The 57,671-nt window shown below is 65.3% G+C and carries 45 protein-coding genes; 16 read left to right on the top strand and 29 right to left on the bottom strand.

Going from position 1 to position 57,671, the window contains the following annotated elements; genetic code table 11:
* Positions 1-380: 380 nt before the first annotated feature.
* The 3 genes from WS68_RS19640 to WS68_RS19630 all read left to right on the top strand — a co-directional run bounded on the left by WS68_RS19640 (position 381) and on the right by WS68_RS19630 (position 6,317).
* Complete coding sequence (locus tag WS68_RS19640) at positions 381-1,430, top strand: sulfate ABC transporter substrate-binding protein (RefSeq protein ID WP_082710169.1); 1,050 nt, start codon at positions 381-383, stop codon at positions 1,428-1,430.
* Between the two features lie 117 nt (positions 1,431-1,547).
* Positions 1,548-2,525 carry an ion channel gene (locus tag WS68_RS19635; protein WP_059572337.1) on the top strand — a complete coding sequence of 326 codons (978 nt, stop codon included), beginning with the start codon at positions 1,548-1,550 and terminating at the stop codon, positions 2,523-2,525.
* A 216-nt stretch (positions 2,526-2,741) separates the two neighbouring features.
* Positions 2,742-6,317: an indolepyruvate ferredoxin oxidoreductase family protein gene (locus tag WS68_RS19630; protein ID WP_059572524.1), complete on the top strand. Its 3,576-nt coding sequence runs from the start codon at positions 2,742-2,744 to the stop codon at positions 6,315-6,317.
* 62 nt (positions 6,318-6,379) lie between these two features.
* Here the strand turns inward: WS68_RS19630 and WS68_RS19625 are convergent, their stop codons facing one another.
* Positions 6,380-8,050 carry a Na+/H+ antiporter gene (locus WS68_RS19625; RefSeq protein WP_059572336.1) on the bottom strand — a complete coding sequence of 557 codons (1,671 nt, stop codon included), beginning with the start codon at positions 8,048-8,050 and terminating at the stop codon, positions 6,380-6,382.
* Positions 8,051-8,511: 461 nt separating this feature from the next.
* Here WS68_RS19625 and WS68_RS19620 point away from each other — a divergent pair, with 461 nt between their 5' ends.
* From WS68_RS19620 to WS68_RS19610, 3 genes are all read left to right on the top strand, one after another.
* Positions 8,512-9,816 (top strand): sensor domain-containing phosphodiesterase, encoded by a 1,305-nt coding sequence (locus WS68_RS19620; protein ID WP_059572335.1) that lies wholly within the window; start codon positions 8,512-8,514, stop codon positions 9,814-9,816.
* 191 nt (positions 9,817-10,007) lie between these two features.
* On the top strand, positions 10,008-11,009 hold the full coding sequence (locus WS68_RS19615) for a S1/P1 nuclease (protein WP_059572334.1): 1,002 nt from the start codon (positions 10,008-10,010) through the stop codon (positions 11,007-11,009).
* 333 nt (positions 11,010-11,342) lie between these two features.
* Entirely contained in the window at positions 11,343-11,528 is a 186-nt protein-coding gene (locus WS68_RS19610) for a hypothetical protein (RefSeq protein ID WP_156429584.1), read from the top strand.
* Positions 11,529-11,664: 136 nt separating this feature from the next.
* Here WS68_RS19610 and WS68_RS27870 read toward each other — a convergent pair whose 3' ends face one another.
* Entirely contained in the window at positions 11,665-11,880 is a 216-nt protein-coding gene (locus WS68_RS27870; RefSeq protein WP_156429583.1) for a hypothetical protein, read from the bottom strand.
* Positions 11,881-11,968: 88 nt separating this feature from the next.
* Here WS68_RS27870 and WS68_RS19605 point away from each other — a divergent pair, with 88 nt between their 5' ends.
* The 3 genes from WS68_RS19605 to WS68_RS19595 are packed head-to-tail and all read left to right on the top strand — an operon-like array spanning position 11,969 to position 15,680.
* Positions 11,969-13,405 carry an alkaline phosphatase gene (locus tag WS68_RS19605; RefSeq protein WP_059572332.1) on the top strand — a complete coding sequence of 479 codons (1,437 nt, stop codon included), beginning with the start codon at positions 11,969-11,971 and terminating at the stop codon, positions 13,403-13,405.
* Between the two features lie 29 nt (positions 13,406-13,434).
* Positions 13,435-14,838 carry an alkaline phosphatase gene (locus WS68_RS19600; protein ID WP_059572331.1) on the top strand — a complete coding sequence of 468 codons (1,404 nt, stop codon included), beginning with the start codon at positions 13,435-13,437 and terminating at the stop codon, positions 14,836-14,838.
* Between the two features lie 17 nt (positions 14,839-14,855).
* A complete protein-coding gene (locus tag WS68_RS19595) occupies positions 14,856-15,680 on the top strand; it encodes a hypothetical protein (RefSeq protein WP_059572330.1) in 825 nt (274 codons plus the stop codon).
* Between the two features lie 182 nt (positions 15,681-15,862).
* Here WS68_RS19595 and bioB read toward each other — a convergent pair whose 3' ends face one another.
* From bioB to WS68_RS19560, 5 genes are all read right to left on the bottom strand, one after another.
* Positions 15,863-16,870 carry a biotin synthase BioB gene (bioB, locus tag WS68_RS19590; protein WP_059572523.1) on the bottom strand — a complete coding sequence of 336 codons (1,008 nt, stop codon included), beginning with the start codon at positions 16,868-16,870 and terminating at the stop codon, positions 15,863-15,865.
* Between the two features lie 61 nt (positions 16,871-16,931).
* Entirely contained in the window at positions 16,932-17,654 is a 723-nt protein-coding gene (gene bioD / locus WS68_RS19585; RefSeq protein WP_059572329.1) for a dethiobiotin synthase, read from the bottom strand.
* Complete coding sequence (gene bioF / locus WS68_RS19580) at positions 17,651-18,871, bottom strand: 8-amino-7-oxononanoate synthase (RefSeq protein WP_059572328.1); 1,221 nt, start codon at positions 18,869-18,871, stop codon at positions 17,651-17,653. The genes bioD and bioF overlap by 4 nt, the downstream gene beginning before the upstream one ends.
* The gene (gene bioA, locus WS68_RS19575; RefSeq protein ID WP_059572522.1) at positions 18,868-20,214 is read right to left on the bottom strand and encodes an adenosylmethionine--8-amino-7-oxononanoate transaminase; all 1,347 of its coding nucleotides are present in this window, start codon (positions 20,212-20,214) and stop codon (positions 18,868-18,870) included. Before bioA ends, bioF begins: the two co-directional genes overlap by 4 nt.
* Positions 20,215-21,148: 934 nt before the next feature.
* Positions 21,149-22,438: a dienelactone hydrolase family protein gene (locus WS68_RS19560; RefSeq protein ID WP_059572325.1), complete on the bottom strand. Its 1,290-nt coding sequence runs from the start codon at positions 22,436-22,438 to the stop codon at positions 21,149-21,151.
* Between the two features lie 522 nt (positions 22,439-22,960).
* Here WS68_RS19560 and WS68_RS19555 point away from each other — a divergent pair.
* Positions 22,961-24,556, top strand: a complete 1,596-nt coding sequence (locus WS68_RS19555; RefSeq protein WP_059572324.1) for an outer membrane protein assembly factor BamB family protein — start codon at positions 22,961-22,963, stop codon at positions 24,554-24,556.
* A gap of 300 nt (positions 24,557-24,856) precedes the next feature.
* Here the strand turns inward: WS68_RS19555 and WS68_RS19550 are convergent, their stop codons facing one another.
* The 5 genes from WS68_RS19550 to aceK form a co-directional block, all read right to left on the bottom strand.
* Entirely contained in the window at positions 24,857-25,306 is a 450-nt protein-coding gene (locus WS68_RS19550) for a YchJ family protein (RefSeq protein ID WP_059572323.1), read from the bottom strand.
* 25 nt (positions 25,307-25,331) lie between these two features.
* The gene (locus WS68_RS19545; protein ID WP_059572322.1) at positions 25,332-26,009 is read right to left on the bottom strand and encodes an SDR family oxidoreductase; all 678 of its coding nucleotides are present in this window, start codon (positions 26,007-26,009) and stop codon (positions 25,332-25,334) included.
* 132 nt (positions 26,010-26,141) lie between these two features.
* Positions 26,142-27,332, bottom strand: coding sequence for an acetyl-CoA C-acetyltransferase (locus WS68_RS19540; protein WP_059572321.1), 1,191 nt, complete (start codon positions 27,330-27,332; stop codon positions 26,142-26,144).
* On the bottom strand, positions 27,319-28,089 hold the full coding sequence (gene can, locus WS68_RS19535) for a carbonate dehydratase (protein ID WP_059572320.1): 771 nt from the start codon (positions 28,087-28,089) through the stop codon (positions 27,319-27,321). The genes WS68_RS19540 and can overlap by 14 nt, the downstream gene beginning before the upstream one ends.
* 55 nt (positions 28,090-28,144) lie before the next feature.
* Positions 28,145-29,962, bottom strand: coding sequence for a bifunctional isocitrate dehydrogenase kinase/phosphatase (gene aceK / locus WS68_RS19530; RefSeq protein WP_059572319.1), 1,818 nt, complete (start codon positions 29,960-29,962; stop codon positions 28,145-28,147).
* A gap of 347 nt (positions 29,963-30,309) precedes the next feature.
* Here aceK and WS68_RS19525 point away from each other — a divergent pair, with 347 nt between their 5' ends.
* On the top strand, positions 30,310-31,398 hold the full coding sequence (locus tag WS68_RS19525; RefSeq protein ID WP_059572318.1) for an MBL fold metallo-hydrolase: 1,089 nt from the start codon (positions 30,310-30,312) through the stop codon (positions 31,396-31,398).
* Positions 31,399-31,471: 73 nt separating this feature from the next.
* Here the strand turns inward: WS68_RS19525 and WS68_RS19520 are convergent, their stop codons facing one another.
* The 3 genes from WS68_RS19520 to WS68_RS19510 all read right to left on the bottom strand — a co-directional run bounded on the left by WS68_RS19520 (position 31,472) and on the right by WS68_RS19510 (position 34,983).
* Complete coding sequence (locus tag WS68_RS19520) at positions 31,472-33,067, bottom strand: ABC transporter substrate-binding protein (protein ID WP_059572317.1); 1,596 nt, start codon at positions 33,065-33,067, stop codon at positions 31,472-31,474.
* Positions 33,068-33,252: 185 nt separating this feature from the next.
* Positions 33,253-34,434, bottom strand: a complete 1,182-nt coding sequence (locus tag WS68_RS19515; RefSeq protein WP_082710179.1) for an acetyl-CoA C-acyltransferase — start codon at positions 34,432-34,434, stop codon at positions 33,253-33,255.
* 132 nt (positions 34,435-34,566) lie between these two features.
* On the bottom strand, positions 34,567-34,983 hold the full coding sequence (locus WS68_RS19510; protein ID WP_059572315.1) for a MarR family winged helix-turn-helix transcriptional regulator: 417 nt from the start codon (positions 34,981-34,983) through the stop codon (positions 34,567-34,569).
* A gap of 299 nt (positions 34,984-35,282) precedes the next feature.
* Between WS68_RS19510 and WS68_RS19500 the strand changes: the two genes are divergently transcribed.
* Complete coding sequence (locus WS68_RS19500; protein WP_059572313.1) at positions 35,283-35,996, top strand: SDR family oxidoreductase; 714 nt, start codon at positions 35,283-35,285, stop codon at positions 35,994-35,996.
* Between the two features lie 227 nt (positions 35,997-36,223).
* Here WS68_RS19500 and WS68_RS19495 read toward each other — a convergent pair whose 3' ends face one another.
* The 8 genes from WS68_RS19495 to argS form a co-directional block, all read right to left on the bottom strand.
* Entirely contained in the window at positions 36,224-36,796 is a 573-nt protein-coding gene (locus WS68_RS19495; protein ID WP_059572312.1) for a TetR/AcrR family transcriptional regulator, read from the bottom strand.
* A gap of 70 nt (positions 36,797-36,866) precedes the next feature.
* Positions 36,867-38,363 (bottom strand): efflux transporter outer membrane subunit, encoded by a 1,497-nt coding sequence (locus WS68_RS19490; RefSeq protein ID WP_059572311.1) that lies wholly within the window; start codon positions 38,361-38,363, stop codon positions 36,867-36,869.
* 14 nt (positions 38,364-38,377) lie between these two features.
* Positions 38,378-39,892 carry a DHA2 family efflux MFS transporter permease subunit gene (locus WS68_RS19485; RefSeq protein WP_059572310.1) on the bottom strand — a complete coding sequence of 505 codons (1,515 nt, stop codon included), beginning with the start codon at positions 39,890-39,892 and terminating at the stop codon, positions 38,378-38,380.
* 86 nt (positions 39,893-39,978) lie between these two features.
* On the bottom strand, positions 39,979-41,067 hold the full coding sequence (locus WS68_RS19480; RefSeq protein ID WP_231753065.1) for an HlyD family secretion protein: 1,089 nt from the start codon (positions 41,065-41,067) through the stop codon (positions 39,979-39,981).
* A 619-nt stretch (positions 41,068-41,686) separates the two neighbouring features.
* On the bottom strand, positions 41,687-42,463 hold the full coding sequence (locus tag WS68_RS19475) for an SDR family oxidoreductase (protein WP_059572309.1): 777 nt from the start codon (positions 42,461-42,463) through the stop codon (positions 41,687-41,689).
* Positions 42,464-42,496: 33 nt separating this feature from the next.
* A complete protein-coding gene (locus WS68_RS19470) occupies positions 42,497-43,135 on the bottom strand; it encodes a thiol:disulfide interchange protein DsbA/DsbL (protein ID WP_059572308.1) in 639 nt (212 codons plus the stop codon).
* Between the two features lie 45 nt (positions 43,136-43,180).
* Complete coding sequence (locus WS68_RS19465) at positions 43,181-44,038, bottom strand: SPOR domain-containing protein (RefSeq protein WP_059572307.1); 858 nt, start codon at positions 44,036-44,038, stop codon at positions 43,181-43,183.
* A 77-nt stretch (positions 44,039-44,115) separates the two neighbouring features.
* Positions 44,116-45,900, bottom strand: coding sequence for an arginine--tRNA ligase (gene argS / locus WS68_RS19460; RefSeq protein WP_059572306.1), 1,785 nt, complete (start codon positions 45,898-45,900; stop codon positions 44,116-44,118).
* Positions 45,901-46,109: 209 nt separating this feature from the next.
* Here argS and WS68_RS19455 point away from each other — a divergent pair, with 209 nt between their 5' ends.
* Positions 46,110-46,433 (top strand): DUF1840 domain-containing protein, encoded by a 324-nt coding sequence (locus WS68_RS19455; RefSeq protein ID WP_059572305.1) that lies wholly within the window; start codon positions 46,110-46,112, stop codon positions 46,431-46,433.
* A gap of 114 nt (positions 46,434-46,547) precedes the next feature.
* Here the strand turns inward: WS68_RS19455 and metH are convergent, their stop codons facing one another.
* The 5 genes from metH to WS68_RS19430 form a co-directional block, all read right to left on the bottom strand.
* A complete protein-coding gene (metH, locus tag WS68_RS19450; protein WP_059572304.1) occupies positions 46,548-49,265 on the bottom strand; it encodes a methionine synthase in 2,718 nt (905 codons plus the stop codon).
* A 63-nt stretch (positions 49,266-49,328) separates the two neighbouring features.
* Entirely contained in the window at positions 49,329-50,402 is a 1,074-nt protein-coding gene (locus WS68_RS19445) for a homocysteine S-methyltransferase family protein (RefSeq protein ID WP_059572303.1), read from the bottom strand.
* A 183-nt stretch (positions 50,403-50,585) separates the two neighbouring features.
* On the bottom strand, positions 50,586-50,843 hold the full coding sequence (locus WS68_RS19440) for a BTH_I0359 family protein (protein ID WP_059517592.1): 258 nt from the start codon (positions 50,841-50,843) through the stop codon (positions 50,586-50,588).
* 226 nt (positions 50,844-51,069) lie between these two features.
* Positions 51,070-52,353: a DUF3108 domain-containing protein gene (locus tag WS68_RS19435; RefSeq protein WP_059572302.1), complete on the bottom strand. Its 1,284-nt coding sequence runs from the start codon at positions 52,351-52,353 to the stop codon at positions 51,070-51,072.
* Between the two features lie 66 nt (positions 52,354-52,419).
* Positions 52,420-53,268 carry an IclR family transcriptional regulator gene (locus WS68_RS19430; protein WP_059572301.1) on the bottom strand — a complete coding sequence of 283 codons (849 nt, stop codon included), beginning with the start codon at positions 53,266-53,268 and terminating at the stop codon, positions 52,420-52,422.
* Positions 53,269-53,369: 101 nt separating this feature from the next.
* Here WS68_RS19430 and WS68_RS19425 point away from each other — a divergent pair, with 101 nt between their 5' ends.
* The 3 genes from WS68_RS19425 to WS68_RS19410 all read left to right on the top strand — a co-directional run bounded on the left by WS68_RS19425 (position 53,370) and on the right by WS68_RS19410 (position 56,973).
* Positions 53,370-54,362 carry a fumarylacetoacetate hydrolase family protein gene (locus WS68_RS19425; protein ID WP_059572300.1) on the top strand — a complete coding sequence of 331 codons (993 nt, stop codon included), beginning with the start codon at positions 53,370-53,372 and terminating at the stop codon, positions 54,360-54,362.
* Positions 54,363-54,803: 441 nt separating this feature from the next.
* Positions 54,804-55,634, top strand: a complete 831-nt coding sequence (locus tag WS68_RS19415) for a PhaM family polyhydroxyalkanoate granule multifunctional regulatory protein (RefSeq protein ID WP_059572520.1) — start codon at positions 54,804-54,806, stop codon at positions 55,632-55,634.
* Positions 55,635-55,671: 37 nt separating this feature from the next.
* Positions 55,672-56,973 (top strand): patatin-like phospholipase family protein, encoded by a 1,302-nt coding sequence (locus tag WS68_RS19410; protein WP_059572298.1) that lies wholly within the window; start codon positions 55,672-55,674, stop codon positions 56,971-56,973.
* A gap of 447 nt (positions 56,974-57,420) precedes the next feature.
* On the opposite strand, the gene WS68_RS29050 is transcribed toward WS68_RS19410, so the two are convergent.
* Positions 57,421-57,671: hypothetical protein (locus WS68_RS29050; protein ID WP_231753077.1), on the bottom strand; the 251-nt coding region annotated here is incomplete at its 5' end.

Raw genomic sequence — 57,671 nt, 5'->3', positions numbered from 1 at the left:
ACGGTATTGACCGATCATTTTTTTGATTACCGTTTGTTTATTGTCCGTGCAAATCCGGTTATGGCGATTTTCGTGCGGGGGATCGACGGCGGGCGATGAGGTGTCGTCGCGATGGCGCGGGTTGCGATAGGCGGAGTATGTCGCGCCGAATCGTGTCGTGCGGTGTTTCGTGATGCAACATCGCGTTGCGGGCCCGTCAGTTGCCCGCCGGTTCGACGAACGGGTGAACACGCCGCGCGTTGCCCGAGCGTGGCGCGTTCGCGAGCCCGGCGCGAGCGGCGGGCATCGATTACCGGCCGAGACGCGCCCCCAACGCGTCAACCATTACAATCGTTCGTCGCCAGCATGTCATGACCACCAGCACCAGCGGAGCATCGTCGATGGAATATCAGACTCAAACCCAAACTCAAAAGAGAAAGCAGAAGAGCACCCGCCACTGGCTCGCGATTTCCGTATTTGCGGCGGCGGCATTCGCCACCCCCGCCGCGCATGCCGATACGTCGCTGCTCAATGTCTCATACGACGTCACGCGCGAACTGTACAAGGACATCGACGCGAGCTTTGCCGCCGCGTATAAGCAGAAGACGGGCGAGACGGTATCGGTCAAGCAGTCGCACGGCGCGTCGAGCGCGCAGGCGCTGTCGGTATTGCAGGGCTTGCAGGCCGACGTCGTGACGATGAACCAGCCGAACGACATCGATCTGCTCGCCGAGCGCGGCCAATTGCTGCCGAAGGACTGGCGCGCGCGCCTGCCGCACAATAGTTCGCCGTACTCGACGACGATGGTGTTCCTCGTGCGTCACGGCAATCCGAAGCAGATCAAGGACTGGAGCGACCTCGCGAGGCCCGGCGTGCAGGTGGTGATCGCCAACCCGAAGACGTCGGGCAACGGCCGCTACGCGTATCTCGCCGCATGGGGCTATCAAAAGCTCAAGGGCGCGACCGATCAGCAAGCGCTCGACTTCGAGAAAGCGATCTTCCGCAACGTGCCGGTGCTTGATTCCGGCGGCCGCGGCGCGACGACGACGTTCACGCAACGCGGGATCGGGGACGTGCTCGTCACGTTCGAAAACGAAGTCGCGCTGATCGATACGGGCGCGGCGGGCGCGGGCTTCGATGCGGTTTATCCGTCGGCGAGCATTCTGGCGGAGCCGCCGGTTGCGCTCGTCGACAAGGTCGTCGACAAGAAGGGCACGCGCAAGGTGGCACTGGCCTATCTCGACTACCTGTATTCGCCCGACGCGCAGCAGATCATCGCGCGGCACCATTTGCGCCCGCGCGATCCGGACGTGCTCAAGCAGCATGCGGGCGAGTTCAAGCCGCTGAAGACGTTCAGCGTCGAGCAGATCTTCGGCAGTTGGGCGAGTGCGCAGAAGACGCATTTCGCCGACGGCGGCACGTTCGACAGGATCGTCGTCGACCGGAAATAGGCGGCGCGCGCCACGCGCGCCGGCGGCATTTCGAACGCCGCCCGAGCGCGGCGTCGCCGCAAAGGGATCGGAAGCTTCACGTGCTACGCTCGCCGCACTCTACTCGGCGAGATTGCGATGAATTCCGATTCCACCTCCGAGCGCTCCTCCGATCGTTCCGCAGGCACGGGGGCCGATGCGAGCGCAAGCGCGGCGCGCCGCGGCGGCCGCCGGCTTTGGTCCGGCACGCGCTATGTGATCGCGCACGGCATGCCGGTCGAAGGCTGGCGCGATCTCTATTACTGGGCGCTCAAGGTGAGCTGGCCGGCGTTTTTTGCGGCGCTCGCGGCGATTTTCCTGGTGAATAACGCGATTTTCGCGACGCTCTATTCGCTCGGCGATGCGCCGATCGCGAACCAATCGCCGCCGGGCTTCGCCGGCGCATTCTTTTTCAGCGTCGAGACGCTCGCGACAGTCGGCTATGGCGACATGCATCCGCAAACGGTCTACGCGCACTGCGTTGCGACGCTCGAGATCTTTGCCGGGATGTCCGGGATCGCGCTTGCCACGGGCCTCGTATTCGCACGCTTCGCGCGGCCGCGCGCGAAGATCCTGTTCGCGCGCCATGCGGTCGTGCGCCCGCTCGACGGCCAGTTGACGCTGATGGTGCGTGCGGCGAACGCGCGGCAGAATGTGATTGCCGAGGCGCGCGCGAAGCTCAGGCTGATGCGGCGCGAGCGTTCGCCCGAGGGCTACACGCTGATGAAGATCCACGATTTGAAGCTCGTGCGCAGCGAGCATCCGATCTTTCTGCTCGGCTGGAACCTGATGCATGTGATCGACGAATCGAGCCCGCTTCGCGGCGAGACGCCCGAATCGCTCGCGGCGGGCAGCGCGATGATCCTCGCGATGATCGAAGGCTCGGACGAAACCACTGCGCAGGTGATGCAGGCGCGCCATGCGTGGGAGCACGACGCGATCCGCTGGCACCACCGCTACGTCGACATCATGAGCGTGGTCGACGGCATGACTCACATCGACTATTCGTACTTCGACGAAATCGAGCCGCTCACGCCGGATTCGCCGCCGCCGCCTGACATCGTGCGGCCGATCTGACCAGTGACCGGCGCGCTTCGCGAGATTCTCCTCAAAATAACGGCAAAGCGAGAATAGTTTTTTGCTTTAACGCGATTTGTTCGCGAGATGAGCAAAAACATTCTTCTATTGACGCAAAAGAATACGGTTCATCGGGCCGTGCGCCGTCAGCGCGCGGCCACTCGCATCAGATCCGGCGCACGCGACAGCCGGGAAACGGATTCCGAGGAGACAACGATGAACGCACGCCTGCCTGTCGGCAGCCCTCCAGTGCTCGCCGACTATCGCCTGAGCGACAACCTTTGCGCCACACGCGGGCGCATCTTTTTGACCGGCACTCAGGCGCTCGTGCGCATACTGCTGATGCAGCGCGCGCTCGACGCCGATGCGGGCCTGAACACCGCGGGCTTTGTCAGCGGCTATCGCGGCTCGCCGCTTGGCATGGTCGATCAGCAATTGTGGAAGGCGAAGAAGCTGCTCGACGCGGGCGGCGTGCGCTTTTTGCCGGCGATCAACGAAGAGCTGGGCGGCACGGCCGTGCTCGGCACGCAGCGTGTCGAAGCGGACCCCGAGCGCACCGTCGATGGCGTGTTCGCGATGTGGTATGGCAAGGGCCCTGGCGTCGATCGCGCGGGCGACGCGCTCAAGCACGGCAACGCGTATGGTGCGTCGCCGCACGGCGGCGTGCTGGTGGTGGCGGGCGACGATCACGGCTGCGTGTCGTCGTCGATGCCGCATCAGAGCGATTTCGCGATGATCGCGTGGCATATGCCGATCGTGAATCCTGCGAATATCGGCGAGATGCTCGAATTCGGCCTGTACGGCTACGCACTGTCGCGCTTCTCGGGCGCATGGGTCGGTTTCAAGGCGATCTCGGAGACGGTTGAGTCGGCCTCGAGCGTCGATCTCGACACGCTCGCCACCCGCTGGCCCGCGCCGGTGGATTACGTGCCGCCCGCGGACGGGCTGCACAACCGCTGGCCCGATCTGCCGAGCCTCGCGATCGAAGCACGGCTGGCGGCGAAGCTTGGCGCGGTCAGGCACTTCGCGCGCACGAACAGCATCGACAAATGGATCGCGGCGAGCGCGCACGCGAACGTCGGCATCGTTACCTGCGGCAAGGCGCATCTGGATTTGATGGAGGCGCTGCGCCGGCTCGATCTGACGGTTGCCGATCTCGATGCGGCCGGCGTGCGGATCTACAAGGTGGGCCTGTCGTTTCCGCTCGAGACGACGCGGCTCGACGCGTTCGTCGACGGCCTTGCCGAAGTGCTCGTGATCGAGGAGAAGGGGCCAGTCGTCGAGCAGCAGATCAAGGAGCATTTGTACAACCGCGCGCCGGAGGCGCGGCCCGCGGTGATCGGCAAGCGCGACGCATCGGGCGCGCCGCTGCTGCCGGAGTTGGGCGAGTTGCGGCCGTCGCGGATTCTGCCGGTGTTCGCCGACTGGCTCGCACGTCACAAGCCCGCGCTCGACAGACGCGCGCGCGTGGTCGATCTCGTTGCGCCGCGCATCTTGTCGAACCATGCCGACGCGGTGCGGCGCACGCCGTATTTCTGCTCGGGCTGCCCGCACAACACGTCGACGCGCGTGCCGGAGGGCTCGGTCGCGCAAGCAGGCATCGGCTGCCATTTCATGGCGTCGTGGATGGAGCGCGGCACGACGGGCCTCATTCAGATGGGCGGCGAAGGCGTCGACTGGGCCGCGCACGCGATGTTCACGAACACGCGCCACGTGTTCCAGAACCTGGGCGACGGCACGTATTTTCATTCAGGCATCCTAGCGATTCGGCAGGCGGTGGCCGCCCGCGCGAACATCACCTACAAGATTCTCTATAACGACGCGGTGGCGATGACGGGCGGGCAGCCCGTCGACGGCAGCATCTCGGTGCCGCAGATCGCGCGGCAGGTCGAGGCGGAGGGCGTGTCGCGCTTTGTCGTCGTGTCCGACGAGCCGCAGAAGTACGACGGGCATCACGCGCAGTTTCCGGCGGGCACGACGTTTCATCATCGCAGCGAGCTGGATGCGGTGCAGCGGGAGCTGCGCGACACGCCGGGCGTTACCGTGCTGATCTACGACCAGACCTGCGCGGCCGAAAAGCGCCGCCGCCGCAAGAAGGGCGAATATCCCGATCCGGACCGGCGGCTCTTCATTAACGAGGCGGTTTGCGAAGGCTGCGGCGATTGCGGCGTGCAGTCGAACTGCCTGTCGGTCGAACCGGTGGAAACCGCGCTCGGGCGCAAGCGGCGTATCGATCAGTCGTCGTGTAACAAGGACTTTTCCTGCGTGAACGGCTTTTGCCCGAGCTTCGTGACAGTCGAGCATGCGCAGCTCAAGAAGGCGGCCGGCGCCGCGTTCGACGAGGCGGCGCTCGCCGCGCGCGTCGACGCGTTGCCGCGGCCGGCGACGCATCTCGATGCCGCACCGTTCGATCTGCTGATCACCGGCGTTGGCGGCACGGGAGTCGTGACGATCGGCGCGCTCGTCAGCATGGCCGCGCATCTCGAGGGCAAAAGCGCTTCGGTGCTGGATTTCATGGGCTTTGCGCAAAAGGGCGGCGCGGTGCTGTCGTTCGTGCGGATCGCGTCGTCGCCCGTGTGGCTCAATCAGGCACGCATCGATACGCAGCAGGCCGATGTACTGCTCGCGTGCGATATGGTTGTCGGCGCGAGCGCCGATGCATTGCAAACGGTGCGGCGCGCACGCACGCGGATCGTCGTCAACACGCATGCGATTCCGAACGCGGCGTTCGTGCGCGATCCGGATGCGAGCCTGCATGCGGATGCGCTGCTGGAGAAAATGCGCGACGCGGCGGGCGATGCATTCCTGACGAGATGTGACGCGCAGGCGCTCGCGACGAAATTCCTGGGCGATACGGTCGGCGCGAACGTGCTGATGCTCGGCTTTGCGTGGCAGCAAGGCAACGTGCCGGTGTCGCTCGACGCGATGATGCGCGCGATCGAGTTGAACGGCGTGGCAGTGCCGATGAATAAGCTCGCGTTCTCGATCGGGCGGATGGTCGCGGGCGATGCGGCCGGCCTCGATGCATTGTGGAACGCCCGCCATCCGGTGCACGAGCCGCTGCCGCCGCTCACGCTTGATGCGCTCGTCGCCGATCGCATCGAGCGCCTGGCCGCCTATGGCGGCGCGCGCTATGCCGAGCGTTATCGCGCGCTGGTGGATGCGGCGCGCGCGACGGGCGACGAACGCGTCGCCCGTGCGGTCGCGACGACATTCCACCGGCTGCTGGCGGTGAAGGACGAATACGAGGTCGCGCGGCTTTATACGAACGGCGCATTCCGCGCGGCGCTCGAGGCGCAGTTCGAAGGCGTGGCGGGCAAGGATTTCCGTGTGCGGTTCCATCTCGCGCCGCCCGCGATCGCGAAGGCCGGCAAGGACGGCGGCGCGCCGCGCAAGCGGGCGTTCGGCCAATGGCTATGGCCGGCGCTCGGCATGCTCGCGCGCGTGCGCGGCCTGCGCGGCACGCCGCTCGATCCGTTCGGCCGCACGCTCGAGCGTAAGATGGAGCGCGCGTTCGCCGACGATTACGAGACGACGATGCGCCGGGCGCTCGCGGCATTCACGCCGCAGACGGCCGACACGGTCGTGCGGCTTGCCGAGCTGCATGCGAAGGCGCGCGGCTACGGGCACGTGAAGTTCGCGAACGTTGCAGGCGTGAAGCGCACGGAACGCGAACTGGCCGCGCGGCTTACGATCGAGGCGGCCACCAGTGCCGCCGTCACGCGTGCGCTCGACACGTTCAAGGGCGCGGGGGCGCTGCGCGGAATTCCGGTTGTCGTCGCGAAATCCTGACGTCTTGAACGCGCAATGACCGGTGGCGGAAACGCGGGCGCGCGTTTTCGCCACCGGCCGGGTCATACGATACCTTTCTTGCGCGTCGACAGCGCGGCCTCCGACAGATCGATCTCGCGTATCAGCTTGGCGAGCGTTTCATCGCCGATCTTGCGCTCGCCGCGTAGCCGGTAGAGTGCCGCGCGTTCCGCGCGAAGCGCGGCGATTTTCATCCGCAGTTCCATCTGTTCGGACTGCCTGGCTTCGTCGAGCGGTGCCTTGCCGTCGCCGGCATAGGCGGACAAGCGCCGCCGATACAGATCCATGACGCGCGCGGTCACGTCCGCGCAGCGCGCGGCGGCGGCTTCATCGAGATCGGCGGCGATCGCGTCGTGCGTCGCGTCGACCGCGCGGATTGCCGCTTGGGCCGTCGCCGCGCGTGCCGCGCGCTCTTCGTGCGCATGCGGATTGTGCGCCGGGCGCACGCCGCGCAGCAGCAGCGGCAGCCCGGCCACCGCCACGGCGATCGAGCCGAGAATGACACCCGATGCGATGAAGATCGCGGTATCGCGGCCGGCGAGCGGCGTGCCGTCGGCGAGTGCGACCGGGATCGACAGCACGCCCGCAAGCGTAATCGCGCCGCGCACGCCGCCCACCGTCATCACCGCGATCGTGCGCAGCCCGGCCATCGTGCCAGTGAGGCCGTGCTTCGCCGCGCGGCGGCTCGCGATCCAGCGCAGCAGCCAGACCCACGTGAAACGGATCGCGTACAGCGCGACGAGCATCGCCGCGACATAGCCGATCATCATGCCGACGAGCATGTCGCTCGTTTGGTGCGCATCGACGAGCGCGCGGCCGATGATATGCGGCAATTGCAGCCCAAGCATGATGAACACCATGCCGTTGAACACGAACTCGATCATCGCCCACGTGCTTTCGGCGCGCACCCGCGCGGCGACGGTACTGCTGCGCGAGAAGCTCGTGTAATTCATCATCATCCCGGACGCGACAGCCGATAGGATGCCTGACAAACCGAGGTGCTCGGCAATCAGATACGACGCGAACGGCACGAGCAGCGTCATCACGATGCCAGGCGCGGGGTCGCCTTCCTGCGATGCGTTCAGAAAGCGTGTGGACAGCGTGCTGAATAGCCATGCGAGCAGCGCGCCCACGACGAGCCCGCCCGATGCGACGATCACAAAGCTGATTGCCGCGTCGCGCAGCGAGAACATGCCGGTCAGCGCGGCGGCGATCGCGAATTTCAGCGCGACGAGACCCGATGCATCGTTCATCAGCGCTTCGCCTTCGAGGATATGCATGAGCTGTGGCGGGATGCGGCCCTTGCCGGCGATACCCGACAGCGCGACCGCATCGGTTGGCGACAGCACGGCGGCGAGTGCGAACGCGACCGGCAACGGCATGCCGGGAATCAGCCAGTGCGCGAAATAGCCGACGGCGAGCACCGTCGCGAACACGAGGCCGAACGCGAGCATCAGGATCGCGCGCCGCTGCAGATACAGTTCGCGCTTCGGAATGCGCCAGCCGTCTGCGAACAGCAATGGCGGAATGAACAGCAGCATGAAAATTTCGGGATCGAACGTGACGTGCAGATTGAACTTCGGCCACGCAAGCACCGCGCCGATGGCGATCTGGATCAGCGGCAACGGCAGGCGCGGCATCGGCAGCACGCGCGTCATCACGCCGGACAGCGCCACGGCGAGCAACAAAATCAGAACTGTGAAGACAATTTCCATCGGTATGCGAAACGGGGAAACAACGGTACGCAGTGTAACGCGCATGAAAGATGCACGACGGTAAACGCTGCGGCGCGGTTCGCACCGTAATGGTGCGAACCGGCTCCGTCGATAGGCATGCCAATAGATTGGGGACCGAAATATTCGGTGTCGGGTTCTCCGGAGCTTGTTCCCGCGAATAAATGGCCTTTTCTGGCGGCCGGCCCTTCAACATCGGCGGGACGTGCGCTGCCGGCCCTATTGCGACGTCTTGCCCGCATACGCCAGGCGGAGTGCCGTGGCGGCCCAGCCTGGGCAATGCATGTTCGCCAGCCCGTCACCCGCGTGAGGGAGCCAAGCTGAGCACGGAGCTTGCTTAACGCTAGGCGAAAACTAAGATCAAACAACCGAGGACCACTTATGACAATCCGCGAGTCGCGTATTTTGCCTGCCGATGTTTTCGTCGTGCGGAGGGCTGCTGCATGATCACGGTTCAACAGGAGCGTCCGGTTGCCGCGTCGCCATACCGCTTCGAAGCAGAGGTAACCTCGGGCCTCGCGCGCGTTGCCGCGCAGCATCACGATCTCACGCTGACGAGCGTGTTTCAGCCGATCTTCAGTTTGTCCCATATGCGCGCGGTCGGTTACGAGGCGCTGTTGCGCGCGCACGATTCGCTCGATCGCCCAGTATCGCCGCTCGATGTGTTGGGCGAAGCGGCGCGCCACGGCGAGGCCACGCAGGTCGAGCGGCTCGCGCAGGCGCTCCATCTCGAAAACTTCTCGCGTTTTGGCGCGCAGCGCGAATGGCTGTTTCTCAACGTGGCCCCCGGCGTGCTGACCGATCCGTTTCAGGCCGCCGCGCTGTTCGCGAATCTGAAGCGGTTGAGCATTTCGCCGCGGCGCGTTGTGCTCGAAGTGATCGAGCAGCGCGCCGAGGATCTCGAGCGGCTTGCCGAAGCCGTGCGCGGGTTGCGCGAACAAGGTTTTCTGATCGCGCTCGACGATTTCGGCGCAGGCCATTCGAATCTCGAACGAATCTGGCAATTGAATCCGGATATCGTGAAGCTCGACCGTATCATGCTGTCGCACGCGCAGCATCGCACGGGCGTCACCGCGGTCCTGCACGGGCTTGTCACGCTGCTGCATGAGGCGGGCAAGCTCGTGTTGATCGAAGGCATCGAAACGGAGCACGAAGCGCAGATCGCGCTGTCTTGCGAAGCGGATTTCGTGCAGGGCTACTTCTTCGGCCGTCCCGCGCCGGGGCTGCCGGACGGTGCGGTGGCGTGCGCTTGTATCGGCGAGCTGACCGAGCGTTTTCGCGAGCAGACCGAAGCGCGCGAGCGGCGCGACACGCAGCGGCTCGCGCCGTATCTGCGCGCGTTCGAGCGCGCGGCCGAGCGCCTGGCGGCAGGCGAGCCGCTCGACGAAGTCTGCTGGAATTTCCTCGCGCTCGATCACGCCGCGCGCTGCTTCCTGCTCGACGAGCGCGGGCGGCAGGCCGGGCGCAATGTCATGCTGCGCGCAGACCGCGCATCGCATGAGACCCGCTTTCTGCCGCTTGCCGACGCGCAGGGCGCGAACTGGCTGAGACGCCCGTATTTCCGCAGTGCCATCGCCAAGCCGGGGCGCGTGCATGTGACACGGCCTTATCTGTCCATCAACGAGGCGCTGCCATGCGTGACGTTGTCGGCCGCGATTCGCGTCGACGATGCGCTATGCGTGCTTTGCGGCGATATCGATTGGATCGACGATCCGGATTTCCCGGCTGCCGCACGCGCCGCATGCTGATTGCCAAGTCTGCGCGGCAGGCCGCGCCGGCGAAGTTGCTGAACCTGTGCGGCGCTTTTTTCCCAGGTTACGGCGGGCGTTGTCATCGACGCGTGACTCTATTTCGCCATCGGTTTTCGAGGCGGAATTAATAAATTAGTCATACGTATCAATCTAAGATAAGCCGAGAGCAATGCCATTGAGAGGGCCATATGAGAGAACCGAGAGGAAAGAACGAATATAAAAAACAACGCAGTATTCGCGATGCCGACGAAATCCAACGCGCGTGCCGCTGGCGAATTCTGCGCAACGGCGTGGCGAGCGCGGCGCTCCTTGGCGCTGCGACGAGCGCGTTTGCGTGGGGCGATGTCGGGCATGAAGTCGTCGCGAAGATCGCTGATCATTACCTGACCGACCAGACTCGCACCGCCGTCAACGCGCTTCTCGCGACCGACACGAGCGGCCTGACCGCCACCGATATCGCGAGCGAAGCGACCTGGGCCGACAAGTACCGCGCGTCGCATTCGAACACTTCGCAGTGGCATTATGTGGATACCGAAATCGCCACGGGCGACATCGATGCCGCGTGTTTCGGCCATCCGCCGTTGCCTTTGAACACGGTGGCCTCGCAGGGGCCGGCGCAGGCGTGCGTGGTCGACAAAATCGATCAATTCGTCAAGGAGCTGAATGCGCCCGATACTTCGCCATCCGAACGGTTGCTCGCGCTGCAATTCATCCTTCATTTCGTCGGCGACGAACATCAGCCGCTGCATTCGAGCAATGACAATGATAGCGGCGGAAATTCGAAGCACGTGTCCGCGACCGGTTTCAAGTCGGGCAATCTGCATTCGTACTGGGACACGGCCTTCATCACGCAACTCGGCACCAGCGCCGACGACATCGCGTTGAAGCTGATTCCGCAAATCACGCCGACCGACGTGACCAACTGGCAAACGCTGACGCCGCGCGACTGGTCGCTGGAGGCGTTCGGCGTGGCGAAGCAGGATGTGTACGGCAAGCTGCCGCAACCGAACGCCAGCGGCGTTTATGTGTTGTCGAGCAGCTATGTGAGCACCGCCGAAGCCGATGTGTCGCTACAACTGCGGCGTGCGGGCGTGCGCCTCGCGGGCGTGTTGAATCAAGCGAATCTGACGGCGCCGAAGACGCAGAGCAAGCCTGTTGCCGCGATGCTGGTTTCGCCGTTCGGGCAGTGATGCGCGGGCGCGATGCGTCGCCCCCGCGCCGCCAACCGCCGTGCCGCGTGACGGCGGAATAGATGATTTAAACGGGCCGTCCCTCTTCGAGCCCGAATGGGTATTCGTGCGCTGAAATTGGCAATGTCTTGAATCGAGACATTATTGTGCCGATATATTTTGCTATTTGTCCGGATCTCAGTGCGGCGATGAAAGGTAAATTATATTTTTATATTTAATATGTAAGGAAAATAACATAAATATCCTTCGGCGACCGATATATTACGAACCGCTTTCTTCATATCTTATGGAGAAAGCATCATTTTAAATCTCTACTATTTACAGGAGAGCGTAATGAATATGGTCGATCTCGTTGAAGGCGAAATCCAGGCAGTGTCGGGCGGCGCTTGGAATGTGCCTGGCATCATCTCGGCCTTGCCTGGCATCATCTCGGACATCATTGCCGATTATCCTTATGGCTGGATCAGTACGCTTCCGATGCCGATCGACGGCTTTGAAGTCAAGCCGGCTCTGTTTTAATGCCGGCATCGACGGAATATCGTTGATTTAGTCGTCATATGACGAAACGGGAGCGCCGGCTGAATGCATCGATGGCTGGCGCTCTTCAAATATAAAATGCCAACAGAAATCGAATTAATTCCTATTGGTTGTTGATTTAAAGAAAATTAAACCATTGCTTGGCAAAGGTTGATTCTCGCTGTCGAAACCAGCGGCGTGATTTCTTTATTGTTCCGGCAATCGCGCACTCGCCCGCTCGACGCAGATATCCGGATGACTGGCTAAACGGATGGGCAAGCCGGCCGAAGCGCGCGCCGAGACTGCGCCAAATGCCGCGCGCCCGCACACCAGCCTTCATCAGGCATTCTTTCATCTTTCAGAAACATTCACATTCGCGTCACATCGCCCCCGTATCGTCCTTTCGATTCTGAAAGCAATCAACACGACGACGGGAAACCGAAATGAAGCGAGTGAGATTAGTGGCGCTCCTGTGCGCGAGCGTCTTCGCGGCGGCGGGCTGCGGCAGCGATGATTCGCCCCAGGCGGGTACGCCGGGCGGCGGCACGCAAACGGCCGCGCGCAACGTGATTTTCTTCCTGGGCGACGGCATGGGGATCACCACACTGACCGCCGCACGCATCTATGCGCTCGGCGAGGACGGCGCGCTCACGCTCGACACGCTGCCTGAAACGGCATTCGTGAAGACCTATTCGAACGACGCACAGGTGACGGATAGCGCGCCGTCGATGTCCGCGTATATGACGGGCGTGAAGACCAACAACGAAGTGATCTCGATGACGCCCGACACCAAGGCGGTCGAGCCGAGCGCGAATCTCACCGGCAATTGCGGGACGAACAACGGCAAATCCGCGAAAACGCTGCTTGAGATCGCGAAGGCCAACGGCATGGCGACGGGCGTTGTCACGACCACCCGCGTCACGCACGCAACGCCGGCCGCGACCTATGCGCACGTCTGCCACCGCGATGCGGAAAACGACATCGCCGCGCAGCTCGTGCCGGGCGGCGCGGGCTACAACGCGGCGCTGTCCGACGGCGTCGACGTTGTGCTGGGCGGCGGCCTGCAATTTTTCGTGCCGAAGGATGCGGGCGGCAAGCGCGCCGACGGCCGCCATCTCGTCAATGAGCTGAAGGCGAAAGGCTATGCATTCGCGCAGAACCGCGACGAACTGCTTGCCGCCGATGCGACGAAGGGCGGCAAGCTCGTCGGCCTGTTCACGTCGAGCCATATGAGCTACGACCTCGATCGCAACGCGACGAAGGAGCCGAGCCTTGCCGAGATGACGACGCGCGCGCTCGACGTGCTGCAAAGGAATGCGAAGGGCTACTTTCTGATGGTCGAGGGCGGCCGCATCGACCATGCGCTGCACGACACCAACGCGAAGCGCGCGCTGCAAGATACGGTTGCGTTCGACAACGCGATCAAAGCGGCGCTGGACAAAGTGCGCAAGACTGATCCGGATTTGAAGAACACGCTCATCGTGGCCACCGCCGACCACGATCACACGCTCGTGCTGAACGGCTACGCGGCGCGCACCGGCAAGACGGAAGCGGGCAAGCCTGGCGTGCTCGGCGTGCTGCGCAATTACCAGACCGGCGCGATCGCGAAGGATGCGGACGGCGCGCCGTACACGATCATCGGCTTTGGCAACGGCGAGAACCGCGTGCAGGGCAGCCGCGCGGGCACGAATCTCACCGACGCGGTAACGGGCGCCGACGACTACCGGCAGGAAGCGGTCGTGCGCATGGATAAAGGCAATGAGACGCATGGCGGCACCGACGTATTTCTCGGTGCGATCGGCCGCGGCGCCGAGAATTTTCATGGCGTGATCGAGAACAACAAGGTGTTCGAGCTTGTGCGTAACGCGGCGCAGCTTTGAGCGCGACATCGGTCAATAGGGGAAACAGCATGACTACGATCCAGCGCGTCGCGGCAGCGACGATCGCCGCGGCGGTTCTGGCGGGCGGCTTTGGTTCCGCGGCGCACGCCGCAGGACAGGCGAAAAACGTGATTTTCTTTCTCGGCGACGGCATGGGGCCGACGACCGTCACCGCGAGCCGCATCTACAAGGTCGGCGAGGCCGGTCAGCTCACAATGGAGAAGCTGCCGCGCACCGCCCGCATCAAAACTTTTTCGAATGATGCGCAGACCACCGACAGCGCGCCGTCGATGTCCGCGTATATGACCGGCGTGAAGATGAACAACGAAGTGCTGTCGATGACGCCCGATACGGTCGCCGTCGCACCCGGCAACGACGCGAACGGCAACCGCACGGTCAACAATTGCAGCGCGAGCAACGGCAAGCCGGCGCAGACGCTGCTGGAGCTTGCGAAGGCGCACGGCAAGGCCGTGGGCGCGATCACGACCACCGAGCTTACGCACGCCACGCCCGCGGCGACCTACTCGCACATCTGCCACCGCGATGCGCAATATCACATCGCCGCGCAGGCCGTGCCGGGCGGCGTGGGCTATAACGCCGCGCTCGGCGACGGCGTCGACGTGCTGATGGGCGGCGGCCGCAACCACTGGACGCCGTTCGATCCAGTCACCAACAAGCGCGGCCGCGCGGACGGGCGCGACCTGCTCGCCGAATTGCGCGCGAAGGGCTATGCGGTTGCGGCGACCAAGGATCAGCTCGCGCAAGCAGGCGGCAACAAGCTGATCGGCCTGTTCAGTTCGACGAGCCATCTCGAGTACGAACTCGATCGCGTCGCCGGCAAGGGCGAGGGCGCGACGCAGCCGAGCCTTGCGGAAATGACCGCGAAGGCGATCGACGTATTGTCGAAGAATCCGAACGGCTATTTCCTGATGGTCGAGGGCGGCCGCATCGATCACGCGCTGCACGGCACCAATGCGAAGCGCGCGCTCGAAGATACCGCGGCGTTCGACGAAGCGATTCGCACCGCGTTGTCGAAGGTCGATCTGTCGAACACGCTGGTCGTCGTCACGGCCGACCACGATCACACGATGACGATCAACGGCTATTCGAAGCGTGGCAATCCGATTCTCGACATCAGCCGCAACTACCGCGACGGCCAGCCGAGCAAGGACGCGGACGGCAACACGTACACGACGCTCGTGTTCGGCAACGGCGCGAACCGGCCGAACGTGCGCACGTCGGTCGATTCGGCGAGCGCGACGCACGATGCGTATCTGCAGGAGGTGGGCGTGCGGCTCGGCAGCGCCGGCTCGGAGACGCACGGCGGCGGCGACGTGATGTTGTTCGCCGACGGCGCCGATGCGAAGGTGTTCAAGGGCACGCTCGACAACACAAAGGTGTTCGGCCTCGTGAAGTCGGCGTTCGGGTTTTGAGCGAGGCGGCCGCGACGATGCGAATCGACGTGATGAAACGAAGCGCCGCGCGGCGCGTGCGCGCGGCATGGATCGCGGGCGTCGCGGCGCTTGCCGCCGCGCCCGCGCTTGCCGCCGCGCCCGATCTCGATGCAGTGCTGCTGCACGAGAGCCGCGCGACCAGTGCGGACGGCGTGACGCGCACGGTCGTCTATCGTGAGCGGATGGTGCGCCGCGAAGGGCACGTGTGGGTCGAGCGCGTTCGGCTTGCCGGCGCGGCGCGCGCCGATGAGCATGACGATCACGTGCCCAGTCATATTCATGACGCCAGTGCTCGCAGCGAAGCCGATGCGCATCGCGCGCGTCATGCATTGGCCGCGCCGCGCGACCGTGCGCGCCCTGCCTCCGTTCACGCGCATGCGGGGCACAAGCACTTCAATTTCGGCGCGGCAGCCCGGCACGTGACGAACGACGGCGGCAACGTGCGCATCGAGTACGTGGATGCGGCCGAGCGCACGATCGTCAGCGTGCCGCCGACCGAGTTCGAGACGACGGGCTTTGACGGCTCGTGGGACAACGCGTTCTACATCACGCCGCCGTCGCAGTTGAAGCGGTTGAACGCAAAGACGGCGGCCGGGCACGAACCCGGCAAGCGCTGGTACGAGCAGACAATCGCCGGGCGCGGCGTGAACCGTATTTTATGGAGCGATGCGTTGCAGGCGCCGCTCGTCGTCGAATACCGCAGCACGGACGGCAGCGTGACGCGCAAGCTGACGCTCACGCCCGCGCCGCGCGCGAAAACGCCGCCGTGGCGGCAGCTCGCGTCGTATACGCGCAAGGAGTATGAGGATTATCTCGATTGACCGGCGTGGCGTGTAGGGCGTTTGCGTCTGCGTTTGTTGACGGGCGGTGCCGGCGCCAAAGGGAGGCGGGCAAACGCAGCGCATTCGATGGTCCAAATGCCGGCGTGCGCGCGCCTGGCGAGCCCGCGCGCGCAGCGGCAAACACGTCACGCGCGCGGCGCGCGTGACGGATGCATTGAGATTCAGGCGCCGAGCTGATTGGTTTCGCTCGCGGTGATGCCGAGCCGCGCGAGCAACTTGCGGTCCGCTTCCGCGCGCGGGTTGCTCGTCGTCAGCAGCGCGTCGCCGTAGAACATCGAATTCGCGCCCGCCAGGAAGCACAGCGCCTGCATCGAGTCGTCGAGCTGCTCGCGGCCTGCCGAAAGCCGCACCATCGCCTTCGGCATCGTGATTCGCGCCACCGCGATCGTGCGCACGAACTCGAACGGGTCGAGCTTTTCCGCGTGTTCGAGCGGCGTGCCTTCGATCGCGACCAGATTGTTGATCGGCACCGATTCCGGATACGGGTTCATGTTCGCAAGCTGCGTGATGAGCCCCGCTCGCTCGCGGCGCGATTCACCCATGCCGATGATCCCGCCGCAACAGACGTTGATACCGGCGTCACGCACGCGCTCGAGCGTGTCGAGACGGTCCTGATAGGTACGCGTCGAAATCACCTGGCCGTAGAATTCGGGCGACGTGTCGAGGTTGTGATTGTAGTAATCGAGCCCCGCGTCGGCGAGCGCCTTCGCCTGGTGCTCTTCCAGCATGCCGAGCGTCACGCAGGTTTCGAGGCCCATGTCCTTCACGCCGCGGATCATCTGCTGAATCGGCTCGAGGTGCCGGTCCTTCGGGTTACGCCATGCCGCGCCCATGCAAAAGCGCGTCGCGCCGTTGGCCTTCGCGGCGCGTGCGGCGGCGAGCACCTCGTCGACTTCCATCAGCTTACTCGCCTGCAGGCCGGTATCGTGATGCGACGATTGCGAGCAGTAGCCGCAATCTTCCTCGCAGCCGCCGGTTTTGATCGACAGCAGCGTCGAGAGTTGGATCGCGTTTGCATCGAAGTGCTCGCGATGCACTTGTTGCGCGCGGAACAGCAGATCGTTGAACGGCAGTTCGTAGAGCGCGATCACGTCGGCCACGCGCCAGCGCGGCGCGACGGGCGCGGCCACGGGCGTTTCGGTGGCGGCGGCGGTTTGAGCTTGAGTCATGTCGGTCATCCTTCGAAGCGGGGATCGATTCTTCAAAATTAGCGCCATGGTAGGCGAAAAATCAGCGCGGCGCGGCGGAGCGCTGCGTATTCAATAAACGGACGATATCGAACGCATGCGATGCGGCGTCCGGCGACGGCGGGCTCATATGCGCGATGTCGCCGACGAGCGGCGCGCGATGCTCGCGCTCGAGCCACGCGCGCAGTGTGTCGACGTTCTCGTCGGCGAAGCGCATCGCCGGATCGACGCGGTTCGCGACCCAGCCGGCGATCGCGAGGCCGCGAGTGGCAATCGCGTCGGCGGTGAGCAGCGCGTGGTTGATGCAGCCGAGCCGCACGCCGACCACGAGCAGCACCGGCAGCCCGAGTGCGACCGCGAGATCGGCCGTGTCGCGCGTGCCGTCGAGCGGCACGCGAAAGCCGCCGACGCCTTCGACGATCACGACGTCGGCCGCTTCGCACGCGCGGCGGTGAGCCTCGGCGACCGTGCCGATGTCGAGCGCGATGCCGTCGAGCGCGGCCGCGATATGCGGCGCGGCAGGCTCCTTGAGCAGGAACGGCGTGCGGATCGCGTCCGGCAGCGCGACGCTTGCCGCGGCATCGAGCTGGTCCGCGTCCTCATTGCGCCACACGCCGTCGCGCTCATATGCGCCAGCCGCGATCGGCTTCAGCGCGGCCGCGCGCAGCCCGGCGCGCGTGAAACCGCGCAGCAGCGCGGCCGATACGAAAGTCTTGCCGATTTCGGTATCGGTGCCCGTCACGAAGAAGGAAAGCGGTGCGTTCATGCGGCGATCGGGTTGGCGGTGGACGATGCGCTGGCCGGCATGTCAGCCGGCGCGCTGAGCGCAGCGTCGAGGCGCGCGAGATCGTCGAACGAATGCGCGGCCGACAGCGAGATGCGCAGCCGCGACGTGCCGGCGGGCACCGTCGGCGGCCGGATCGCGGGCACCCAGAGGCCTTGCGCGTCGAGCGCGCGCATCGCGGCGAGCGTGTCGTCGTTGCTGCCGATCACGAGTGGCTGCACGGCGGTATGCGAGTCCACCGGCTGCCAGCGCGTGCGCCGCAGAATGACGCGGGTGCGCTCGATCAGCGCGGCCAGATGCGCGCGGCGCGCGTCGCCTTCGTCGCCGGCGATGATCCTGAGGCTCGCGCATACCGCGTATGCAACGCACGGCGGCGCCGCCGTCGTGAAGATGTAGCTGCGTGCGCGCTGGATCAGCCATTCGATCACGGTTTCGTGCGCGACGACGAACGCGCCCGCGACGCCCGCCGCCTTGCCGAGCGTGCCGACACCGACGAGGTTCGGCGAGCGCAGCGCATGCGCGGCGAGCGCGCCGCGCCCTTGCGGGCCGAGCACGCCGAAGCCGTGCGCGTCGTCGACGACGAGCCACGCGTCGTGCGCTTCGGCGAGTGCGACGAGGCGCTCGAGCGGCGCGATGTCGCCGTCCATGCTGAACACCGTGTCGGAGACGATCAGCTTCGTTTTCGCATCGGAGGCGGTGAGCTGCGCGTCGAGCGCAGCCATGTCGCAGTGCGGGTAGATCTGCACGTCGGCGCGCGCGAGCCGCGCGCCGTCAATCAGCGACGCATGGTTCAGCGCATCCGAGAAAATCGTCGCGCCGCGGCCGGCCAGTGCGGTTAGCGCGGCGAGATTGGCCATGTAGCCGGTGCTGAAGTACAGCGCGCGCGGCGCGTCGCAGAAGCCGCCGCAGAACGCCGCCAGCTCGTCTTCGAGCGTGGCGTGCGCGCGCGAGTGGCCGCCCAGCAGGTGCGAGCCGCCGCTGCCCGAGCCATAGCGGCGCGCGCCTTCGGCTAATGCTTCGATCAACCGAGGATGCGAGGCGAGCCCGAGATAGTCGTTGCTTGCGAAGCCGACGATCTCGCGGCCGTCGACCGTCATATGCGAGCCGCACGCGGTGTCGGCCACGCGTCTTGCGCGGTGCAGCCCTTGCGCGTCGATATCGGCGAGGCCGCGTTCAAGCGAGGCAAGCAGGCGCGTCATGCGTGGGTCTCCGCGAGGGTGGCGTCGAGCGTGTCGCGCGTGCGCGATGCGAGCCACGTGATTTCGTCGTCGTCGAGAATGTATGGCGGCATCAGATAGACCGTCGTGCCGATCGGGCGCAGCAGCGTTTCGCGGGCCAGCGCGTGTTCGAAGAAGCGGCGCGCGAAACGCTTGGCGGCGTCGCCTTTGAGCGCGACGTCGAACGCGAAGATCGTGCCGCGCTCGCGCAGATGGCGCACGTGCGGATGCTCGGCGAGCGGCGCGAGCGCGGCGCGCATCAACGCCGATTTGCGCGCATTGTCGGCGAGCACGTCGCGCGCGTCGAACAGATCGAGCGTGGCGAGCGCCGCGCGGCACGCGAGCGGGTTGCCCGTATATGAATGCGAATGCAGGAAACCGCGTGTGACGTCGTCGTCGTAGAACGCATCGAAGATGGCATCGCGCGACAGCACGAGCGACAGCGGCAGATATCCTCCGCTGATGCCCTTCGATAGGCACAGGAAGTCCGGCCACACGCCGGCCTGCTCGCATGCGAAGAACGTGCCGGTGCGTGCGCAGCCGACCGCGATCTCGTCGGCGATCAGATGCACGTCGTGCGCGTCGCACAGCGCGCGCAGGCCGCGCACGTATGACGGATCGTGCATCGCGAAGCCGGCTGCGCATTGCACGAGCGGCTCGACGATCAGCGCGGCGATCTTGTCGCCGCGCTCGGCAAAGAGCCGCTTGACGTCGGCGAGCGCGCGCGCGGCCACGTCCGCGGCCGTCTCGCCGTCTTGCGCGCCGCGTGCGTCCGGCGACGCGACGACGTGCGCCGCGCGGATCAGCGGATCGTATGCGTCTTTGAAGAGCGCGACGTCGGTCACGCCGAGCGCTCCGATCGTCTCGCCGTGGTAACCGTTTGCAATGCAGACGAATTCGCGCTTGTCGCCGCGGCCGCGATTGCGCCATGCATGAAAGCTCATTTTCAGCGCGATTTCGACGGCCGACGCGCCGTCGGATGCGAAGAATGCATGGCCCAGCGTGTGCCGGGTGAGCGCTGCAAGCCGCTCGGCGAGCTCGACCGCCGGCTCGTGCGTGCAGCCGGCGAGCATCGCGTGTTCGAGCGTGTCGAGCTGCGCCTTTAGCGCCGCGTTGATTTGCGGATTCGCGTGACCGAACAGATTGACCCACCACGAGCTGATCGCGTCGAGATAGCGGCGGCCCGCGTGATCGATGAGCCACGCGCGTTCGCCGCGCGCAAGCGCAATGAGCGGTAGCTGCTCGTGATGCTTCATCTGCGTGCAAGGGTGCCAGACCGCACGCAGGCTGCGCGCGACCCAATCGTCGGTTGCGTGTGTGTTCAAGACAACTCCGGGGCGAAAACGCGTCGAGTGCGCGAAGCGCATGGTTCTCGTTTTGCGGGATCGTGATAGCCAAGGGCCCGATCGGATGGCAAAAAACGCGTGCGTATAAAACCAAAACCGGGCTGAGATTAGCGTGTTTTTCGTGTTGATGCAGCAGCGGTTACAAAACGCCAGCGCCTTGCCTGGCGCGGAGTTCGGCGCATTTCGCGACGGCTCGCGGCGGTTCGGTACAGATCGCCAGAATAGGCGGCAGAAGACGGCGGCAAAGCATCGCTACCCGCCGGGCGGGAATGGGGGGAGAAAACTCGAAAAGGGCGGCGAGGGGGGCGAATGAAGAAACGGACACGCCGCGCAAGCGGGTTGCGGGCAATCGCGGCAACGAAAAAAGGGGCCGCCGCGCGGCGTCGAAATGCGATTCGTCTATCGATTTCGGCAGGCGTTCGTTCGACCGAATTTCGAGAGTGCCGATTCTGATTCGAGTGCGGCATTCGAATGCGATCGATAAAAACACCGATGAAAGGCCGCGCGTCGGCCGTGCGCCGGATCGGAGTTAAACGAGGTTCTAAAACGGATCAAACGAAATCGCTTTATTGGGCAACGTGGGTATTCGATTCGCGATATTCGATTGCGACGATGAATGCGTGCATTGCGTGTCGTCGATAAAAATAAACTGAATTTCCAGGGAATCTGCGTGACCCTTCAGCCGGTTGCGGACGATCGATGAGCCGGTTCGCCGGCCGCGATTGCGCGCGGCATAGGCGCTCCGGACAGGCGCGGCGGCATCCGGATAAATGGCGGACCGTGCATCGGTGTTTTTACTTTTGCCGGAGTGATCGCAAGCGTATAAACCCGTGTGCGGCAGGACGCGCGATGCCCGGCGGTCCGCAGGCACGCGCGCACTGTCCCAGCGGCGATTCGAAACGAAATGTGGTGTTCAGCGGCTCGCCAATGCGCGTGCGCCGGCCGAATCATCGGGCGCGGCGGGCGTATCCGCCGCCGCGCGCGCGTCCTCGCCACGCCAGACCACGCGATCGTCGACCGCGTATAGCTGGCACGGCCCGGCTTCCTGCTTGCGGCAGCTTTCCAGCGCGAGCGCCATCGGATCGTCGCCGCCTTCGGCCCACGACCATGCGCCTTGCGTCGATACGGCGAACGCGCGGCTCGGCTGATGCGCGAGGAAGCGCCGATAGGCTGCGCGGCCTGCGTCGTCGATGAACGGCACCGCACTGACCGTATCGATTGCCGCGTAGCCGCTCGCCTTCGGCGCGAGCGGGTTTGCGACCGCATAGCGCACCGCGGTCGGCAGCTTGAGCCGCGACAGGAACGTTTCGACCGACGGCCACCAGATCGGCACGCCGTCGCGATCGACGATCAACCGGTGGGCGTCGTCCTTATAGCGGCCGAAATCGACGAACAGCGTACTTGCGCCGTGCGCCATGTACGCGTCGCGCGCCTGTGCGACCAGCTCGGGCGACCACACCGAGTCGTTGTCGCCATACAGCCATAGCGACGGCACGCGCGTATGCGAGCCATAGGCGTCGAATGCATCGACGAGATGCTTTTGCCACGCGTCGCAGAGGTCCTGCCGCAATCCGCCGGAGAAATTGATGATGCCGCGCACGCCATGCGCGGCCTCGGTGCCATACGCGAGCGATACGAGCCCGCCATGGGACGTACCGGCGACCACGACGCGCCGCGCGTCGACATACGGCTGCGCCGACATATAGGCGAGCGTCGCGGCCACGTCGCGCGCCTGCGCGAGCCCGTTGCGCCCGACGTCGCAGCCTTCCTGCATATAGGTGCCGCCCGAGCCCGCGAAGCCTTCGCGATTCGGCGCGACCACCGCGTAGCCGCGGCGCACGAATTCACGCGCGAACGAGAGCGGCCGGCTGCGAGGCTGCGCGCGCGTATCGCCCGGATTCTTGCCGTGATTGAAGACGACGAGCGGGAACGGGCCGGGCCCGTCGGGCTTGAACACCGTCGCTTCGAGCATCACGCCGTCCGCGGCGGTGACCGGGATATGAACGATGGTTTCGTTCAGGTTCGCGGCGACGGGAGGCAGGTCGGAATCGCCGTAATCGAAGCGCTCGGCATACGCGAAGGTGGGCGCGGCGGCAGGCTGATTGGACGATGCCTGATAGGCCGGCAGCGTGCCGGCATGCGCGGCCGCCAGCGCGCACGCCGCGATCCATCCTGTCCACGCCCTTTTGTTGCCGAATGCCATTGGTCAGTCCGTTGCCGCTGATACAAGCAAATGGGAGCCATCGTAGCCCGACAAATTTCGATTGCGCAACGCCGGAATAACCCGGCGTTCGCGATAGCGGCGGTTTGCCGGCGCGGGCTGGTGCGGCCGCTGGCATCGCAGGCTTGGAGGTTATCCGGCGGCAACGCTGGCGGCGCGGGCAACGCGGGCTGCGGGCGCAGCGGCAGGCGCGGCAGGCGCGGCAGGCGGCCGAATGCGCCGAGGCGGGCATTGCCGCGAATGCCGACGGATCGTCTGCCTGCCCGGCGCAGGCGGGCCGCCCTGGCCGGCGGATGTGTTCGCCCATGCGCGGCGCATCGCGGCCTGCGTCATTGGCCGGAGTTCACCGCGCGCGTCCGAAAAGTGGGTTGCCCCTCAGATGCCGTCGCGATGCACAGGCAAAATTGGGGCGGGGCTGGTGACGCAGACACAATCGCTCACGCGAGAGCGGAAAAGCGAAGGGGACCAATTCCTCCTCCTGATACGCGAACCTTGGAGCTATTGATGACTCAAGTATTCGATCGACAACGTCGACGGATTGCCGTTACCCCCGCTGCGGTGCTGTTCGGCTTGTCGCTGGGGCTTGCCGCTCAGCCGTGCATGGCCGCGCCGGCCGCGAACGGATGGTCGGTGGCGGGACAGAATCTGCGCAATACCCGCTCGCAGTCCGACCAAACCGCACTCAACGTGAACAACGCGGGCAGGCTTGCACTGAAATGGTCGCGCACGGTCCACGGCGACGTGTCCGCGACACCCGCCGTGGTCGACGGAGCCGTTTATTTCCCGGACTGGGGCGGCTATCTGACCAAGCTCGATGCGGCCACCGGCAAGCTCATCTGGGAGCGCCGCATCGACAGTTATGCGGGCGAGCCGCCGTCGGCGGTGTCGCGCACCAGCCCCGCGGTGGTCGGCAATACGGTGTATATCGGCGATCAGAATGGCGCGCACGTTCTCGCGATCGATGCGTCGAGCGGCAATCTCCTCTGGAGCGCGGCGATCAATTCGCATCCTTATGCAATCGTCACGCAGTCGCCCATCGTGCATGCCGGCGTGGTCTACGTCGGGGCGTCGTCGTCGGAGGAGGCCGCCGCCGCGGATGTGCCCAACTACCCGTGCTGCAGCTTCCGGGGTTCGTTCTCGGCGCTCGATGCGAAGACCGGACGGATCAAATGGACCACCTACACGGTGCCACCGAACAACGGCGCGCCCGGAGGCTATAGCGGCGGCGCGGTGTGGGGCAGCACGGCCGCCATCGACGTGCCCGGCAAGACCGTGTTCATCACGACCGGCAACAACTATTCGGTGCCTGAGTCCGCGAACCAATGTCAGCTCGCGGGTGGGAGCATGGCGCAGTGCCTGAGCCCGGACGACCACGTCGATTCGGTTCTCGCGCTGGACATGGCAACCGGCCGGATCAAATGGAGCACCGGCGTACAGGGTTTCGACACGTGGAATATCGCGTGCAACCAGCCGGGAACCAATGCGCAGAATTGCCCGCCGTCACCGGGGCCGGATTTCGACTTCGGCGCCGGGCCCGCCCTGCTCACCGTCCACGACCGTCCCGGCAAGCCGCAGTTGCTGGTCGGCGCCGGCCAGAAGAGCGGCGTCTACTGGCTGCTCGACGCGCAGACAGGCGCGATCCGCTCGAGTACGGTGGTCGGCCCCGGCTCCGCGCTCGGCGGCATCGAATGGGGCACGGCGACCGACGGCAAACGCATTTACGTGGCGAATTCCGACTATGACCGGGTGCCCTATACGGTCAACGGAAAGAGCGTGACGGTCGGCTCGTTCGCCGCGATCGATCCGGCGACGGGCAAGATCCTTTGGCAAGTGGCCGATCCGTCCGGCAACGCGCTCACCATCGCGCCCGTGAGCGTCTCCAATGGCGTGGCGTTCGTCAGCTCGATGAGCGGCCATATGTACGCGCTCAACGCCGCGACAGGCGACGTGCTGTGGGATTACGTCGGCCAGGGATCGTCGGCCGCCGGCCCCGCGATCGACGAGCGCGGCACGGTGTACTGGGGCAACGGCTACGCGAAGCTGGGCGCGCTGGGCACGAAAAGCTACACGTTCTATGCATTCTCGGTAGACGGCAAGTAAGCGCGGCGGCCGGCGCTGGCCGGTTCCGCACGAGCGCTCGCGCGGCGCGCGGTGTCTGCGCCGGGCGCCGCACGCATGCGCATGCTCGGCTGGAGACGGGTGTGCGCATGGTATCGGGCGGTTTTTTCGTGGCCGCATCGTCCCGGTGTCGCGCGGCGCGCGTCATCGCGCTGCCCATGTGCCGTGACCCCGCTGTCGCCAACATCCCGCAACTCCCGCGCGCGCTTGCGTCGATCACGGCACGCGTCGGCCCGCCGGCCGGGCATGACGGACGCAATCGGCCTGCATGCGCTTCACCGGCTACGCCTGAGTCACGTCTCCATCGACATATCGCCATCGCGCGTGCTCATCGCGCACGAAGCGGCTCGTTTCGTGCATCCGGTATGCCCGCCCGCCGATCTTGTAGCGGGCGACGAATTCGACTTCCGCGTGCGTGTCGTCGAGTTGCGCATAGCGCTTGATCGACAGGCCGAGCCAGCGCGGCGCGTCGGCGCGTTCGGTGTCGGCGTCGAGGTCGGCCGGACAGGTGCGCGGGTCCCACGTCGCACGCAGATAATCGGTTTCGCCGAGCACGTATGCGCTATAGCGCGAGCGCATCAGTTCGAGCGCGTTCGCCGCCGGCCTGTGCGCGTCGATCAGGCGTGAGCAGCAATCCGCGTAGCGCGGCGCACGGGCGCCGGCACGGGCGCCGGGCGCCGCACCGCCGCATGGGCAGTCGAGCGGGCGCGGCGCGGGAGTGATTCGTGACATGGTATCGATTGACGCACGGCGCGGCTTACCAGCCAAGCTCGACGCCGTCATATTGAAAGAAACGGCCGTTCGCGCGCTCGCGCTCGGCAAGCGCCTCGGCGATCACGCGGCGCATCCCGGTAACGCTCGTTTGCGGATCGATCGCCGCTTGCGGGCCGCCCATATCGGTGCGCACCCAGCCCGGATGCAGCGCGATGCATGCAGCATGCCGGGTTTGCAGCGACGCGACACGCAGCGCGTCGTTGAGCGCGGCCTTGCTCGCGCGATAGAGCCAGCCGGTCGTGCCGGTCGCCTCGCTGATGCTGCCCATTCGGCTCGACAGCACCGCGAGGACGCCCTGAGCATCCTCGACGAGCGGCAGCAGGATCGGCATGAGCTGCATCGGGCCGAGCACGTTCGTATGCATGACCGTGTCGAAGTCCTCGCCGGCGATCGTCTCTACGCCGCTCGTGCGCGGACCGTACACGCCCGAGACGATCACGGCCGCGTCGAGCCGCACGCCGTCGAGCTGCCAGCCGAGCGCGGCAATCTGCTCCGGCTCTGTGACATCGACGGCATGCGCATCGGCGCCGAGTGCGCCAAGCGCGTCGAGCGACGCGCGCTCGCGCGCGGTGGCGATCACGTTCCAGCCATCGCGCCGGTACTGACGGACGAATTCGCGGCCCAGGCCGCGCGATGCGCCGACGATCAATGCGGTCTTCATCTCAAGCACTCCTGGGAACCGTTTGTACTGCCCGTGCGGCTTGCACCCGCCGGGCAGGCGGCAGACGGGGCGCAAGGGCGCGGGCGCACTGTTCGGGCCGTGTCGATCATGAATCGGACGAAACGAATCAAATCAAACGATCTCGATGCCCATCGCGGTCGCCTCGCCGCCGCCGATGCACAGGCTCGCGACGCCGCGCTTGCCGCCGCGCGCGCGAAGCGCGCCAATCAGCGTGACGAGAATGCGCGCGCCCGATGCGCCGATCGGATGGCCGAGCGCGCATGCGCCGCCGTTCACGTTGACCTTGTCGTGCGGCAGGCCGTGCTCCTTCATCGCCGCCATCGCGACCACCGCGAACGCCTCGTTGATCTCATACAGATCGACCTCGGCGGCGCGCCAGCCGTTCTTGTCAAACAGCCGCCGGATCGCGCCGACGGGCGCCGTCGTGAAGCGCGACGGCTCCTGCGCGAACGTCGCATGGCCGACGACGCGCGCGAGCGGCGCGACGCCCAGCCGCTCGGCGCTCGATTGCCGCATCATCACGAGGGCGGCCGCGCCGTCGGAGATCGACGACGCATTCGCGGCCGTCACCGTGCCCGTTTTGCTGAACGCGGGCTTGAGCGTCGGGATTTTATCGAGGTTTGCCTTGAACGGCTGCTCGTCGCGTGCGACGACGATTTCGCCTTTTTTGCCGGCGACGCTCACGGGCGCGATTTCCCACGCGAACGAGCCGTCTTCGTTCGCCCGCTTCGCGCGCGTGAGCGATTCGATCGCAAACGCATCCTGCGCGTCACGCGAGAACGCGTATTGCGTCGCGCATTCTTCGGCAAACGTGCCCATCAGGCGGCCTTTGTCATACGCGTCCTCGAGGCCGTCGAGAAACATATGATCGAGCACCTGGCCGTGGCCCATGCGCATTCCGCCGCGAGCCTTCGGCAGCAGGTACGGCGCGTTGGTCATGCTTTCCATGCCGCCGGCGACGATCAAGTCGCTCGAGCCCGCGACGAGCATGTCGTGCGCGAACATCGCCGCGCGCATGCCCGAGCCGCACATCTTGTTGACCGTCGTGCAGCCGGTCGAAAGCGGCAGCCCGGCGCCAAGCGCGGCTTGCCGCGCGGGCGCCTGGCCTTGGCCGGCCGGCAGCACGCAGCCCATCACCGCTTCGTCGATCTGCTCCGGTTTCAGGCCCGCGCGCTCGAGCGCGGCCGCGATCGCCGCCGCGCCAAGCTGCGGCGCGGTGAGCGCCGCGAAGTCGCCCTGAAAGCCACCGATCGCTGTACGCGCCGCCGACGCGATGACGATCGGATCTTCAACAGCCGCCATGATTTGTCTCCTTGATGGTTTTTGCGATGAGTTCGGTGGCTTCGGCGAGTTGCGCCGCGTCGGCCGCCACGATGTCATTGTCTGCCGAAAGCGCCTGTTTTGCCGATAGCGCGTCGACCGCGCGCCGATACATTGGCGCGAGCACATCCGGCTCCGACACCGCCATGCCGAGATCGCGCATGCGGCCGTCGTGCACGCCGTACACGAGCGCATGCACGGTGAGTGGCTGGCCGCGCGCCCACGCGTCGTTGACGATCGTCGTGCGGCACACATTGACGACTTGCTCGATGGCGTTCAATTCGATCAGGCGCCGGTAGCGCGTTTCGCCGAGCGGCCATTCGTCGAGCAGTGCCGCGTGCTTCTCGCGCACGTCCTGCACGTGATGCAGCCAGTTGTCGGCGAGGCCGACGCGGCGGTTGTGCAGCGCCGCGTTCACGCCCGAGCAGCCGTAGTGGCCGACCACCATGATGTGCTTCACGCGCAGCAGATCCACCGCGAACTGGATCACCGACAGACAGTTCAAATCGGTATGCACGACGACATTGGCGATGTTGCGATGAACGAAGACCTCGCCGGGCGGCAAGCCGATGATCTGATTCGCGGGCACGCGTGAATCCGAGCAGCCGATCCATAGATATTCCGGCGCTTGCTGATCGGCGAGGCGCGAGAAGTATTGCGGGTCGTCCGCGAGCTTGCGCTTGACCCACGCATCGTTGTTGTCGAACAGATGGGAGAGCGGATGATCGTTCGTGTTCATCGTCGTTGCTTTATGTCGGATAGCCAAGTGTGACAGCCGGCGCGACGCGCGCGGTTCAGGCGGCGCGCCGGCCGCCGGTGTCGTCCCGTGGCGCGTCGCGGTCCGCGAAGCGCTCCGGATAACGGATGCGAAAGCGCAGCGCCGGCTCGTATGGATAGAAGTCGGGCAACTCGCCGTTCAGCAGGCGGTCCTTGCTGTCCTGCCAGAGCTTGGGATCGAAGAAATCCGCGTGATGCTTGAGGAAGTTCTCGCGCACGCGTGGATCGCCGAGCAGGAACGGCGCGTAGGTTTCGGGGAAGATGTCATGCGGGCCAATCGAATACCACGGCTCGCCGGACAGTTCGTCCTCTTCGTTGCGCGGCGGCGGCACGCGGCGCACGTTGCAGTCGGTCAGATACTCGATCTCGTCGTAATCGTAGAACACCACGCGGCCGTGGCGCGTGACGCCGAAATTCTTGTACAGCATGTCGCCGGGGAAGATGTTCGCCTGGATCAGCTCCTTTACCGCGTTGCCGTATTCGCGCACGCCATGCTCGACCTGCGCGTCGCTGCCGTTTTGCAGATAGAGGTTGAGCGGCACCATCCGGCGCTCGATATACAAATGCTTGATCACGAGATTGCCGCCTTCGTATTCGAGCAGCGACGGCGCTTCTTTTTCGAGTTCGCGCACGAGCGCGTCGTCCAGGCGCGCGAGCGGCAGCGCCACGCTCGAATATTCGAGCGTGTCGGCCATGCGCCCGAGACGATCGTGGCGCTTCACGAGCTGATACTTCTCCATGATTTGCGCGCGCGTGGTTTCCTTCGGCGGCGGGAAGTGATCCTTGATGACCTTGAACACATAGGGAAACGACGGCAGCGTAAACACCAGCATCACGAGCCCGCGTATGCCGGGCGCGACGATGAAGCGGTCGCTCGAATGCGACAGGTGGTGCAGCAGATCGCGATAGAACAGGTTCTTGCCCTGCTTCTGCAAGCCGACCGACGTGTAGATTTCCGCCTTCGGCTTGCCTGGCATCACCGTGCGCAGGAATTGCACATACGCGCTCGGCACGTTCATGTCGACGAGGAAATACGAATGCGCGAAGCCGAACACGATCTTCAACTGGTCGCGCCGCAGCAGCACCGTGTCGAGCGCGAGATAGCCCGGCCGCGCATGGCGGATCGGCACGCAAAAAGGCAGCACGCGGTCGCCGTTGATGATGCGGCCGATGAAGTACGCGCTCTTGTTGCGGAAAAACAGCGACGACAGCACGTGAATCTGGAAATTCACCGCTTCGTCGAACGTGCCGAACTCGTCCTGCACCGCTTGCATCACGCAGCCGATGTCGCGCTCGAGATCGTCGAACGGCAGGTTGAGCTGGAAATTCGTGACCACCCGCGTCAGCGTTGCCGCAAGCCCTTCGCTGCCGGGGTAGTACGCGCGATAGGTCGGCTTCGCGGCCGGCTCGTCGTTCTCGATGTATTCGGTCGAGATCGCCGGGCGTACGAAGATGAAATCGTTGTTGAAGTACGAGCGATGCAGAATCTTGCAGCACACCGAATTGAAGAACGTCTCCGCGCATTCGGGCTGCCGGTGAGACGTGAGCAGACCGATATAGTGCAGCTTGATTTGCTGCCAGATGTCGTCGTCGATGTTTTCGGCGTCGTATTCGTCCTCGAGCAGCTCGACGCATTCGCGCACGCGGTCGTCATACGACGTGATGCGCTCGCGTGCGAGCCGCTGCAGCCCGTGCCAGTCGGCGCGCTCGAACAGATTCTTCGCGGCGATCGCTGCTTCGCGGAAGATTTGATAGTGGCGATCGAAATTCTCCAGGATCGTCTGTGCGACGTCGAAGCCGATCTGCGAGGACAGCAGTTTGGGAAAATGATTCATCGTGCGCGGGCTCACTGACGGGAAGCTCACGCCATTTTAGCGCCCGCAACGCGCGCTTCATCCGGTGCGGCGGTGAATCGGTGCGGCTCGCGCGCCGGCGGCGCGGCGCGGCGAGCCTATGTTTCGGCGAATTTCACGCAACGTTCGGGCTACGCACGGGATCGTGGCGGGATTTTTTGGGGATGCTAAGTAGGTCCGAGGCCGGTTCAAAACCGGCGAAATGCGTGTGCGGCGCCGCGTCACCAGCCCTGTCCGCACGGATGAGCGATAGAATCGATTCCGGCGCGGTCAGCGGCCCGCCTCGACGGCAACACCAAGAGACTTAAGAGACTCAAGAGACGTCCCCGATGAATGCACTGGAAAACCAACTCGATTACCCGTTCGCCGACACGCTGCCGGAGCCGGGCGGCTTCGTCGAAGTCGCGCCGGGGGTGCGCTGGCTGCGCATGCCGTTGCCGTTCGCGCTCGATCACATCAATCTGTGGCTGCTGCGCGATGAAATTAACGGACAAGCGGGCTGGACGGTCGTCGATTGCGGAATCGCGTCGGCTGAGATCCGGGCGCATTGGGAGCGGATTTTCGATACGCATCTGGATGGCCTGCCCGTGCTGCGCGTAATCGTCACGCATTGCCACCCCGACCATTTCGGGCTCGCGAGCTGGCTGTGCAACGGCGGCGAGCGTGCACGCTGGAACGTGCGGCTGTGGATGACGGCGGGCGAATATCTGTTCGGAAGCCTGATGGCGGCCGGCAATGGCTCGAACGCCGGCGGCGAAGGCGCGGCCGAGCATTTCGCGCGCAACGGCGTGACGGACGCCGATACGCTCGGCAAGCTCAGAAAGCGCGGCAACTATTATTCGGATCTCGTGCCAGCCGTGCCGTCGCGCTACCGGCGGCTGCGCGAAGGCGATGTCATCGCGATCGGCGGCCGCCAATGGCAGGTCGTCACCGGGTTCGGTCATTCTCCAGAGCATTGCGCGCTTCACTGCGCGGCGGCCGGCGTGCTGATTTCCGGCGACATGGTGTTGCCGCGGATCTCGACGAACGTGTCGGTGTTCGATCTCGAGCCGGAGGGCAATCCGCTCGCGCTGTATCTGGAATCGCTCGGCCGCTACGAGACGATGGCCGCCGATACGCTCACATTACCGTCGCACGGCAAGCCGTTTCGCGGGCTGCATACACGGATCGCGCAATTGCGTGCGCATCACGACGCGCGGCTCGCGGAAGTGCGCGATGCGTGCGCCGCGCGGCCGATGAGCGCGGCCGATATCGTGCCGATCATGTTCCGGCGCGCGCTCGACGTTCATCAGATGACTTTCGCGCTCGGCGAGGTGATCGCGCATCTGAATCTGCTGTGGCTTGCTGGCGAGTTGACGCGCGAGACGGGGCAGGATGGCGTGATCCGCTATGCGGCCACTGCGCGCGAGGCGGCGTAGCGCGAAGCGGCAGACGGCCGCGGCACGGCGCAGCGGCCGGCATCGGCCGCTCGCGTCGAGCGCCCGCCGAGTGTTACGGCACCGACACCGTATCGAAATGCTGCCGCCCGAACGGGCTTACGCGATAGCCGGTGACGTTCGCGCGCGTGATTGCCGCGGCGCTCGGATAGCCGAGCGGAATCCACAGCGCCTCGTCATGGATGATCTTCTGCGCGGCTTCATACAGCTTCGCGCGCTTGCCTTGATCGGCGGTGGTCTTGCCGTCGGTGATCAGCTTGTCGAGTTTCGGGTCGCAGTAGCGGGCGAAATTGAGCCCCGACTTCACCGAATTGCAACTGAATTGCGGCGTGAGAATGTTGTCCGGATCGCCGTTATCGCCGGCAAAGCCCATGAAGAGCAGATCGTGCTGGCCGAGCTTCGCCTGTTTGATCAACTCGCCCCATTCGACTACCTTCACGTCGGCCTTCACGCCGATCTTCGCCAGATCGGCCTGTAGCAATTCCGCGCCCGCTTTCGGATTCGGGTTCAGCACGCTGCCTGTCGGGCGCACCCAGATCGTCGTCGAAAAACCGTTCGGCAATCCCGCCGCCGCAAGCAATTGCTTCGCCTTGGCCGGATCGTGCGGGTACGGCGCGATCGATTTCGCATAGCTCCAGGTGTTAGGCGGGTACGGGTTGGTCGCGGGCGTCGCGGTGTTGTCGAATACCACCTTCAGGTAGGTCGCGCGGTCGAACGCGAGATTCAGCGCTTCGCGCACCTTCGCGTTGTCGAGCGGCTTTTTCTGCGTGTTGAGCGCGACGAACGCCGTCATGAACGCGGGGGTCCCGGCGACCGCGAGCGCCTTGTCGCCCTTTGCCGCCGCGACGTCCTGCGGTTTCGGCGACAGCGCGATCTGGCATTCGCCCGCCTTCACTTTTTGCGCGCGCACGGACGGGTCCGGGGTGATCGCATAGATCAGGCGCTCGCTTTTCGGCTTTTGCCCCCAGTACGACGGATTCGCGTCGTAACGGATCACCGCGTCCTTCGTATAGCTTTTCAGCACGAATGGGCCCGTGCCGACCGGTTTCGCGTTCAGATCGGCTTGCTTGCCCGCCTTCAGCAATTGGTCCGCGTATTCGGCCGAATAGATCGACGCGAAACCCATCGTCAGAATCGACAGGAACGTGGCGTTCGGTTCGTTGAGTTCGAACTTCACGGCCGAATCGTTGACCTTCGTCACGGCTTTCACGAGCTTCGCAAGCCCCATCGACTGCGCATGCGGAAAGCCGCTCGCACCCGCGACCTTGTGCCACGGATTCGCATCGTCGAGCATCCGGCTGAACGTGAAGACGACATCGTCAGCCGATAGCGCACGGGTTGGCTTGAAGTAATCGGTCGTTTGAAATGCGACATTCGGCCGCAAGTGGAACGTATAGACCAAGCCGTCGGCGCTGACGTCCCACTGGGTGGCGAGCGCGGGTATCACCTTCTTCGTGGCTTCGTCATACGAAACCAGCGTGTTGAAAATCACGTCCGCTGACGCATTGGTGGTGACGAGCGAATTGTATTGGACGACATCGAAACCGTCGGGGCTGGATTCCGTGCAGACCGTCAACGGTTTCGCAGCGACAACGGCAGGGGCGGCGGCGGTGACGGCGGCGAGCGCCGCGGCGAACAGCATGAAGCGCATGAGATCTCCCGGATGACATGATTCTGGTGGCCGCGCGCGGGAGTATCGCGGGCGGCCTTATGCCAGCGGGATAGCATACCTTCAATATGCGCCGACCGTTAATCGGCGACGGAACGCGACGCTGCCTCAACGTTGGAATCGGCGCTATTGCGCCGCGCATTTTCGAGGCAGCGGCGCTTTGCCGGTTATACCAGCTCGATGGCGAGCGCCGTGGCTTCGCCGCCGCCGATGCAGATGCCAGCGACGCCGCGCTTCGCGCCGTTCGCGCGCAGCACGCCGAGCAGCGTGACGACGATCCGCGCGCCCGATGCGCCGATCGGGTGGCCGATCGCGCACGCGCCGCCATGCGCGTTCACACGCTCTCGGGCGACGTCGAACTCGCGCATCACCGCCATTGGCACGACTGCGAACGCTTCGTTGATTTCGTAGTAGTCGACGTCGCGCGGGTGCCAGCCGGTGCGCGCGAATAGTTTCTTCAGCGCGCCGATCGGCGCGGTCGTAAACCATTCGGGGTCCTGGGCATGGACGCTGTGCGCGTGGATGACGGCGATCGGCTGCTTGCCGAGCCGTTTTGCGACGGATTCGCGCGTCAGCACGACGGCGGCTGCGCCGTCCGACAGCGGGCTGGAGCTGGCCGGCGTGATCGTGCCGTCAGCGCTGAACGACGGCTTGAGCTTCGGGATCTTCGCGGCGTCGACCGTTTGCGGCTGCTCGTCCGCGGCGATCGACACGACGCCCTGCTTGGTCGTCACGTTAACGGGGGCGATTTCCCAGTCGAAGCGGCCCTCGCTTTGCGCGCGTTGCGCCCATTGCAGCGATTCGGTTGCATAGGCGTCCTGCGCGGCGCGCGAAAACTCGTAATGCGCCGCGCATTGCTCGCCGAACTCGCCCATCGCGCGGTGCTCATATGCATCCTCGAGGCCGTCTAGCGCCGCGTGGTCGTAGAACGTCGCGTGGCCGGAACGGTAGCCGGTGCGTGCCTTCAACGCCAGATAGGGCGCGTTCGACATGCTTTCCATCCCGCCCGCGACGACGAGTTCCGCGCTGCCGTTCGATAGTGCGTCATACGCATAACGGATCGCCTGCATGCCGGAGCCGCACACCTTGTTGATCGTCACGGCCGGCACCGAGCGCGGCAGCCCCGCGCCGAGCACCGCTTGGCGCGCGGGCGCCTGGCCGAGCCCTGCGGACAGCACGCAGCCGACATACGCTTCGTCGATGCTGGACGGATCGACCGACGCACGCTCGAGAGCGGCGCGAATCGCCGTCGAGCCGAGTTCAGGCGCGCTCTTTGAAGACAGATTGCCCAGATAGCGGCCAACAGGCGTGCGGGCTGCGGAAAGAATCACGATCGGATCGGTAGACATGATGTGCTCCATGCGAGGGAAAAAACGGCGTGGCATTTAAATGTATATGCATATATTATGGGCCGAGACGCTGCCGGTGCAAAGCAGCGGCAACCGGCTGCTGCCGGCGGGCGGCTGGTCGGGCGGCGAGGCTCAGTTCGCCAGTGCTTCGGCGAGTGCGTAAATCTCGGCGTCGAGTGCCTGCATGTTGCGTTTGCCGATGCGGCGGTATACCTCGTTTTGGGCCAGTTCCCAATCGGCGCGGGATGCCTTCAGCAATGCGGCGCCTTTGGGCGTGAGGCTCCAGAGGCGCATGCGTTGATCATCGCCAGGCTCGACGCGCACGAGCTGCCGGGATTGCAGCGTGGCGAGCGTGCGGCTCAGCGTGGTTTGATCGAGCAGCAGGCGTGTCGCGATCTCGCCTGTCGGCATCGCGTCGCGGCTATATAGTGAGGCGAGGATCGTGAATTGCGTGACGCGTATCCCGTGCTTCGCGAGGTGCGCATCGTACAACGATGTGATCGCACGCGTGGCTTGGCGTAATGTGCCGCAGTGGCACGCAAGTCTCATTGGGGCGTCGCTCATGCTAGCGTCCTTCAGGGTAAGCAGTCCATACTATATTCTATTGTGCGCAATGCATATGCATGAATTGATGGCGGCCGCTTGCATTGATTGTCGAAGCCGTCGATCGATGCTTCGGCAGGCGTCGCACAAACCGGGATTGCATGGGCTGGGCAAGATCGCCAGCCGTGCGATGCCGGGCCGGACACCGATGCGCGCGGCGCAGGTTTGAATGGGCGGCCGGCTCAGTCTGCCGGGTGGATCGGAGCGGGTTGCGCGGATCATTATTTTGTCAGCGAGATGAACCGATGAAACTACAAAATTCTGTCGTATTGGTGACGGGTTCGAACCGCGGGTTGGGTCGAGCGTTCGTCGAAGGATTGCAGGCGGCGGGCGCGAAGAAAATTTATGCGGCGGCGCGCAATCCGGCTCAGGTGACGACGCCCGGCGTGCAGCCGGTCAAGCTCGACATCACACATGCCGACGATATCGCCGCGGCCGCGCGCGAACTGCGTGACGTCAATCTGCTGATCAATAACGCCGGTATTTTCCGCCCAGGCCCGCTTCTTGCCGATACGGGCGACGTCGCGCTGCGCGAGCAACTCGATACCAATTTCTTCGGAACGCTGGCGCTTGCCCGTGCGTTCGCGCCGATATTACGGGACAACGGCGGCGGGGCGACCGTCAACGTGCTGTCGGTGCTCGCGTGGCTCGGGTTGCCCAATACGGGCGGCTATAGTATTTCGAAGGCGGCGGCGTGGTCGGCGACGAACGTGATTCGCAACGAATTGCGCGCGCAACATACGCAGGTCGTTGCATTGCATTCCGCTTATATCGACACCGACATGGCGGCGAATGCGCAAGGGGTGTCGAAGAATCGCCCGGAGGACGTCGTTCGGCAGACGCTCGAAGCGCTTGAAGCCGGGCGCGACGAGGTGCTCGTCGATGCGTTGTCGCGCGATGCGAAGGCCGGGCTGTCGGCTGATCCGGGTGTCTATACGCGGGCGCCGGGCGGCGCCTGACTGGTTTGGGCGCCAGGGCGGTGGCCTTTGGGGGCGCTGGCGCTTTTGCGGCTTTCGCGGTTTTTGCGTCGAGGCGGCGCCCCGGATGCGCTTTCGCTTTCTTGATGAGGACGGATGCGCCGCGCTTGCAACCGGCGCGCCGTTTGGCCGACGAAGGCCGTTTGGTCGACCGGACGGCTGCTTCGGGCGGTTTGCCCGCGACTCGGCAAGCCAGGCGTTGCAGCGTATCAGCCGGTGAGTTTCTCCACGGCCTTGACGCCGGCGGTCAGCAATTGCTTCGACAACGTAGAATCGTCCACCGCGCGCGACAGCATGAGCGAGCCGACCGCGAGCGCGACGGCTGCGAGCGCAGTATCGCGGCGCTCGGCTGGTGAGCCCGATTCGGGCGTTGCGCATGCGATGAGCGTTTCAAGCTGGTCGGTAAACACGTGGCGGACCGTATCGTCGCGCCGGCCGATTTCCGCGGCAAGCGCCGCTGCGACGCAACCGGCGCCGGGCTCGTCGCGGTGGCGTTCGTTCAAGTACGCTTTCGCGAATGCGACGGGTTTCGGCTGCGACGGGTGACGAACGATACCGGCATGCAGCCGCGCGGTCGTTTGCTTGAATCCGGCGGCGATTGCTGCCGCGATGAGCGCATCCTTCGATTCGAAATGGGCGTAGAAGCCGCCGTGAGTGAGACCCGCGCTATCCATCAGGCTTGCGACGCCTACTGCGTCGATGCCTTCGCAACGGAACCGGGCGGACGCGACCGCTTCGATCCGCTCGCGAGTCTTCGCTTTATGGTCGAGAGTGTATCGCATCGAATCACGCTATGAAGAGAGAATGAATCGATTATATGACGCCCATCATCGGTTTGCTCGATGCCGTTGCTCAGCGCGCGGATGCGACGGCGGGCGGTGCAGCGGCGCCGGGGGCTTCCCAGCCGCCGCCGAGCGCGCGGAACGTTGCAACGGCCGCGCGCGCCTGATCAGCTTGCAGGCGGGCAAGTTCCGCGCGCGCGGCGAGCAGTTGCTGGTCTTCGATCAGCACTTCGACGAGGCTCGCATCCCCTTGCGCATACGCTTCGCGCGCCGAGCGCTGTGCGGTGGATTCGGCTTCGACCTGATGCGCGACTTCGTTGCGCTGCGCATCGAGCTGCGCCCATGTCGTCACCGCGTTCTCGACATCCTCGGCCGCGCGCAAGACCGATTGGCGATATTGCGCAAGCGCTTCTGCATAGCGGCCCTTTGCGTGCGCGACCTCCGAATCCACGCGGCCGAAATCGAATAGTCGCCAGCGCAGCCCGGCGAGCGCGCCGGGCTGGAATGCTGCCGATTTGAAGAGCGGGCCGTTTAACGCCTCGAAGCCGAGAATGCCGGATAGCGAAACCGATGGGTAATACTCGGCGAGCGCCGCGCCGATGCCCGCATTCGTTGCTGCGACGCGGCGCTCGGCGGCGACCACGTCGGGCCGGCGGCGCAGCAGCGCGTCCGGGCGGATGTCGGAGGGCAGGCCGGGCACCGTGAAATCCGCGCCGGGCGCGGCCAACTCGGCGGCGGACGTGCCGGGCGCCGCGCCCATCAGGATGTCGAGCCGGTTGATCTGCTGCGCGTGCTCCGCGCGCAGCGGCGGCAAAAGCGCGCGGGTCTGCGCGAGCCGGGCGTTCGCCTCGGCCTGCTCGCGCTGCGTCGCCACGCCGTTGGCGACGCGCTCCCGCACGAGCGCCGTGAGGCGCGCATTCGCGTCGATTTGCGCGGATACGATCGCGATTCGCGCTTGCAAGCCGCGCAGACGGAAATACGCGTCGGCCGCATCCGCCGCGACCGATACGCGCGTGCCGGCGCGCAGCGCGTCGGCCGCGGCAGCTTCGGCGCTGGCGGCTTCGGCCTGCCGGCGCAGGCCGCCCGCGAGATCCAGCTCCCAACTCGCGCCGATGCCGAGCCGGGTATGCGTCTGACCGCGTTCATAGCCGGGCAGCGCGCTGCCGATTCGGCCGAGTGGCGCTTCGAGCGATTGGCGCTGACGAGCGGCCTCGCCTTGCAGTGTCAGTTGCGGTAGATACAGCGCACCTGCTTCCGCTGCGGCCGCGCGCGCTTGGGCGATGCGCGCGTCGGCGGCGGCGAGATCGAGATTTTGCGCCAGGACGCGATCGATAATGCGGGTCAGCATCGAATCGTTGAAGCCGAGCCACCACGTGTCGAGCGACGGCGCACGCGTGGACGGCGCGGCTTGCAGCGAGCGCAACGCGTCCTGGCTCGCATAGGCCGGCGGCAGTGCCGACGCGCTGGGCCGGTAGTCCGGCCCGGCGGTGCAGCCGGCCAGCAGCGCCGCACCGGCGAGCGGGGCGGCGAGCGCGGCAAGCGGTCGGGAACGGCGGATCGGGAGCATGAGCGGGGCCCTCGTCAATGTGCTTTGCCGGCCGGTTTGGGCGGCGGGGGCGGGGAGACTTTGCGCATCAGCGGCACGATAAGCGTCGCGAGCGTGAAGCCCACCATGATGATCGTGAGCACGTCGCCGTAGGCCATGGTCTGCGCTTCGCGGAATGCGACGTCGTGCAGCTCCTTGAGTGACGCGACCCCGGCCGCCTGCGGCGAGCCGAGCACGCCGGTCAGTCGAGTTTGCAGGCCGTGCAGCATCGATTGCATCGGTGCGTTGGCGGGTGTCAGATGCGTTGCGATGTCGTAGAAATGCTGGTTGGTCCGGTTGTTCAGCAGCGCGCTGACCACCGCGATGCCGACCGCGCCGCCGAGGTTGCGCATCATGTTGAAAAGGCCGCTCGCATATTTAAGCCGCTCGGGCTGCAGGCTGCCGAGCCCGAGCGTGACGGCCGGCGCGACCGCAAACACTTGCGGGAAGCCGCGCAGCAGTTGCGGCCAAAGCAACTGATCGCCTCCCCAGTCGTGCGTGATGAAGCGGAAATTCCACATCGACAGGCCGAACATCGCCATGCCGAACATCATCAGCCAGCGCAAATCCGTCTTGCGCGCGAGCATCACGTAGCACGGCACGCCTATCAGCGCGGCCAATCCGGTCGGGATCATCGCGATGCCGGTTTGCCATGCGCTGTAGCCGCGCACGTAGCCGAGGAAGAGCGGCGTCAGATAAATCGTCGAGAACGTGCCGACTCCGGTCATGAACGACAACAGGCAGCCGACCGTGAAATTCCGGTTGCCGAACGCGCGCAGGTCGACGACCGGGTTCGCATAGCTCAGCGAGCGCGCGATGAACAGCAGGCCCGCGCATGCGGAGATCATGGCGCAGCGCCGGATGGTCGCATCGTCGAACCAATTCCAGCGCGAACCTTCTTCGAGCACGTATTCGAGCGTGCCGAGAAAGAGCGCCATTAGCGCAATGCCGGGATAGTCGGCGTCGCGAAGCAGCGACCGGTCGGGACGGTCGATGTCGCCGCCGAGCGATACGCCAAGCGCGACGAGCAGACCCGGCACGAGGTTCACATAAAACAGCCAGCGCCAATTTGCCGTATCGGTGATCCAGCCGCCGACGACCGGACCGAGCGCCGGCGCCATCGAGCCGATCGTGCCGATCACCGCGGCGGCGAGCACGCGGCGCTTGCCTTCGAAGTAGTGGAACGACGACGTGAAGACCGTCGGAATCATCGATGCGCCCAGCACACCCTGCACCGCGCGGAACACGATCATGCTCTCGATATTCCATGCCAATCCGCATAGCATGCTGGCGAAGGTAAAGCCGAGCGCCGAGCCGACGAACAGCAGGCGCGTCGAGAAGACTCGCGTGAGCCAGCCCGACATCGGGATCACCGTGATTTCGGCGATCAGGTAGGCGGTCTGCACCCAGCCGATCTCGTCTTGCGCCGCGTTGAGGCCGCCGCCGATATCCTGCAGCGACGATGCGACGATTTGGATGTCGAGCAGCGCGATGAACATGCCGACGCACATCACGGCGAACGGCCAAGCGGGCGGGGGCGCGCCCGCTGCGGCAGGCGCGGGGGGCGCGTTTTGCGCGATCGCCTCCGAGGTGCTGCTCACCTGACGGCTCCGCGCGTATCGACCGTCACGGTGGCGGACAGTCCGGGCCGCAGGATGCCGAGCACGCCGTCCGCGCCGTCGAGCGCGATGCGTACCGGCACGCGCTGGACGATGCGCGTGAAATTGCCGGTGGCATTTTGCGGGGGAATCACGCTGAATACCGCGCCTGTCGCCGGAGCAAGGCGTTGCACGTGTCCTTGGAAGCACTTCGACGGCAGGACGTCCGCGCAGACCTTGGCCGGCTGGCCGGGTTTCATCGCAGTGAGCTGGTCTTCCTTGAAATTCGCGTCGATCCACAGGCCGCTCGACGCGACGACCGACATCAGTTGGGTGCCGGGTGTCACGTAGCTGCCGAGATGCGCGGCGCGGTTGCCGACATAGCCGTCGATCGGCGCACGTAGCTCGGTGTAGCCCAGATTGAGCTGCGCCGTGCGCCGCGCCGCGCCGGAACGTTGCTGCGACGCGTTGGCTTCGGCAATCTGTCCGTCGAGCACCGCGATCTGCTGACGGGCCGCGCGCAGCCGGGCATTGGCGGCGTCGAGCTGCGCCTTGGCTTGCTGTAACGCGGCGCTCGAGCGCTCCTCGCTTTGCCGCGTGCCGGCTTCGGTCACGGCGAGCCTGCGGTAGCGCGCCGCATCGGTTTGCGCGAAATTCAATGCGGCCTTTTTCTCGTCGACATCGGCGCTCGCCTGGTCGATCACTTGCTGCTGCAGCGCGCGCTGCGCGGCGAGCCGCTGGCGGGACGCGCCGATCTCCGCCTCGCTCGCCTTCGCCGCATCGAGTTCAGCCTCGTAGTCGCTCTGATGGAGCAACAGCAGCGGCTGGCCTGCACGCACGCGCTGATTGTCGTCGACGAGCAGATCCGACACGTAGCCCGCGACATGCGGCGAGATGACTGTGATGTTGCCGCCGACATATGCGTCGTCGGTGGTTTCGAGGTAGCGTCCCCGGCCCCACCAGTAGAGGCCATAGGCGATCAGCGCAATCAACAGTACGGCAATGGCGGGCACGACCAGCTTGGGTCTGCGTCGCGGAGGCTGGCCGCTGCCCAGGGGTGCCTGCACATCGGGACGATTTTCGCTCAAGTCTCGGTTCTCCTCGCGGGTCGTCATTCGGCGCGCAGACGACGCAATGCATCGCCTGAGCCGTTCGGTTTGCAACGTTGAAAAAACGGGCGATCGGCTGTCGCCGTCGGTGTCGGGCGAGTAGCGAACGATTCGACGAAACGGCCCGGGCGACGCGGCACGCTTTTTATTGCGTGACCGCGCCGCCGCCATGCCGTACTTCGCTCGGTGTGGCCCTTGGATATTTTTGAATGATGATCATCATATAATCGACGCGTGTCAAGTGATGAACCATTCTGTGCGTCGACTCACAGGGTTGACCGGTAGTGGAAGTACGATGTCGGTCGCACCGGATATCGCGGCGCGAGGGGAATGCCGCTGCGGATCGATGACCGGTGTGCGCGAAGGTGAATGCCGCATGCATGCTTGCTGCGCTGGGCGCGCGCCCTTGCGTGTGGCGCAGGCGCATAGAATCGCCCGGCGGCCGACGAGCCCGCGCCGCGAGCACTGCGTCGGCCATCGGCGTTGCGAGATGCCGCTCGCGATGAGAGCCGGCGCAAAGAGGAGGGGGAAATCCGGCGAACGATGAATAGCCGTGCGTGGCTCCATCCGCCCGAACGGAACCGGACGGGCCGCTTCGCTATTTCGTCGCGCGCGGTTTGCGCGGCGCCTTTTCGAAGAGGCGATCGTATAGCCAGCGCGGCAGCACGTGCAGCAGCTTCGCGACGACACCCATTTGCCACGGAATCACGCGAAACGACGCCTGACGCGCAATCGCCTTCACCGCCTGAGCGGCGAAGCGCTCGGCATCGAGTAAAAACGGCATCGGATAAGGATTGTGCTCGGTCATCGGCGTGCGGATGTAGCCGGGCGCGATCGTCACGACCGCCACCTGCGCGGCCCGCAGTTCGACCCGCAGCGCCTCGAGATACTTGATCGCGGCCGCCTTGGACGCGCTGTATGCGCCCGAGCCCGGCAGCCCGCGCACGCCGGCGACGCTGGCGATGCCGACGAGCGTGCCGTGCCGCGCAGCCGTCATCGGCGCGATAAACGGCTCGAATGTCGCGACCATCCCGTAGTAGTTGACATCCATGATCTCGCGAAACGCGTCGAGATCGCCTTCGCCGGTGATCGCGCCCTTGCTGATGCCGGCGTTCGCGATCACGACATCCGGGCAGCCATGCGCGGCGACAAAGCGTGCGGCGGCCTGCGCAAGCGCGCCGGCGTCACGCACGTCGGCGGGATAGATCGAAATCGATGACGACGGAAAGCGTTGCGCGAATTCGGCGAGGGCCTCGCCGCGCCGGGCGACGAGGCCGAGCGTCGCGCCCTGCCGCGCATATTCGGCGGCGAGCGCGAGCCCGAGGCCGCTCGATGCGCCGGTGATGAAGACCTTGACGGAGGGCGAAGCGGTCATGCCGGCGCTATCGATGATGGGCACGCACAAGCGTTACAGCTTCTTGCCCTGCACTTGCTTGACGAGGAAGTCGAGCACCTGCGCGGTGCCCTCGAGGCTGTTCGTATAAGCCGGCCCCGTCTTGTACTTGCCTTGGACGACGATCGTCGGCACTCCGTCGATGGCGTAGTTCTTCAGTTGCTCGGCAGCTTGTTTCGCTTGGCCTTGCACGCTGAACGAATTGTACGCGTCGAGGAACTTCTTCTTGTCGACGCCTTGGGTCGCGAGGAAGTCGGCTTGCGCTTGCGGCGTCAGCAGATAGTTTTTCTGCTTGTGGATCGCATCGAACACGGCGGGCGTGACCTTCTCCGAGATACCGAGCGCCGACAATGCATAGAACAGCTTCGTATGCGGAACGAAATCGTCACGGAACGCGACGGGCACGCGCTTGAACGCAATCTTGTCGCCTTCCTTCTTCACCCAGGCCTCGACCGTCGGTTCGAACTCGTAGCAGTGCGGGCAGCCGTACCAGAAGAACTCGATCACCTCGACCTTGCCGGCCGGCGCCGACACCGGCTGAGGCGACTTCATCACCTCGTAGTCCTTACCGGCCACCGGGGCGGCGGGCGACGCATGAGCCAGGCCCGCGACAAGGCTCAAGGACAGGAACAGCGTGTTGAGCAGTTTTTTCATGTTGATTATTCGATCAGTTGGGTGAGTAACGGCGCTGCAAGCGGTTTACTGTTTCGTAAAACGAATGACCGCAGTGTCGATACCCGCATCGGACAACCGCTGACGTGCCGAGTTCATCTCGTCGAATTTCGAGAACGGCCCGACTCGCACGCGATAGTAGGTCACGCCGTTGACGTCGCGTTTCGTCACTTTCGATTCGAAGCCTTGGAAGCCGAGGCGTGCGCGTTGCTGCTCGGCATCCGATTCGGTCTTGTACGCGCCGACTTGCAGCAGGTAACCGGTGTTCGCGTCGGCGGCAGGCGCAGCGGGCTTGGCCGCGGCGCTGGCCGGCGATGACGCGCTCTTCGGCGCTTGCGTCTGCGCGTTTTTTTGCGGCGTTTCGGCGCTGGACGTGCCGGTACCGGATGGGCGCGGCGGCGTGCCGTTATTGCTTGCGTTCGCCTGCGGTTTCTTCACCGGCGGCGTGGTGTCGGCAGGCTTCGGCGCAACGGCGACGCCGCTGTCCGAGTTGTCGTTATCCGACGTGTCGGAGGTATTCGACGTGTTCCTGCCATTGCTGCCCGGCACCTCGACGATCTGCGGCTCGGACAGCAGCGGCGGCTGGTTCGGGGCCGTTGCCTGGCCGGGCGCGGTGTTCGACGGAGCGGGCTGCGCGGCCTGCGGCGCGACCGGCTGGCCGGGCGTCTTGCCTTGCAGTGCGCGGTTCGGGTCGTATTGCTGGGGCTGGCTGGCGTTGTTGTCGGTGGGCGGTGCCACTTTCGACACGAATGGTGACGGTGCGCGGGTGATATACAGCGCGACCACCACCGCGATGGCCAGGCCGACGATCAGGCCCAGCACGATACCAAGAAATGTTCCTCCGGCTTGCTTCGATTGCTTCGACGTGCGGCGTGGTTTTGCCATTGCTTGAGTCACCTGCGAAAAGAATCGTGAATCAGCCGCGGCGCAGCGCGCCGCGGCGCTTGCCGACGGCTTCGGCGTTACATCTTGCTCGGTGCGGATACGCCGAGCATCGCGAGGCCGTTTTCGAGCACCTGACGCGTCGCCGCGAGGAGCGCGGCGCGCGCGTTGCGCGGCGCGGCTTCGTCGACGAGCACGCGCTCCGCATTGTAGAACGAGTGAAACTCGCCCGCGAGATCGCGCAGATAGAACGCAACGGCGTGTGGCGCCAGCTCGTTCGCCGCGTGCGTGAGCACATCGGGGTATTCGGCGAGCTTTTGCATCAGCGCCGTCGCCTGCTTGCTATCGAGCGGCGACAAGTCGGCGCTCGATAGCTGCGCGTCGGTCGCGCCGTAGCGCGACTTCCATTCGGCGAGCACCGAGCAGATCCGTGCGTGCGCGTACTGCACGTAGTAGACCGGATTTTCGTCGTTCTGTTTCAACGCAAGATCAATGTCGAACACGAACTCCGTGTCCGCCTTGCGCGAGATCAGGAAAAAGCGCACCGCGTCGCGGCCGCGCGTGATCGTCGCCTCGTCGATCTGCTCGGGCGACGCCTCGGAGCCGGGCGCCGCGCCGCCCGACCATTCGATCAGGTCGCGCACCGTCACGTAGCTGCCCGCGCGCTTTGAAATCTTCACTTCCTGACCGTCGCGCATCACGGTGACCATCTTGTGCAGCACGTAGTCGGGATAACCCTTGGGTATGCCGATATGCAGCCCCTGCAGGCCGGCGCGCACGCGCGCGATCGTGCCGTGATGGTCCGAGCCCTGGATGTTGATCACCTTGGTGTAGCCGCGTTCCCACTTCGTCACGTGGTAGGCGACGTCCGGCACGAAGTACGTGTAAGTGCCGTCCGACTTGCGCATCACGCGGTCCTTGTCGTCGCCGTCGTCGGTCGTGCGCAGCCACAGCGCGCCTTCCTGCTCGTAGGTCACGCCAGCCGCGACGAGCGCGTCGACCGTCTTCTCGACGCGGCCTTCCTTGTACAGCGACGATTCGAGATAGTACTGATCGAACTTGACGCCGAATGCCTTCAGATCCATGTCTTGCTCGCGGCGCAGATACGCGACCGCGAACTTGCGGATCGCCTCGAGATCCTCGGCGTCGCCCTTGCCGGTCACCGGCTCGCCGTCGCTTGCCGCGACCGTTTCGCCGTTCAAGTAGCCGCGCGCGATGTCGGCGATGTATTCGCCGTTGTACGCTGCCTCCGGCCAGCCCGCATCGCCTGGTTTCAGGCCGCGCGCGCGTGCTTGCGTCGATACCGCGAGGTTATGGATCTGCACGCCGGCGTCGTTGTAATAGAACTCGCGATGCACCGCGTAGCCTTGGCTCGCGAGCACGTTCGAGATCGCGTCGCCGAGCGCCGCCTGGCGGCCGTGGCCGACGTGCAGCGGGCCGGTCGGGTTGGCGGAGACGAATTCGACCAGCACGCGTTTGCCTTTTTCGCGCTCGCTCTTGCCGAACGCCGCGCCCTCGGCGAGCACGGCGCCGATCACCGCCTGCTTCGACGCGGCCGACAGGCGCAGATTGATGAAGCCGGGGCCGGCGATTTCCGCCGCCTCGACGAGGCCCGCCGCTTCCGGCTGGGCGGTCAGCGCGGCGACGATCTGCTCGGCGAGCTGGCGCGGATTCGCGGCCAGGGGCTTCGCGAGCTGCAGCGCGACGTTGCATGCGATGTCGCCGTGCGCGGCTGCCTTCGGGCGCTCGAGCGTGATCGCCGGCGTCACGAAGGCGGCGTCGGCCGCGCCTTTCGATGCGGCGACGACCTGCTTCACGCTGTTGTCGAGAAGAGTTTCGAGGATATGTTTTTGGGCAGGCAGCATGCTGGTCGAGGATGTCGTGGACGGCGGCCCACCTGTTGGGCCCGCCGGCGCGCTTGCACCGCGCGCGTTTCAGTTTCAAAGGGATCGCTGGATTTTAACAGGTGCTAATATGCCGCTCAGGTGCCGGGCGCTTCCGGGAGGTTCCGCAAGCGGGCGCGGCGTTCGGGCAATGACGCCGGCAGGCACGACAAGACGAAAAAGGGATAACCATGATTACGTTCAAAAGCAAGGCGGCCCAGGATCTGGACGTGCTGAAGGATTTCGCGGTTCTTGTGCTCGGCATCGTCGGCAAGCAGCTCGGCGAGCGCGGGGTGATCATGTCTGACGAACTCGACGACGCGATTGCGAAGCTCGAGAGTGCGGTCGACCAGGCCAAGCAGGCAAGCGCCGAGCATGCCGGCCACTTCCATGAGGATGACGCCGATTATCCGCACCACGAAGTTCCGCCGAGCCTCGCGCAGCGCGTCGCGCCGTTTCTCGCGATGCTTCGCGAAGCGAAGGCGCAGAACGTCGATGTTCATTGGGGCTTTTGAGCCTCGCAGGCGCTTGCCGCTGCCGTATGTCGCGCATGCGAGCGGCGGCCAAGCGTTGAGCCGGCCGGAAGGGCCGGCGCCTGCCGCGCCGCCGCTATGCGGCGGCTGTCCGGGTCAGAGCAGCGGCGCGAGCGCGCGTTTCGCGTCCGCAGTCGACAGAGACATCCGTCGCGCAAAATCCTCCACCTGATCGTCGCCGATCTTGCCGATCGTGAAGTACCGGCTATCCGGATGAGCGAGATAAAAGCCCGATACGCTCGCAGCCGGCAGCATCGCGAGCGATTCGGTGACGCTCATGCCGACTTCGTCGGCCCGAAGCGCTTCGAACATCGGCTGTTTCACCAAGTGGTCCGGGCACGCCGGGTAGCCGGGCGCGGGCCGGATGCCGACGTATTTTTCGGCGATCAGCGCGTCGTTGTCGAGCTGCTCTTCGCTCGCGTAACCCCACAGCTCGCGCCGCACGCGTGCATGCAGCGCTTCCACGAATGCTTCCGCGAAACGGTCGGCGAGCGCCTTTAGCATGATCGCGCTGTAATCGTCATGGTCGGCTAGGAATTGCTGTTCCTTCGCATCGACGCCGATGCCCGCCGTCACCGCAAACATCCCGATGTAGTCCGCAACGCCCGACTCCTTCGGCGCAATGAAGTCGGCGAGCGAGCGGTTCGGACGCATCACGCCGTCGACGACCGGGCGCACGCTCTGCTGGCGCAGGTTGTGCCACGTGAGCAGCACGTCGGAGCGCGATTCGTCGGTGTAGATCTCGATATCGTCGTCGTTGACGGTGTTGGCCGGCAGCAGCGCGATCACGCCGTTCGCGGTCAGCCAGCGGCCCTGAATCAGCCGCGCGAGCATCGATTTTGCGTCGGAGAACACGCGCCGCGCCGATTCGCCGACGATTTCGTCATTCAGGATCGCCGGGTACGGGCCCGCGAGATCCCAGGTCTGGAAGAACGGGCCCCAGTCGATGTAGTTCGCGAGTTCGTTCAAATCGTAATTCTTGAAGACGCGGCGGCCAATGAATTTCGGCTTGACCGGCTGGTAACCGGCCCAGTCGAACTTTGTCTTGTTCGCGCGCGCGTCGGCGAGCGTGACGAGCGGCTGTGTCTTCTTGTTCGCATGCTGTTCGCGGATGCGCTCGTAGTCGGCCTTCAACTCGTCGAGATACTTCGCCGCGCCCTCGTCGGACAGCAGGCTCGACGCAACCGATACCGAGCGCGATGCATCCGGCACGTAGACGACCGGGCCTTCGTAGTGCGGCGCGATCTTGACCGCCGTGTGCACGCGCGACGTGGTCGCGCCGCCGATCAGCAGCGGAATCTTCTTCACGCGGAAGTAATCGTCGCGCTGCATCTCGGAGGCGACGTAGGCCATTTCTTCCAGGCTCGGCGTGATGAGGCCCGACAGCCCGACGATGTCCGCGCCCTCGACCTTCGCCTTCGCGAGAATCTCGTTGCACGGGACCATCACGCCCATGTTCACGACCTCGAAGTTGTTGCACTGGAGCACGACCGATACGATGTTCTTGCCGATGTCGTGCACGTCGCCCTTCACGGTCGCGATCACGATCTTGCCCTTCGCGCGCACGTCGCCGCCCGCTTGCGCGAGCTGGCGCTTTTCTTCCTCGATGAACGGAATCAGATGCGCGACTGCCTGTTTCATCACGCGCGCCGATTTCACGACCTGCGGCAGGAACATCTTGCCCTGGCCGAACAGATCGCCGACGATGTTCATCCCATCCATCAGCGGGCCTTCGATCACGTTGATCGGCCGCCCGCCCGCGGCGGCAATCTTCGCGCGCGCCTCTTCGGTATCCTCGACGATGAACGTCGTGACGCCGTGCACGAGCGCGTGCGCAAGCCGCTGCTCGACCGGCTGGTTGCGCCACTCGAGGTTCTCTTCCTTTTTCGCCGCGCCGGTCTTGAACTTGTCGGCGATCTCGAGCAGCCGGTCGGTCGCGTCCGCTCGGCGGTTCAGGATCACGTCCTCGACGCGCTCGCGCAGCTCGGCATCGAGTTCCGCGTAGACGCCCAACTGACCCGCGTTGACGATCCCCATGTCCATGCCCGCCTGGATCGCGTGATAGAGGAACACGGTATGGATTGCTTCTCGCACTGGGTCGTTGCCGCGAAACGAGAACGACACGTTCGACACGCCGCCGCTTACCTTCGCATGCGGCAGATTCTGTTTGATCCAGCGGGTCGCCTCGATGAAGTCAACCGCGTAATTGTTGTGCTCGTCGATGCCGGTCGCGACCGCGAAGATGTTCGGATCGAACACGATATCCTCGGGCGGGAAGCCGACCTGGTTGACGAGCATGTCATACGAGCGCCGGCAGATCTCGATCTTGCGCGCGAGCGTGTCGGCCTGGCCATGCTCGTCGAATGCCATCACGACGGCCGCGGCGCCATAGCGGCGGATCAGCTTCGCGTGATGGACGAATTGCTCTTCGCCTTCTTTCAGCGAGATCGAGTTGACGATCGCCTTGCCCTGCACGCACTTGAGGCCGGCTTCGATCACGTCCCACTTCGACGAATCGATCATCAGCGGCACGCGCGCGATGTCCGGCTCCGATGCGATCAGATTCAGGAAGCGCACCATCGCCGCCTTCGAATCGAGCATCGCCTCGTCCATATTGATGTCGATCACCTGCGCGCCGTTCTCGACCTGCTGGCGCGCGACGGCGAGCGCGTCGTCGAACTGGCCGTTGAGGATCATCCGCGCGAATGCCTTCGAGCCGGTGACGTTGGTGCGTTCGCCGACGTTGATGAAGAGCGTGCCGGACGTGACGTTGAACGGCTCGAGGCCGCAGAGGCGCATCGTTTGATCGGTCATGGCGGTGCGAGGAGAACGGGTCAGGGGCGCCGCGCGGGCCGCGCGGCGGCGTCGGTTGCGTGGCTACGCAGCTTCGCTGTATTGGCTCGGCCAGCGGCGCGGTTTCACCTCGGCGAGCGCTTTGGCGATCGCCGCGATATGCTCGGGCGTGGTTCCGCAGCAGCCGCCTGCGACGTTCACGAGGCCCGCTTGCGCGAATTCCATCAGTAGTGCCGACGTGACATCGGGCGTTTCGTCGAAGCCGGTGTCGCTCATCGGGTTCGGCAGCCCGGCGTTCGGGTAACACGACACGTAGGTGTCGCAGAGCTTTGCCAGCTCGGCGATGTACGGGCGCATCAGCGCCGCGCCCAGCGCGCAGTTCAGGCCGAACGTGAGCGGCTTCGCGTGGCGCAGCGAATTCCAGAACGCCTCGACGGTCTGGCCGGAGAGAATGCGGCCCGATGCGTCGGTGACGGTGCCCGAGATCATGATCGGCAGCCGCTCGCCGGTGTCGTCGAACAATTGATCGAGCGCGAAGAGCGCCGCCTTCGCGTTCAGCGTGTCGAAGATCGTCTCGACGAGAAACAGGTCGACGCCGCCTGCGAGCAGCGCTTTTGCCTGCGCGTAATACGCGTCGCGCAGCTCGTCGAACGTAACGTTGCGCGCGCCGGGATCGTTGACGTCGGGCGAGATGCTCGCGGTCTTCGGCGTGGGGCCGATCGCGCCCGCGACGAAGCGCGGCTTGTCCGGCGTCGCATACTTCGCGGCAGCCTCGCGCGCGAGCACGGCCGATGCCGCGTTCATCTCGTCGACGAGGCTTTCCATGCCGTAGTCGGCCTGCGCGACGGCCGTTGCGCCGAACGTATTCGTCTCGACGATATCGGCCCCTGCGGCGAAATACTGGTCGTGGATCTCGCGGATGATCTGCGGCTGCGTGATCGACAGCAGCTCGTTATTGCCTTTTACGTCGCGCGGATAATCCTTGAAGCGCTCGCCGCGATACGCGGCTTCGTCGAGCTTGTAGCGCTGGATCATCGTGCCCATTGCGCCATCGAGGATCAGAATGCGCTTTGCAAGCAGTTGCGGCAACTCGGCGCCGCGCGTGTACGGCGCGGCGGCGAACGAGGCGGAAGACGCGGTCGGGATGGGCGCGGGCATGGCGGATTACCGAGGTCGGAAAGCTGCCATTGTAGCTGGTGCCGTCGCGATTCGTGAGTTGGCCATCCGGGTAAACGAAGCCCCCGTGCTACGTGCCGCACAGGGGCGAAAACGAAGTGCGCCGAAGCGCTGCGCGCCCGCCGTTGCTGCGCCGGGCTGGCCGGGCGCAGCAACGGCGTAAGGTCAGTGCAGAACCACGGGTTGTGTCATCAGGCTGTCGAATTGCCCGAGGAATTCGTCTACTTCGTCGAGCGTCGGCTCGGCCTGAATCAGCTGTTTCACATGTTCGCGAAAGCGCGCGGCGAGTTCGCCGTCGATGAAGATTTCGCGTTGCGCATTCTTGTCGACGATTTCGTATCCGCCGGCATTCATCGCATGATGGCCGTCCTGCGGCGGGAATTCGACGACGCAGTAATTGGGGCTGTTGTAGATCATTTGCATGGCGGCACTCCTCTTCGCAGTGGTTCGGCCTTTTGTCCAGTAATTGGGGAGGCGCGAGCCGGTTTCAAGGGGTTGGCGCTGCACGCCCGCTTTCAGGGGGGGCGTTGTTGTTTATCGGTTTATCGGTTAGAAGCCGATGTCTCTAAAACGTTTCTGATTTTCTACTGGTGGACGAAAATTGCTGTCAAAGATTGTCAAGGTTGGCGGATCGGAGACTTAAGAATTGTTAAGACGGGTCGGTGGCGCTGGCGGCCGCTGGTGCAACCGGTGTGGTGTCGGTCGAATTTACCGATTTCGCCGCGTTTGCATTGGTGTTCGTGTTCGGCGGCGGCGGCGATGCGGGTGCGGACGGCTCGTTCGTGTTCGTCGATTCGCTCGCGTGGCTCGTTCCGCTGTGCCAGAGGAGTTCGATTTGCGAGCCGTTTGGCTCGGTCTGCACCATTCGCGCGGGCAGCCAGCCCAGCGACGGCGCGAGCCAGATGTCGATGCGGCGCGTATCTCCGGCGTGGCGCGGCAGCCGCATGAAATGGCGCGCGGCGAGCATGCCCGCGTTCGTCGAGATTGTTTCGTCGCCGATCGTCGTGATCGGCCAGGTCTCGCCGCTGTTGCGATCGACCACGAAGAACTCGCGCGTGACGCCAGGACGATATGCGCCGGGATCGCCGCGCACGAGGCCGGCGAGTTCCATGAGCAAGCTGAAGCGGTCCTGGGCGCCATCGGGCAGCGCGACTGAATTCGGCGTGCTCGTGAAGACGATCTGCTTGGTGTCGCGGTTGAAGATCGCGAAATCGGACGGGCGGCGCCCGCGCGTCTCGACATAGCGCTCGGGCGCGATGCCGAATGCGTCGATGCGGCCACGGCTCTCGTAGGTGTACGGGCCGACGAACGGCAGTGGCATCGACACGAATAGCGAATACGTGCTGCCGTCGGTTTGCCAGTGAATCGTGCCGCCCATGTTCTGCATGCCGTTATAGAACGTGTCGTAGCGCAGCTCGCCCGACGGCGGCGGCGAGAATTTCACGCCCTTTGACGCCGCGCCACGCGCCGCACCCGCGCCCGGCGCGCTCGCGGCATCCGGTGTGCCGCCTGCGCTTGCCGGGCTCGGCTGCGCCGCGCCGGCCGTCTGCGGGGCGGGCGCGGCGTGCCGTGCTTTGGACGAAGCGGCGAGCGAAGTTAGTACGGGTTCCGAACGATGTGGCGCGGCGGCGCGCGCCGCCGGCTTTGGCGCGGCGCGCGCCGCCGCGGGGGCGGCTTTGGGCGGCTCGGGCTCGCGCTCGATCTGCTGCGGTTTGAGCAATTCGATTTGAACCGGCACGTCCGCGGGCGCGGGCGGCTTGAACGGTTCGCGCAAGCGCACGAGCCATTGCGCCGCAAGCCAGTGCAGTGCAAGCACCAGCGCGAACACCAGCACGGCGCGGTGCGCACGGCGCCGCGCATCACGCGGGTTCGGCGAACCGGATGGTGGATCGGGCGGCAGCTCGGGCGCGAGATCGGACGGCGAAGGCGGCATCAAAAACGGGCAAATGGTTCGAACGACGAAGAAAACGCATGCGCGGCCCGGGCGCGGCGGCGTGCGTCATGGGCTGCGCGCTTCGTCACTATACCCAAGCTCGTAAGACAACTGCTGTGCGCACGCGCGCAGCGCGGCGTCGATTTCGCCGCCCCAGCTCAGATCGAACGCGCCTTCGTGGCCGAGTGCAACGATTGCCAGCGCCAGCTCGCCGAGCGAATCGAACACGGGCATCCCGAACGCGTTGATCGTCGGCAGCAGCATGCCTTCGACGCGCGCGGCGCGGTGCGCGCGCACGTCCGCGAGCACCGCCTCGACTTCGGCGAGCGTGCGCGGGCCGGCGTAATGCGCGGCGCGGTGGGTATCGGCGAGTTCGCGCTCGATCATCGCGGCCGTTTTGCTGCGCGGCAGATAAGCCGCGAACACGAGGCCCGTTGCGGAGCCGAGCAGCGGCATCACGTCGCCGAGTTTCAGCGACGCCTTGGCCGGATGGCTCGATTCCATCCAATGAACGATCGTCGGCCCCTGGTTGCCCCACACCGCGATGCCGACTGTCTGATCGAGCCGGTCGCGCAGCGCGGTGAGCGCGATGCGCGCGAGTTTCACACCGTCGACGCGCGCCAGCCGCGCAAGCCCCATTTGCAGCGCGAAACCGCCGAGCTCGTAGCGCCCGGACACCGGATCTTGCGACACGACCCCGAGCCGCAGAAAACTCACGAGATAGCGGTGCGCCTTGGCCGGGCTCATCTGCGCGCGCTGCGCGAGGTCGCGCAGCATCATCGCGCGAGGCTCGTGCGTCAGCACGTCGAGCAGGCGAAAGCCGACTTCGATCGATTGGATGCCCGAACGGTTTTTCTCTTCGGCGGTATCGTCGGTGAGATCGTCGTCGGGAAGGGCGGAGGCGGATTGGTTCACGGTGATGCGGGAAGAATGGAAGGAGCACGCCGCGCGCTCGCGCGTGGTTCTACCATCGTAAAATAGATTTCTTCCATCGTCACTACACGGCTCTTTGCTCTATGAAACTCGCTTCGCTCAAGGACGGCACGCGCGACGGCCAGCTCATCGTCGTATCCCGCGATCTGCAGACAGCGGCGATTGCCGATGCAATCGCGCCGACGCTGCAGCGCGTGCTCGACGACTGGGCGTTCTACGCGCCGCAGTTGCGCGAGCTGTCCGACACGCTGAACCAAGGCCGCGCGCGCAATACGTTCGCGTTCGAGCCCGAGCATTGCATGGCGCCGCTGCCGCGTGCGTTCCAGTGGGCCGACGGCTCGGCCTATTTGAACCATGTCGAGCTGGTGCGCCGCGCGCGCGGCGCCGAGATGCCGCCGGAATTCCACGCGGACCCGTTGATGTATCAGGGCGGCAGCGACGATTTTCTCGGGCCGCGCGACGACATCGTCTGCGCGTCGCAAGAGTGGGGGATCGATTTCGAGGCGGAAGTCGCCGTGATCACGGGCGACGTGCCGATGGGCGCGACGCCCGACGAAGCGCTCAAGGCCGTGCGCCTCGTCGCGCTTGTCAACGACGTGTCGTTGCGCCATCTGATCGCGGCCGAGCTTGCGAAGGGCTTCGGTTTTTTCCAGAGCAAGCCGGCGAGCGCGTTCTCGCCGGTCGCCGTGACGCCGGATGAGCTTGGCGAGCATTGGCGCGACGGCCGTGTGCATCGTCCGATGATCGTTCATTGGAATGGCAGGAAGGTCGGCCAGCCGGACGCGGGCGCGGACATGGCGTTTCATTTCGGCCAGCTGATCGCGCACGCGGCGAAGACGCGCAACGTGCGCGCGGGCTCGATCGTCGGCTCGGGCACCGTATCGAACCGGGACGCGAAGCGCGGCTACTGCTGCATCGCCGAGAAGCGCTGTCTCGAGACGATCGAGCACGGCGTGCCGAGCACGGAATTCATGCGCTACGGCGACAAGGTGAAGATCGAGATGTTCGACGATGCGGGTAAATCGATCTTTGGCGCGATCGAGCAGTCGGTTGCGCCGCCGGACGGCGCGGCTTGATGTGGGGCGCGGCGAGGCGGCCTGGTGTGGCGCGGCTAGCCGGCACGATTAGTCGGCACGATGCGGCGCGGTTGGTTCGATGCAGGCGTTGCCTGATACGCGGGTGCCGTTTCGTGCGTGCGCGGCGTGCGCATTCGCGCCCGATGCGGCACGGTTGGGCGGCGGCGTGCTCCGATGAGTCGACGCGCGCCGGTACGAATAGGGTGCGATTGCGCGAAATGTGCCGCTGCCGGATTCGAAGCGGCGCGGCGCGCCATCGACGCAGGCATCGCGCCGGTGGCAACGCGGCCTGCATGAGCCCGCGGCAACCCGCATGAACCGGCGCAGCCCGCGCGCATGCGCGCCGGGTTTGGCCCGATGCCCGCCCGCGCGGGCTTCGTTAAACTGGACTGGGCGCGGCCGTTTTCCGCGAGCCGCGTCATTCGCTTCCGAGGATCGATGATGACCGATACCACCGGCTCCAATCCGTTTTCCGGCTTCGGCGGCTTTCAGCCCGCCGGGTTCGTCGACAAAATGTGGGACATGATGCGTCTTGCGCCATTCGGCGGAATCGGCGCGTTTCCCGGCGCGCCGCAGGGCATGCCGCCGTCGCTGTCGGCAATGTCGGATCTGATGGCCCCGCTTGCGAGCGTCGACGAACTCGACAAGCGGATTACCGATCTGCGCGCGGTCGAGCAATGGCTGAAACTCAACCTTGGGATGTTGCAATCGGCGATCCAGGCGCTCGAGGTGCAGCGTGCGACGCTCGCGACGCTGCGTGCGTTCGGCGCGTTCGCGCAGACGTCGATGAGCGCGGCGGAGGCCGCGCTGTCGCCGGACAAGCACGCGAGCCGGGAATCGCCGGCAGCGGAATCGCCGAAGGCGTCGACGTCGATTTGGCGCGACACCGGCACGAGCGCGCAGGCGGACTCGAGTGCCGCCCGCGGTGCATCGGCAGCCGATGCGCCGGCCGATACACCCGCCGGCGCGAGCGCTTCCGACGATGCGGCGAAGCCGCCGCCGGGCGCCGAGGCGTTCGATCCGGCCGGCTGGTGGAATCTGTTGCAGTCGCAGTTCGACCAGCTCGCACGTTTTGCGATGAGCCAGCCCGGCTTCGCGCCGCCTGCCGGCGCGCCCGGCTCGCAGAGCGCAGCCGAAAAGCCGGCCGCCGCGCGGAAGAAGCCGGTGACGCGCCGCGCGGCTGCGCCGCGCGCGCCGGCCGCGCAGCAGACGGATTCGTCTGCTCGCGCGAAGCCCGCGGCCGCGAAGAAGGCGGCCAAGCGCGGCGCTTGACCCGTGCAATGCCGTCGGCGATACATGAAGGCCTGCGATGCGGCTCGCACTTGTGCTGATGGGCGGTGGCGCGCGGGCTGCCTATCAAGTCGGCGTGGTGAAAGCGCTCGCCGAGATCGCATTCGACATCGATCCTAAGCGGCGTGCGTCGCCGTTTGCCGTGATCTGCGGCTCGTCGGCGGGGGCGATCAACGCGACGTCGCTCGCGAGTCATGCCGACGATTTCGCGCATGGCGCGCGCCGCCTGCTCGCATTTTGGGAACATCTGCGCGCGTCGCAGGTTTATCGGACCGATTGGCTTGGCATCGTGGCGGCGGGCGCGCGCTGGCTCACCGCGATGAGCGTCGGCTGGGCCGCACACCGCTCGCCGCGCGGTCTGCTCGACAATGCGCCGCTTGCGCATCTGTTGCGTCGCGAACTCGATTTCCGCCGCATCGAGCTTATGCTCGAGACGCGCAAGCTGCATGCGCTTTCGGTGACGGCGTTGAGCTATACGAGCGGCCGGCATTTGACGTTCTATCAAGCGAGCGAGCCGATTCATGCGTGGCGGCGCGCGCAGCGCACCGCGCGGTTGGTCGACTTGTCGGCCGAGCACTTGCTCGCGTCGTCGGCGATTCCGTTTGTGTTTCCCGCAGTGCCGCTGATGCTCGACGGCGGGATCGAATATTTCGGCGACGGCACGATCCGGCAAATCGCGCCGTTGTCGCCGGCGATTCATTTCGGCAGCGACAGGATCGTGGTGATCGGCGCGGCGGATTCACGGCCGGAGGTGCCTGCCGCGAACGGCGACGCCCGCGGCTATCCGTCGCTCGCGCAGATCGGCCAGCAAGTGCTCGCGAGCGTCTTCCTCGATTCGATCGGCGCCGATATCGAACGCATCGAGCACGTGAACCAGATGATCGAGCATCTGCCGCATTGCGTCGAACCGGCGAGCGGCTGGCGGCATGTCGACGTGCTTGCGATCGCGCCGTCCGAGCGCATCGAGCTTATCGCAGCGAACCATCTGAAGCGGCTGCCGCTCGCGGTGCGCGGGCTGCTGGGCGCGGTGGGCGGCAATAAGCCGGCGGGCGCGTCGTTTGCAAGCTATTTGCTGTTCGAGGCCGAGTTCACGCGGGAGCTTGTCGAATTGGGTTACCGCGATGCGAATGCGCAGCGCGAGCGGCTCGCGCAGTGGATCGCGGCGGCAGACCGGGGCAGCGGCCCGGATATGGAGCGCGCGCAGGGCGTGGCGGACGCGAGTGCAGGAATGGGCGCGGCAAATGCGGCGGGAGTTCAGGATGTGGCAGGTGCGGCGAATGCGGCAGATGTGACGATAACCGGCAAGACCCGCAAGCCATAAGGCGGCGACCATCGGGCAAGAAAGACGGACATCAGCGTGACAGGCGGATCGCGGCGGCGTGACGCCTGGCCACCGATGATCGAGCGTGCGTCCGGTGCAAGTCTGTTGAAGCGCATTCCGGTTTTATCTCAAAATTATCGAGGCGTGGCTGTTTTGCTGCGCAGACGCGATCCGGCGAAGGGTTGTGTTTTCGCGACACCGTCCCCTGCTTTCGACGCGACGCTTTGCCGCATGGCCGCGCCCGGCCGCCTGCCAGGGTCGCGGAACGGTCACAGTCGCGTGCTATCATGGCCGCCGCCGAATACATCACATATCGGGCCCGTTCGCGGCGCAGCGGTTCACGCTGGCTGCACGAGACCCGGCAACGAGGCCGGCGTGACGCCGGACTCTTTCAGGCACCGCAGCGCGGCTTTCGATTGCTGGTCGGTCGGCAGCGCCGCGTGCGGCTTACCCCACGATGGAGCGCGATCGCCCGGCGTCCGGCGCAAAACCTGCGTCCGGGCCGGGATTAGCGCGTAAAATAATCAGTTGGTTGCGAAACACTGCCGATCTGGGCGGTTTGGCGTAACAATCTCGTTTAGGTGTCGCATTGCGCAGAACAGGGGTGGGATCATGAACACCATGCTTTATCCGGAACTTTACAAGTCGCTCGAAGCGGTCCGCTGGGACATGGAGAAGGACATTCCGTGGGATCAGTT

Origin of the sequence: Burkholderia sp. TSV86 (assembly GCF_001522865.1) — a bacterium.
Taxonomy (GTDB): domain Bacteria; phylum Pseudomonadota; class Gammaproteobacteria; order Burkholderiales; family Burkholderiaceae; genus Burkholderia.
The sequence above is the reverse complement of the archived record's forward strand: the minus strand, read 5'-3'. Positions and strand labels throughout refer to the sequence as shown.

Excerpts from the sequence above, each read along its gene's own strand:
- WS68_RS19445 (WP_059572303.1), bottom strand. The coding sequence starts at position 50,402 with ATGCCCGCGCCCATCCCGACCGCGTCTTCCGCCTCGTTCGCCGCCGCG.
- argS (WP_059572306.1), bottom strand. The coding sequence starts at position 45,900 with ATGCTGCCTGCCCAAAAACATATCCTCGAAACTCTTCTCGACAACAGC.
- WS68_RS19605 (WP_059572332.1), top strand. The coding sequence starts at position 11,969 with ATGAAGCGAGTGAGATTAGTGGCGCTCCTGTGCGCGAGCGTCTTCGCG.
- WS68_RS19485 (WP_059572310.1), bottom strand. The coding sequence starts at position 39,892 with ATGTGCGTCGGCATGTTCATCGCGCTGCTCGACATCCAAATCGTCGCA.
- WS68_RS19475 (WP_059572309.1), bottom strand. The coding sequence starts at position 42,463 with ATGACCGCTTCGCCCTCCGTCAAGGTCTTCATCACCGGCGCATCGAGC.
- WS68_RS19470 (WP_059572308.1), bottom strand. The coding sequence starts at position 43,135 with ATGAAAAAACTGCTCAACACGCTGTTCCTGTCCTTGAGCCTTGTCGCG.
- WS68_RS27870 (WP_156429583.1), bottom strand. The coding sequence starts at position 11,880 with ATGAAAGAATGCCTGATGAAGGCTGGTGTGCGGGCGCGCGGCATTTGG.
- WS68_RS19550 (WP_059572323.1), bottom strand. The coding sequence starts at position 25,306 with ATGTCACGAATCACTCCCGCGCCGCGCCCGCTCGACTGCCCATGCGGC.
- WS68_RS19410 (WP_059572298.1), top strand. The coding sequence starts at position 55,672 with ATGCGGCTCGCACTTGTGCTGATGGGCGGTGGCGCGCGGGCTGCCTAT.
- WS68_RS19465 (WP_059572307.1), bottom strand. The coding sequence starts at position 44,038 with ATGGCAAAACCACGCCGCACGTCGAAGCAATCGAAGCAAGCCGGAGGA.
- WS68_RS19610 (WP_156429584.1), top strand. The coding sequence starts at position 11,343 with ATGAATATGGTCGATCTCGTTGAAGGCGAAATCCAGGCAGTGTCGGGC.
- aceK (WP_059572319.1), bottom strand. The coding sequence starts at position 29,962 with ATGAATCATTTTCCCAAACTGCTGTCCTCGCAGATCGGCTTCGACGTC.
- WS68_RS19560 (WP_059572325.1), bottom strand. The coding sequence starts at position 22,438 with ATGGCATTCGGCAACAAAAGGGCGTGGACAGGATGGATCGCGGCGTGC.
- WS68_RS19595 (WP_059572330.1), top strand. The coding sequence starts at position 14,856 with ATGCGAATCGACGTGATGAAACGAAGCGCCGCGCGGCGCGTGCGCGCG.
- WS68_RS19625 (WP_059572336.1), bottom strand. The coding sequence starts at position 8,050 with ATGGAAATTGTCTTCACAGTTCTGATTTTGTTGCTCGCCGTGGCGCTG.
- WS68_RS19525 (WP_059572318.1), top strand. The coding sequence starts at position 30,310 with ATGAATGCACTGGAAAACCAACTCGATTACCCGTTCGCCGACACGCTG.
- WS68_RS19510 (WP_059572315.1), bottom strand. The coding sequence starts at position 34,983 with ATGAGACTTGCGTGCCACTGCGGCACATTACGCCAAGCCACGCGTGCG.
- WS68_RS19620 (WP_059572335.1), top strand. The coding sequence starts at position 8,512 with ATGATCACGGTTCAACAGGAGCGTCCGGTTGCCGCGTCGCCATACCGC.
- bioF (WP_059572328.1), bottom strand. The coding sequence starts at position 18,871 with ATGACGCGCCTGCTTGCCTCGCTTGAACGCGGCCTCGCCGATATCGAC.
- WS68_RS19435 (WP_059572302.1), bottom strand. The coding sequence starts at position 52,353 with ATGCCGCCTTCGCCGTCCGATCTCGCGCCCGAGCTGCCGCCCGATCCA.
- bioB (WP_059572523.1), bottom strand. The coding sequence starts at position 16,870 with ATGACTCAAGCTCAAACCGCCGCCGCCACCGAAACGCCCGTGGCCGCG.
- WS68_RS19515 (WP_082710179.1), bottom strand. The coding sequence starts at position 34,434 with ATGTCTACCGATCCGATCGTGATTCTTTCCGCAGCCCGCACGCCTGTT.
- bioD (WP_059572329.1), bottom strand. The coding sequence starts at position 17,654 with ATGAACGCACCGCTTTCCTTCTTCGTGACGGGCACCGATACCGAAATC.
- WS68_RS19425 (WP_059572300.1), top strand. The coding sequence starts at position 53,370 with ATGAAACTCGCTTCGCTCAAGGACGGCACGCGCGACGGCCAGCTCATC.
- WS68_RS19555 (WP_059572324.1), top strand. The coding sequence starts at position 22,961 with ATGACTCAAGTATTCGATCGACAACGTCGACGGATTGCCGTTACCCCC.
- WS68_RS19495 (WP_059572312.1), bottom strand. The coding sequence starts at position 36,796 with ATGCGATACACTCTCGACCATAAAGCGAAGACTCGCGAGCGGATCGAA.
- WS68_RS19540 (WP_059572321.1), bottom strand. The coding sequence starts at position 27,332 with ATGGCGGCTGTTGAAGATCCGATCGTCATCGCGTCGGCGGCGCGTACA.
- WS68_RS19635 (WP_059572337.1), top strand. The coding sequence starts at position 1,548 with ATGAATTCCGATTCCACCTCCGAGCGCTCCTCCGATCGTTCCGCAGGC.
- WS68_RS19615 (WP_059572334.1), top strand. The coding sequence starts at position 10,008 with ATGAGAGAACCGAGAGGAAAGAACGAATATAAAAAACAACGCAGTATT.
- WS68_RS19500 (WP_059572313.1), top strand. The coding sequence starts at position 35,283 with ATGAAACTACAAAATTCTGTCGTATTGGTGACGGGTTCGAACCGCGGG.
- WS68_RS19640 (WP_082710169.1), top strand. The coding sequence starts at position 381 with ATGGAATATCAGACTCAAACCCAAACTCAAAAGAGAAAGCAGAAGAGC.
- can (WP_059572320.1), bottom strand. The coding sequence starts at position 28,089 with ATGAACACGAACGATCATCCGCTCTCCCATCTGTTCGACAACAACGAT.
- WS68_RS19630 (WP_059572524.1), top strand. The coding sequence starts at position 2,742 with ATGAACGCACGCCTGCCTGTCGGCAGCCCTCCAGTGCTCGCCGACTAT.
- WS68_RS19455 (WP_059572305.1), top strand. The coding sequence starts at position 46,110 with ATGATTACGTTCAAAAGCAAGGCGGCCCAGGATCTGGACGTGCTGAAG.
- WS68_RS19415 (WP_059572520.1), top strand. The coding sequence starts at position 54,804 with ATGACCGATACCACCGGCTCCAATCCGTTTTCCGGCTTCGGCGGCTTT.
- WS68_RS19520 (WP_059572317.1), bottom strand. The coding sequence starts at position 33,067 with ATGCGCTTCATGCTGTTCGCCGCGGCGCTCGCCGCCGTCACCGCCGCC.
- WS68_RS19545 (WP_059572322.1), bottom strand. The coding sequence starts at position 26,009 with ATGAAGACCGCATTGATCGTCGGCGCATCGCGCGGCCTGGGCCGCGAA.
- WS68_RS19600 (WP_059572331.1), top strand. The coding sequence starts at position 13,435 with ATGACTACGATCCAGCGCGTCGCGGCAGCGACGATCGCCGCGGCGGTT.
- metH (WP_059572304.1), bottom strand. The coding sequence starts at position 49,265 with ATGACCGATCAAACGATGCGCCTCTGCGGCCTCGAGCCGTTCAACGTC.
- WS68_RS19440 (WP_059517592.1), bottom strand. The coding sequence starts at position 50,843 with ATGCAAATGATCTACAACAGCCCCAATTACTGCGTCGTCGAATTCCCG.
- WS68_RS19490 (WP_059572311.1), bottom strand. The coding sequence starts at position 38,363 with ATGCTCCCGATCCGCCGTTCCCGACCGCTTGCCGCGCTCGCCGCCCCG.